General features: G+C 65.8%; 46 protein-coding genes and 1 pseudogene. 28 read left to right on the top strand and 19 right to left on the bottom strand.

Going from position 1 to position 51719, the window contains the following annotated elements; genetic code table 11:
- Positions 1-122 precede the first annotated feature (122 nt).
- From hpnC to IP86_RS08135, 5 genes are read left to right on the top strand one after another with little or no spacing between them, the layout of a single operon-like run.
- The gene (gene hpnC / locus IP86_RS08155) at positions 123-1001 is read left to right on the top strand and encodes a squalene synthase HpnC (RefSeq protein ID WP_054162019.1); all 879 of its coding nucleotides are present in this window, start codon (positions 123-125) and stop codon (positions 999-1001) included.
- Positions 998-1837: a presqualene diphosphate synthase HpnD gene (gene hpnD / locus IP86_RS08150; RefSeq protein ID WP_054162018.1), complete on the top strand. Its 840-nt coding sequence runs from the start codon at positions 998-1000 to the stop codon at positions 1835-1837. Before hpnC ends, hpnD begins: the two co-directional genes overlap by 4 nt.
- A complete protein-coding gene (gene hpnE, locus IP86_RS08145) occupies positions 1837-3087 on the top strand; it encodes a hydroxysqualene dehydroxylase HpnE (protein WP_054162017.1) in 1251 nt (416 codons plus the stop codon). The genes hpnD and hpnE overlap by 1 nt, the downstream gene beginning before the upstream one ends.
- Positions 3088-3135: 48 nt before the next feature.
- Positions 3136-5100, top strand: a complete 1965-nt coding sequence (shc, locus tag IP86_RS08140) for a squalene--hopene cyclase (RefSeq protein WP_054162016.1) — start codon at positions 3136-3138, stop codon at positions 5098-5100.
- Complete coding sequence (locus IP86_RS08135; protein ID WP_054162015.1) at positions 5097-5834, top strand: phosphorylase; 738 nt, start codon at positions 5097-5099, stop codon at positions 5832-5834. Before shc ends, IP86_RS08135 begins: the two co-directional genes overlap by 4 nt.
- A gap of 115 nt (positions 5835-5949) precedes the next feature.
- Here the strand turns inward: IP86_RS08135 and IP86_RS08130 are convergent, their stop codons facing one another.
- Positions 5950-6840 carry a LysR substrate-binding domain-containing protein gene (locus tag IP86_RS08130; protein ID WP_054162014.1) on the bottom strand — a complete coding sequence of 297 codons (891 nt, stop codon included), beginning with the start codon at positions 6838-6840 and terminating at the stop codon, positions 5950-5952.
- A 148-nt stretch (positions 6841-6988) separates the two neighbouring features.
- Between IP86_RS08130 and phnA the strand changes: the two genes are divergently transcribed.
- Positions 6989-8254: a phosphonoacetate hydrolase gene (phnA, locus tag IP86_RS08125; protein WP_054162013.1), complete on the top strand. Its 1266-nt coding sequence runs from the start codon at positions 6989-6991 to the stop codon at positions 8252-8254.
- Positions 8255-8286: 32 nt separating this feature from the next.
- Positions 8287-9291 (top strand): phosphate ABC transporter substrate-binding protein PstS, encoded by a 1005-nt coding sequence (pstS, locus tag IP86_RS08120; protein WP_054162012.1) that lies wholly within the window; start codon positions 8287-8289, stop codon positions 9289-9291.
- Between the two features lie 69 nt (positions 9292-9360).
- Here pstS and hpnH read toward each other — a convergent pair whose 3' ends face one another.
- Positions 9361-10521, bottom strand: a complete 1161-nt coding sequence (hpnH, locus tag IP86_RS08115; RefSeq protein WP_054162011.1) for an adenosyl-hopene transferase HpnH — start codon at positions 10519-10521, stop codon at positions 9361-9363.
- 40 nt (positions 10522-10561) lie between these two features.
- Positions 10562-11506: a 4-hydroxy-3-methylbut-2-enyl diphosphate reductase gene (gene ispH, locus IP86_RS08110; protein ID WP_054162010.1), complete on the bottom strand. Its 945-nt coding sequence runs from the start codon at positions 11504-11506 to the stop codon at positions 10562-10564.
- A gap of 302 nt (positions 11507-11808) precedes the next feature.
- Between ispH and hpnN the strand changes: the two genes are divergently transcribed.
- Positions 11809-14415, top strand: coding sequence for a hopanoid transporter HpnN (hpnN, locus tag IP86_RS08105; RefSeq protein ID WP_054162009.1), 2607 nt, complete (start codon positions 11809-11811; stop codon positions 14413-14415).
- Positions 14416-14733: 318 nt separating this feature from the next.
- Positions 14734-16125 carry an aminobacteriohopanetriol synthase HpnO gene (gene hpnO / locus IP86_RS08100; protein WP_054162008.1) on the top strand — a complete coding sequence of 464 codons (1392 nt, stop codon included), beginning with the start codon at positions 14734-14736 and terminating at the stop codon, positions 16123-16125.
- 326 nt (positions 16126-16451) lie between these two features.
- On the opposite strand, the gene IP86_RS08095 is transcribed toward hpnO, so the two are convergent.
- On the bottom strand, positions 16452-18524 hold the full coding sequence (locus IP86_RS08095; protein WP_245290567.1) for a TonB-dependent receptor: 2073 nt from the start codon (positions 18522-18524) through the stop codon (positions 16452-16454).
- 576 nt (positions 18525-19100) lie between these two features.
- Between IP86_RS08095 and IP86_RS08090 the strand changes: the two genes are divergently transcribed.
- The 3 genes from IP86_RS08090 to IP86_RS08080 are packed head-to-tail and all read left to right on the top strand — an operon-like array spanning position 19101 to position 22050.
- Positions 19101-20192: an ABC transporter substrate-binding protein gene (locus IP86_RS08090; protein ID WP_082363891.1), complete on the top strand. Its 1092-nt coding sequence runs from the start codon at positions 19101-19103 to the stop codon at positions 20190-20192.
- Positions 20189-21280 carry a FecCD family ABC transporter permease gene (locus IP86_RS08085; protein WP_054162006.1) on the top strand — a complete coding sequence of 364 codons (1092 nt, stop codon included), beginning with the start codon at positions 20189-20191 and terminating at the stop codon, positions 21278-21280. The genes IP86_RS08090 and IP86_RS08085 overlap by 4 nt, the downstream gene beginning before the upstream one ends.
- The gene (locus IP86_RS08080) at positions 21277-22050 is read left to right on the top strand and encodes an ABC transporter ATP-binding protein (protein WP_054162005.1); all 774 of its coding nucleotides are present in this window, start codon (positions 21277-21279) and stop codon (positions 22048-22050) included. The genes IP86_RS08085 and IP86_RS08080 overlap by 4 nt, the downstream gene beginning before the upstream one ends.
- Here the strand turns inward: IP86_RS08080 and IP86_RS08075 are convergent.
- From IP86_RS08075 to IP86_RS08060, 4 genes are all read right to left on the bottom strand, one after another.
- Positions 22045-22674, bottom strand: a complete 630-nt coding sequence (locus tag IP86_RS08075; protein WP_054162004.1) for a hypothetical protein — start codon at positions 22672-22674, stop codon at positions 22045-22047. The two genes, IP86_RS08080 and IP86_RS08075, sit on opposite strands and share 6 nt — an antisense overlap.
- Positions 22671-23276 carry a hypothetical protein gene (locus tag IP86_RS08070; RefSeq protein ID WP_054162003.1) on the bottom strand — a complete coding sequence of 202 codons (606 nt, stop codon included), beginning with the start codon at positions 23274-23276 and terminating at the stop codon, positions 22671-22673. Before IP86_RS08070 ends, IP86_RS08075 begins: the two co-directional genes overlap by 4 nt.
- A 14-nt stretch (positions 23277-23290) precedes the next feature.
- Positions 23291-23818, bottom strand: coding sequence for a hypothetical protein (locus IP86_RS08065; protein ID WP_054162002.1), 528 nt, complete (start codon positions 23816-23818; stop codon positions 23291-23293).
- A gap of 293 nt (positions 23819-24111) precedes the next feature.
- A complete protein-coding gene (locus tag IP86_RS08060; protein ID WP_054162001.1) occupies positions 24112-25731 on the bottom strand; it encodes a GMC family oxidoreductase in 1620 nt (539 codons plus the stop codon).
- Between the two features lie 144 nt (positions 25732-25875).
- Here IP86_RS08060 and IP86_RS08055 point away from each other — a divergent pair, with 144 nt between their 5' ends.
- Positions 25876-27045, top strand: a complete 1170-nt coding sequence (locus tag IP86_RS08055) for a M20 aminoacylase family protein (RefSeq protein WP_054162000.1) — start codon at positions 25876-25878, stop codon at positions 27043-27045.
- Between the two features lie 146 nt (positions 27046-27191).
- A complete protein-coding gene (locus IP86_RS08050; RefSeq protein ID WP_054161999.1) occupies positions 27192-27692 on the top strand; it encodes a YciE/YciF ferroxidase family protein in 501 nt (166 codons plus the stop codon).
- A gap of 193 nt (positions 27693-27885) precedes the next feature.
- On the opposite strand, the gene IP86_RS08045 is transcribed toward IP86_RS08050, so the two are convergent.
- On the bottom strand, positions 27886-28593 hold the full coding sequence (locus tag IP86_RS08045) for a hypothetical protein (RefSeq protein WP_054161998.1): 708 nt from the start codon (positions 28591-28593) through the stop codon (positions 27886-27888).
- A gap of 188 nt (positions 28594-28781) precedes the next feature.
- Here IP86_RS08045 and IP86_RS08040 point away from each other — a divergent pair, with 188 nt between their 5' ends.
- Complete coding sequence (locus IP86_RS08040; protein ID WP_054161997.1) at positions 28782-29120, top strand: DUF6949 family protein; 339 nt, start codon at positions 28782-28784, stop codon at positions 29118-29120.
- A gap of 73 nt (positions 29121-29193) precedes the next feature.
- Positions 29194-29724 carry a gamma carbonic anhydrase family protein gene (locus IP86_RS08035; RefSeq protein ID WP_054161996.1) on the top strand — a complete coding sequence of 177 codons (531 nt, stop codon included), beginning with the start codon at positions 29194-29196 and terminating at the stop codon, positions 29722-29724.
- Between the two features lie 52 nt (positions 29725-29776).
- Here the strand turns inward: IP86_RS08035 and IP86_RS29025 are convergent, their stop codons facing one another.
- Together IP86_RS29025 and IP86_RS08030 are read right to left on the bottom strand one after the other, a co-directional pair.
- Positions 29777-29935 carry a hypothetical protein gene (locus tag IP86_RS29025; protein WP_197279698.1) on the bottom strand — a complete coding sequence of 53 codons (159 nt, stop codon included), beginning with the start codon at positions 29933-29935 and terminating at the stop codon, positions 29777-29779.
- A gap of 13 nt (positions 29936-29948) precedes the next feature.
- Positions 29949-30167, bottom strand: coding sequence for a hypothetical protein (locus tag IP86_RS08030; RefSeq protein WP_054161995.1), 219 nt, complete (start codon positions 30165-30167; stop codon positions 29949-29951).
- A gap of 180 nt (positions 30168-30347) precedes the next feature.
- Here IP86_RS08030 and IP86_RS08025 point away from each other — a divergent pair, with 180 nt between their 5' ends.
- A complete protein-coding gene (locus tag IP86_RS08025; protein WP_054161994.1) occupies positions 30348-30752 on the top strand; it encodes a hypothetical protein in 405 nt (134 codons plus the stop codon).
- A gap of 443 nt (positions 30753-31195) precedes the next feature.
- Here the strand turns inward: IP86_RS08025 and IP86_RS08020 are convergent, their stop codons facing one another.
- Positions 31196-32686, bottom strand: coding sequence for a porin (locus IP86_RS08020; protein ID WP_054161993.1), 1491 nt, complete (start codon positions 32684-32686; stop codon positions 31196-31198).
- A gap of 530 nt (positions 32687-33216) precedes the next feature.
- On the opposite strand from IP86_RS08020, the gene IP86_RS08015 reads away from it, so the two are divergent.
- Together IP86_RS08015 and IP86_RS08010 are read left to right on the top strand one after the other, a co-directional pair.
- Positions 33217-33747, top strand: coding sequence for a MarR family winged helix-turn-helix transcriptional regulator (locus tag IP86_RS08015; protein WP_054161992.1), 531 nt, complete (start codon positions 33217-33219; stop codon positions 33745-33747).
- Between the two features lie 679 nt (positions 33748-34426).
- On the top strand, positions 34427-35749 hold the full coding sequence (locus IP86_RS08010) for an ImmA/IrrE family metallo-endopeptidase (protein WP_054161991.1): 1323 nt from the start codon (positions 34427-34429) through the stop codon (positions 35747-35749).
- Here the strand turns inward: IP86_RS08010 and IP86_RS29695 are convergent.
- The 4 genes from IP86_RS29695 to IP86_RS07990 all read right to left on the bottom strand — a co-directional run bounded on the left by IP86_RS29695 (position 35738) and on the right by IP86_RS07990 (position 41165).
- Positions 35738-36226, bottom strand: a complete 489-nt coding sequence (locus tag IP86_RS29695) for a tyrosine-type recombinase/integrase (RefSeq protein WP_054161990.1) — start codon at positions 36224-36226, stop codon at positions 35738-35740. The genes IP86_RS08010 and IP86_RS29695 overlap by 12 nt on opposite strands.
- Before the next feature lie 1032 nt (positions 36227-37258).
- On the bottom strand, positions 37259-37882 hold the full coding sequence (locus IP86_RS08000) for a transglutaminase-like cysteine peptidase (RefSeq protein WP_054161989.1): 624 nt from the start codon (positions 37880-37882) through the stop codon (positions 37259-37261).
- A gap of 331 nt (positions 37883-38213) precedes the next feature.
- The gene (locus tag IP86_RS07995; protein ID WP_054161988.1) at positions 38214-38825 is read right to left on the bottom strand and encodes a PilZ domain-containing protein; all 612 of its coding nucleotides are present in this window, start codon (positions 38823-38825) and stop codon (positions 38214-38216) included.
- Between the two features lie 66 nt (positions 38826-38891).
- Entirely contained in the window at positions 38892-41165 is a 2274-nt protein-coding gene (locus tag IP86_RS07990; RefSeq protein WP_197279695.1) for a hybrid sensor histidine kinase/response regulator, read from the bottom strand.
- 840 nt (positions 41166-42005) lie between these two features.
- Between IP86_RS07990 and IP86_RS07985 the strand changes: the two genes are divergently transcribed.
- The gene (locus IP86_RS07985; protein ID WP_054161987.1) at positions 42006-42209 is read left to right on the top strand and encodes a hypothetical protein; all 204 of its coding nucleotides are present in this window, start codon (positions 42006-42008) and stop codon (positions 42207-42209) included.
- A gap of 158 nt (positions 42210-42367) precedes the next feature.
- Positions 42368-43135, top strand: a complete 768-nt coding sequence (locus IP86_RS07980; RefSeq protein WP_054161986.1) for a Crp/Fnr family transcriptional regulator — start codon at positions 42368-42370, stop codon at positions 43133-43135.
- Here IP86_RS07980 and IP86_RS07975 read toward each other — a convergent pair.
- Positions 43117-43677, bottom strand: coding sequence for a PAS domain-containing protein (locus IP86_RS07975; protein WP_054161985.1), 561 nt, complete (start codon positions 43675-43677; stop codon positions 43117-43119). The two genes, IP86_RS07980 and IP86_RS07975, sit on opposite strands and share 19 nt — an antisense overlap.
- A 263-nt stretch (positions 43678-43940) precedes the next feature.
- Here IP86_RS07975 and IP86_RS07970 point away from each other — a divergent pair, with 263 nt between their 5' ends.
- The 3 genes from IP86_RS07970 (at position 43941) to IP86_RS07960 (ending at position 45660) form a co-directional block, all read left to right on the top strand.
- A complete protein-coding gene (locus IP86_RS07970) occupies positions 43941-44171 on the top strand; it encodes a hypothetical protein (protein WP_054161984.1) in 231 nt (76 codons plus the stop codon).
- 60 nt (positions 44172-44231) lie between these two features.
- The gene (locus IP86_RS07965) at positions 44232-45008 is read left to right on the top strand and encodes a rhomboid family intramembrane serine protease (RefSeq protein WP_054161983.1); all 777 of its coding nucleotides are present in this window, start codon (positions 44232-44234) and stop codon (positions 45006-45008) included.
- A gap of 220 nt (positions 45009-45228) precedes the next feature.
- A complete protein-coding gene (locus IP86_RS07960) occupies positions 45229-45660 on the top strand; it encodes a CBS domain-containing protein (RefSeq protein ID WP_054161982.1) in 432 nt (143 codons plus the stop codon).
- Positions 45661-45675: 15 nt separating this feature from the next.
- On the opposite strand, the gene IP86_RS07955 is transcribed toward IP86_RS07960, so the two are convergent.
- The gene (locus IP86_RS07955) at positions 45676-46311 is read right to left on the bottom strand and encodes a TetR/AcrR family transcriptional regulator (RefSeq protein WP_054161981.1); all 636 of its coding nucleotides are present in this window, start codon (positions 46309-46311) and stop codon (positions 45676-45678) included.
- 149 nt (positions 46312-46460) lie between these two features.
- On the opposite strand from IP86_RS07955, the gene IP86_RS07950 reads away from it, so the two are divergent.
- From IP86_RS07950 to IP86_RS29020, 3 genes are read left to right on the top strand one after another with little or no spacing between them, the layout of a single operon-like run.
- Positions 46461-48728: a TonB-dependent siderophore receptor gene (locus IP86_RS07950; protein WP_054161980.1), complete on the top strand. Its 2268-nt coding sequence runs from the start codon at positions 46461-46463 to the stop codon at positions 48726-48728.
- Between the two features lie 28 nt (positions 48729-48756).
- Positions 48757-49869: a PepSY-associated TM helix domain-containing protein gene (locus IP86_RS07945; protein ID WP_054161979.1), complete on the top strand. Its 1113-nt coding sequence runs from the start codon at positions 48757-48759 to the stop codon at positions 49867-49869.
- Complete coding sequence (locus IP86_RS29020) at positions 49866-50042, top strand: hypothetical protein (RefSeq protein WP_197279693.1); 177 nt, start codon at positions 49866-49868, stop codon at positions 50040-50042. Before IP86_RS07945 ends, IP86_RS29020 begins: the two co-directional genes overlap by 4 nt.
- Positions 50043-50062: 20 nt before the next feature.
- On the opposite strand, the gene IP86_RS07940 is transcribed toward IP86_RS29020, so the two are convergent.
- The gene (locus IP86_RS07940) at positions 50063-51088 is read right to left on the bottom strand and encodes a patatin-like phospholipase family protein (protein WP_054161978.1); all 1026 of its coding nucleotides are present in this window, start codon (positions 51086-51088) and stop codon (positions 50063-50065) included.
- Between the two features lie 257 nt (positions 51089-51345).
- Between IP86_RS07940 and IP86_RS07935 the strand changes: the two are divergent.
- Positions 51346-51719 (top strand): annotated as a pseudogene (locus IP86_RS07935) (hypothetical protein); the annotation flags it as partial.

Raw genomic sequence — 51719 nt, 5'->3', positions numbered from 1 at the left:
GCGTGCGCGAACGGATCAGCCCGGGATACCGGGAGGGTCCGTTCGCGGCGTTTTTCCATGTCCCGAGCTCGAGCTCGTCTCGCGTCGGGCGTTCCGTATCAGAACGAGCGTTAGCCAGAACGATGACGTCTGCGAGCGAATTGCGATCCGGCAAGACCCACCGGGACGAGAACTTCCCGGTCGCGTCGTGGATCATCCATCCGCGGCATCGCGAATTGATTCTGGCGTTCTATAATTTCGTCCGGACCGCCGACGACATCGCCGACCATGCGATGCTCGATGCGCCGACCAAGCTGAGCTTTCTCGATCTGCTCGAAGCCGAGCTGCTCGGCCGCGGCGAGACCCAGGCGGAAGCGGTCAATCTGCGCAAGGCGCTGGCCGCGCGCGGGATGCCGCCGCGCCACGCGCTCGATCTGCTCACCGCGTTCCGGATGGACGTCACCAAGCTGCGCTACGAGGATTGGGACGAGGTGATCCACTATTGCCGCTATTCGGCAATGCCGGTGGGCCGCTTCATGCTCGACGTCCATGGCGAGAGCACCTCGACCTGGCCGGCGTCCGACGCGCTGTGCGCGGGACTGCAGATCAACAACCACTTGCAGGATTGCGGTAAGGACTATCGCAATCTCAATCGCGTCTATCTGCCGCGCGACGCGCTGGACGCGGTCGGCGCCAAGGTCGACGAACTCGGCCTGCTGAAGTCCTCGCCGGCCTTGCTGAAATGTCTGCAAGATCTCGCCGTGCGCAACGACGTGCTGCTCGGCCAGGGCCGGCCGCTGGCTGCCGAGGTCAAGGATTTCCGGCTCGGGCTCGAAGTCTCGGTGATCCAGAGTTTCGCCGATCGCATCGTCGCCATGCTGAAGGTGCGCGATCCGCTGAGTGAGCGGGTGCATCTGAAGCCGATCGAATTCATGTTCGCCTCGGTCGGCGCGATCGGATCGGAAATCATGCGCCGCAGCTTCGGAAGGGGGCCGGTGTCGAAGCCGGCGCCGCGCGCATGACCATGCAGACCCCGTCCGATCCCGCCGAGCATCAGGGCGCCGCGGCCGGCAGCTCGTTCTACGCCGCGATGCGCATCCTGCCGCGTCCGCAGCGCGAGGCGATGTTCCAGGTCTACAGCTTCTGCCGCTATGTCGACGACATCGCCGATTCCGATCAGCCGCGCGACGTGCGGGCCGCCGGATTGCAGCGCTGGCGCGACGATATCGACGCGCTGTATCGCGGCGCGCCGCCGCCGCGGCTGGCGGACTATCAAGAGTCGGTCCGCGCCTTCGGGCTGAAGCGCGAGGATTTCCTGGCGATCATCGACGGCATGGAGATGGACGTCGTCGCCGACATCCGTGCGCCGAACGAAGCCACGCTCGACCTGTATTGCGACCGTGTCGCCAGCGCGGTCGGCCGGCTGTCGGTGCGGATCTTCGGTCTGCCCGAACAGGACGGCATTCTGCTGGCGCATCATCTCGGCCGCGCGCTGCAGCTCACCAATATCCTGCGCGACATCGACGAGGATGCCGGTCTCGGCCGGCTGTATCTGCCGCGCGAGGGTCTGCTCGCAGCCGGTATCACCAGCCTGGATCCGATGACAGTTGCCGAGGACCCGGCGCTGCCGAACGTCTGTGCGCCGCTGGTGGCGCGGGCCTTGAAGCATTTCGACGCCGCGGACGTGGTGATGAGCCGCAATCCGCGCCGCGTGGTCAAGGCGCCGCGGATCATGGGCAAGTACTACTTCTCGATCCTTCAACTGCTGATCGCGCGCGGCTTCGCGCCGCCGCGGGTGCCGGTCAAGCTCGGCAAAGCGGCGAAGATCGGCATTCTGCTACAATACGCGATTGTGTGATGTCGAAAACCGTTCACGTCATCGGTGCTGGAATCTCCGGTCTCGCGGCTGCGACCAGGCTCGCGCGCCGAGGCTTCACTGTGCGCGTCCACGAGGCGATGCAGCAGGCCGGTGGCCGCTGCCGTTCGTATTTCGATGCGCAGACCAATCTGGTGATCGACAACGGCAACCATCTGCTGCTGTCGGGCAACCACGCCGCGCGCGACTACGCGCGTTCGATCGGCACCGAGGCAGGGCTGGTCGGCCCGGCCGGCGCCGAGTTCGACTTCATGGATCTGCAGTCGAGTGCGCGCTGGAAGCTCGATCTCGGCCGCGGCCGGCTGCCGTTCTGGCTGTTCGATGCCAAGCGGCGCGTGCCCGACACCGGCATCGGTGATTACCTGGCGCTGGCGCCGCTGCTGTGGGCGCCGACCACCAAGCTGATCGGCGACACCATTCCGTGCCGCGGCCCGCTGTACGACCGGCTGGTTGCTCCTCTGCTGCTCGCCGCGCTCAACGTCGATCCGCCGGAAGGCTCCGCCGGGCTCGCCGGCGCCGTGGTGCGCGAGACGCTGCTGGCCGGCGGCCACGCCTGCCGTCCGTTGATCGCCCGCGACGGCCTCAGCGCCGTGCTGGTCGAGCCGGCCGTCGAGCTGCTCGCGCGTAGCGGCCCCGGCGTGCAGTTCGGTCACGAGCTCCGGTCGTTCGCGGCCGCGGGCGAGCGGGTCGAGGCGCTGAATTTCGGCGGCGAGGATGTGGTCACCGTCGGCCCCGACGATGCGGTGGTGCTGGCGGTGCCGCCGCGCCCGGCGGCGTCGTTGCTGCCCGGCCTGAAGACGCCGCAGAAGTACCGGGCGATCGTCAACGCCCATTTCGCCTATGCGCCGCCCGCCGGAATGCCGGCGCTGACCGGGGTGATCGGCGGCGTGGTGGAGTGGCTGTTCGCGTTCCCGAACCGGCTGTCGGTGACGATCAGCAACGGCGACCGCCTGGTCGACGCGCCGCGCGATCAGCTCGCGGCCGAAATCTGGAGCGAAATCTGCAAGGTGGCGAGAATCACGGCGAATCTGCCGCCGTGGCAAATTGTCCGCGAGCGCCGTGCGACCTTCGAGGCTACACCGGCCCAGAACGCCCTGCGTCCAGGGCCGGTCACTCAGTGGAAAAACCTGTTCCTTGCAGGGGATTGGACTGATACGGGGTTGCCGGCCACCATCGAAGGGTCGGTCCGCTCGGGCAATCGTGCCGCGGATCTGGTGCTGGCACGGGGCTAGGCCTCGGCGATTTTCGCCGGGCCGGTGACCACGGAGACGACGAACAAAATGGATTCCGGCATTCAGACTTCCGGTGCTGATCGCGGCAGGACGCTGGACGCGTCGATCGATGCCGCGCGCGGCGCTTTGATGGGGTTCCGGCGCGACGACGGCCACTGGGTGTTCGAGCTCGAAGCCGACGCCACGATCCCGGCCGAATACGTCCTGATGCGCCATTATCTCGGCGAGCCGGTCGCCACCGAGCTCGAGGCCAAGATCGCTGTCTACCTCCGCCGCACCCAGGGCATGCATGGCGGCTGGGCGCTGGTGCACGACGGCGACTTCGATATGAGCGCCAGCGTGAAGGCGTATTTCGCGCTCAAGATGATCGGTGACGACGTCGATGCGCCGCATATGGCGCGCGCCCGTGAGGCCATCCGGTCGCGCGGCGGCGCGATCCACAGCAACGTGTTCACGCGCTTCCTGCTGGCGCTGTACGGCGTCACCACCTGGCGGGCGGTGCCGGTGCTGCCGGTCGAGATCATGCTGCTGCCGAGCTGGTCGCCGTTCACGCTGACCAAGATCTCCTATTGGGCGCGCACCACCATCGTGCCGCTGATGGTGCTGTCGGCGCTGAAGCCGGTGGCACGCAACGCCAAGGGCGTCGGCATCGACGAGCTGTTCCTGCAGGACCCCAAGTCGATCGGTCTGCTGGCCAAGTCGCCGCACCAGAACGCCGCGCTGTTCAAGCTGTTCGGGTCGATCGACGCGGTGCTGCGGGCGATCGAACCGTATATGCCGAAGAAGTACCGCAAGCTCTCGATCGAGAAGGCGCTGGCGTTCCTCGAAGAGCGTCTCAACGGCGAGGACGGCATCGGCGCGATCTTCCCGCCGATGGCCAACGCGGTGATGATGTACGATGCGCTCGGCTACGGCGAGGATTATCCGCCGCGCGCCTGCCAGCGCCGCGGCATCGAGCTGCTGCTGGTCGATCGTGGCGACGAGGCCTATTGCCAGCCCTGCGTGTCGCCGGTGTGGGACACTGCGCTGGCCAGCCACGCGGTGATCGAGGCGGACGGCTTCCAGGGGGCGAAGTCGGTGCGTCCGGCGCTCGACTGGCTGCTGCCGCGCCAGGTGCTCGACCTCAAGGGCGATTGGGCCGCTAAGGCGCCCGACGTCCGTCCCGGCGGCTGGGCGTTCCAGTACAACAACGCCCATTATCCTGACCTCGACGACACCGCCGTGGTGGTGATGGCGATGGACCGCGCCCGCAAGGACGCTCCGAACCCGGCCTACGACACCGCGATCGCCCGCGCCCGTGAGTGGATCGAGGGCATGCAGAGCGACGACGGCGGCTGGGCTGCCTTCGATGTGAACAACACCGAATACTATCTGAACAACATCCCGTTCTCGGACCACGGCGCGCTGCTCGACCCGCCGACGGAAGATGTGACCGCACGTTGCGTGTCGATGCTGGCACAACTCGGTGAAACGCCGGCCAGCAGCCCGGTGCTGGCGCGCGGTGTCGAATATCTGCGCAAGACCCAGCTCCCCGACGGCTCGTGGTACGGGCGCTGGGGCCTCAATTACGTTTACGGCACGTGGTCGGTGCTGTGCGCGCTGAATGCCGCGGGCGTCGACCACCAGGACCCGGCGATCCGCAAGGCGGTCGAATGGCTGGCCTCGGTGCAGAATCCGGATGGTGGCTGGGGCGAGGACGCCGTTAGCTACCGTCTGGATTACCGGGGCTACGAAAGATCAGCCTCGACGGCCTCGCAGACGGCATGGGCCTTGCTTGCCTTGATGGCTGCGGGAGAAGTCGATCATCCGGCCGTAGCGCGCGGGGTTGAGTACCTAAAAGGCACACAGACCGAAAAAGGACTGTGGGACGAGCAGCGCTACACCGGTACGGGCTTTCCGCGCGTGTTTTATCTGCGTTATCATGGCTACTCAAAGTTCTTTCCGCTCTGGGCGCTGGCGCGGTATCGAAATTTGAGATCCACGAACAGCAAGGTCGTAGGGGTCGGAATGTGATTCTGGGGGCTAGGAATGAAGCGGCGGCGGAGAGAGATCCGCGGCCGGTTCTGATTGTGACGGGGCTGATACAGGAAGCGCGTATCGCAGAAGGTCCGGGTCTTACCGTCATCTGCAGCAGTAGCGATCCGAAGCAGTTGCGCCGCATGATGGCGAGCTTCGACGCCACCTCGATCCGGGGTGTGATCAGCTTCGGCGTGGCCGGCGGTCTCGATCCGTCGCTCAAAGCCGGCGACGTCGTCATCGCGACCGAGGTCGTGGCGGGTGAACGCCGCTGGGCGTCGGAAGTTTCCCTCAGCGACGAATTATTGCGAAGCGCCGGTCTCGGCCGCCAGCGCGTGGTGCGCGGCGGACTGGTCGGCGTCGAAGCCGTGGTGGCGGCGCGGGATTCCAAGGCGGCGCTGCGGTCCGAGACGGGCGCGGCCGCGGTCGACATGGAGAGCCACATCGCGGCTGATTACGCCGCTGCCGCTCGGCTGCCGTTCGCGGCGCTGCGGGTGATCAGCGACCCCGCCAATCGCAGCCTGCCGCAGGTAGTCTCCACCGCGATCAAGCCGAATGGCGATGTCGATCTGCGCAAGGTGCTGCGCGGCTTGGCCCGTCACCCGACGTCGATCCGATCGCTGGTGACCACCGGCATCGACTTCAACCGCGCGCTCCGCAGCCTGCGCGGCTGCCGCGGCTTCATGCTCGACGCCGTTCTGGGCGGTGGAGGCCTCGTCGCGGAGCTCTGAGGAGCTTCGCGCGTCGCACGTGGCGCTGTGTCGGTCCAGAAAACGCTCCCGACGTGGTGCGCCGGCCCGCAACCTTCGGCGCGGGTGTTCGGCAAATCGCCCGAAGGCTGGCCTGTCACCCCTTGATCTCATCCTCGAGCCAGTCGAGGAACCGGCGAAGATAGCGGGGATCCGCGCGCGACGTCGGATGAGCGAAGTAGGTCTCCCCCGTCACGACCTGATCGGGGAAGGGGCAGACCAGCCGCCATTCCGGCTTGCCCGGAAAGAACTCTTTCGGCGCCACGATCGCGCCAAGGCCTTCGCGCACCGCATGCATCGCGACGAACATGTGGTCGAACCGGTGACCGCCTTCGAAAAGACGGTCATGCAGGCCTGCTTTCTGTAGCCAAGCCTCCCAGTGACCCGGCCGTGTCGCCGACGTGATCAGCGGAAACGCGAGAAGGTCCTCCGGCGCCTCGATGGTCTTCTCCTGAAGAAGATCCATGCTGCAGACCGGTGTCAGATTCTCTGCAAACAATGCCATCGACGCCTTGGGCTGCCCTCCGATCTTCTCGCTGATGCCCCGCGTGATCAGGAGATCATGTGAGGACACGTCGGGCGTCTGTCCGGTCATCCGGGTCGAGATCCAGACCGCCAGATCGGGATTTGCCGTTTCGAACCGTTTCAGCCGCGGCATCAGAAAGTACATGGCGAAGGTCGACGGCGCCTCGACCGCCAGCACCGCCTTGCTGCGACGGCGTCGGACATAGTGGCACGCCGATTCGATGTTGCGGAACGACTGGCTGAGCTGCTCCGCCAGGACTCTGCCATAGGGCGTGAGCGCCATACTGCGGCCTTCGCGGGTGAAGACCTGCTGCCCCAGCCAATCCTCCAGCAGCCGAACCTGCTTGCTGACCGCGCCGTGGGTGACCCCCAGTTCTTCGGCCGCAGAACTCAAGCTGTCGCTGCGGGCCGCGACCACAAAAGCCCGCAAGGCGATCAGCGGCAGCTCTCGTTCGTTCAACATGACCTCCGTTTGACGAGGATGGGCGCGTGAGCTCATTACTGACGACTTATACTCACACATTTGTGGATTTTATTCGATCGATTCTCACAATTGGAGAGCCTACCAGCGGGGTCATCAGCCAACGGTTCTCACCTCGGGATGACACACCATGACCGCCCCCTCTCAATCCAGCCGACCGCAGACTTTGATCGAGGCTAACGGCCGGAGCTATGCCGTGCCGCACAGCCCCGTGGTGGTGATCTGCCTCGACGGTTTCGATCCCGAATATCTCGAGCGCGGCATTGCGGAGGGCGTCCTGCCGACGATCGGGGCGCTCAGGGCGGCCGGTTACGTCGGGACGGCGCTGGCGACGGTGCCGACCACCACCAACACCAACAACACCTCGATCGTCACCGGCGTGCCTCCTGCGATCCATGGCATCAACGGCAACTACTATCTCGACGCCGAAACCGGCGAAGAGATCATGGTGACGGATGCCAGGCGGCTGCGCTGCGGTACCATTCTGGGAGCCATGAGCAAGGCGGGCGTGCGGACCGCGGTGGTCACCGCCAAGGACAAGCTCCTCAAGGTGCTGGCCTACGAGATGGAGGGGATCGCCTTCTCGTCGGAGCACCCGAACTCCGCCGATCTGGCGGCGCTCGGCTTCGACAGCGGCGAGCACATGGTGGGCCGCAGCAAGCCCGATCAATATTCCGCCGATCTGTCGCTGTTCGCACTGGACGCAGGCATCAGGCTGCTGGAGACGGCGAGGCCGGACCTGACCTATCTGTCGACGTCCGACTATGTGCAGCACAAGTACCAGCCGGGCGACGCGCAATCGAACGACTTCCACGCGGCGGTCGACCGGCGCATCGCACGCCTGATCGAACTCGGCGCGACCGTGGCCCTGACGGCCGATCACGGCATGGCCGACAAGTCCGACACGCAGGGCCGGCCCAACGTCGTCTATCTCGAAGACGCGCTGGCGGAGAAATTCGGCGCCGGCATCGCGCGGGTGATCTGTCCGATCGCCGATCCGTTCGTTCGGCATCACGGTGCGCTCGGCGGCTTCGTCCGCGTCCACGCTCTCAAGGCCTGCGACATCAACGCGATGATGACCTATGCGCGGTCGCTGCCGGGTGTCGAACTGGTGCTCGATCGCGCGACAGTCTGCGAACGCTATCAATTGCCGCCCGATCGCGAAGGCGACTTCGCGGTGTTCACCGACCGGGGCACCGCGGTCGGCGCGCGGCGTGAAGACCACGATCTGTCGGCGCTCGGCGGTCACCGTCTGCGCTCGCATGGCGGGCTCGGCGAGCAGCGCGTGCCTTTCGTCCTGTCGCGGCCGCTGAAGCGTGAATACCGGGAGCGTGCCGCGACCGGCGTGCTGCGCAACTACGACATCTTCGACTTCGTTCTCAACGGCGTCGCATAGTTCCGCACGATCGCATTCGGAGAGGAAACAACATGCGTGCGATTCGCTTCGCCTTAATGGCGCTCGCTATCACCGCGGCCGATGTAAAAGCTGGTGAGGCCCAGACCTCGGTGATGGGGACCGGTTCGGCCTTCGCTGCGCCGATCTACATCAAATGGGCAGAACAACAGAGATCGACCACCGGTCTCGCGATCAACTACCAGCCTTCGGGATCCTCGGTCGGACAATTGCAGGTGCTGAAAGGCCTGACCGACTTCGGGGCGTCGGACGTTCCGATGGACGACGGTAAGCTGAAAGAGGGCGACATCCTGCAGTTTCCGACCGTCGTCGGCGGCTACGCGGTCGTGGTCAACATCCCTGGGGTCTCGTCCGGCAAGCTCCGGCTCACGGCTCCTGTGCTTGCCGATATCTTCATGGGCGGCATCAGGTCGTGGAACGACCAGCGGATCGCCAAGCTCAATCCCGGTCTCACCCTGCCGCAGCTGGCGATCTCGCTGCTCTATCATGCGGGAGGCTCGGGCGGAACCTATGCGATCTCCCGATATCTCTCTAAGAACAGCGAGGCGTGGCGCGACAAGATGGGGATCGGCATGACGTTGAACTGGCCTGTCGGCGCCGGCGTCAAAGGCAGCAATGGCGCCGCCTCGACCGTGCCGATGACGTCCGGCGGGATCGGCTACGCCGAACTCTCCTATGTCATCGCGAACAACCTCGCGACCGTACAGCTGCAGAACAGAGCAGGCCGGTTCGTGCATCCGAACGGAGACAGTTTCGCGGCCGCCGCCGAGAGCGGCGATTGGTCCGTGCCCAACTACGCGGTCGATCTGACCGATATGCCGGGCGAACAGGCCTGGCCGATCGTGACGGCGACCTTTGCGCTGGTCCCGAGAACCCCGTCCAAACGCGCGACGTCGGCCGCGACGCTGGAGTTCTTCAGATGGGCGTTCGCGCATGGCGACGCCACGGCGCGAACGATGCAGTTCGTCCCGCTACCCAGCAAAGTCAAAGTCGATGTCCTGAAGACGTTCAGGAATTGAGGTCGCGACGCATCCAAAGAAAAAAGCGCGGCTCGTCGCCGCGCTTTTGTTCGTCGATCGCCGGTCAGCTCAGGCCGCGGTGGAAGCCTGCGGCTGGCGTTTGGCGGCCGCTTCGGCGGCTTCCTCGCGGCGAAGCTCCGTCAGCGTCTTCTGTACCTGTTCGGCGAAGATGTACTGTGCCGGGCGCTGCTTCGACAGGTCGATCTCGGGCGCCATCGGGCCGGAGGTGCGGATGCCGCGGATCGCCACCCACGCGGCCTTCAGCGGGTTGTTGAGCGACGCCGCCGCAGCGGTCGGCTCGTAGCCGCAATGCGCCATGCAGTCGGCGCACTTCTCGTACTTGCCGGTGCCGTAGGTTTCCCAGTCGGTGGTCTCCATCAGCTCCTTGAAGGTTTTGGTGTAGCCTTCACCGAGCAGATAGCAGGGCTTCTGCCAGCCGAAGATGTTGCGGGCCGGCATGCCCCACGGCGTGCACTCGAACTCCTGGTTGCCAGCCAGGAAGTCGAGGAAGAGGCCGGAATGCATGAAGTTCCACTTCTTGCCCTTGCCGCGGGCGAACACCTCGCGGAACAGGGTCTTGGTCTTGGTGCGGTTCAGGAAGTGTTCCTGATCCGGCGCGCGCTCATAGGCGTAGCCCGGCGACATCGACACGCCGACGCCGAGCTCCGCGGTGAAGTCGAGGAACTTGGCGATCTCTTCGGCCGGATGGTTGTCGAAGATCGTCGCGTTGACGTTGACGGCGAAGCCGCGCGCCTTGGCGGCCTTGATGGCGGAGACGGCGCGATCGAACACGCCCTTCTGCGACACCGCCTGGTCGTGGTGCTCCTTGAGGCCGTCGAGATGCACCGAGAAGAACAGGTAAGGCGAGGGCTCGAACAGGTCGAGCTTCTTCTCGAGCAGCAGCGCGTTGGTGCACAGCGACACGAATTTCTTGCGCGCCACCAGACCGCGCACGATCTCGCCGATCTCCTTGTGGATCAGCGGCTCGCCGCCCGGGATCGCAACCATCGGGGCACCGCATTCCTCGGCGGCGTCCCAGCACTCCTGCGCGGTCATGCGGCGGTTCAGGATCGCATCGGGATAATCGATCTTGCCGCAGCCGACGCAGGCCAGGTTGCAGCGGAACAGCGGCTCGAGCATCAGCACCAGCGGGTAGCGCTTGCGTCCCAGCAGCTTCTGCTTGAGCAGATAACTGCCGATCACGATCTCCTTGTGAAACGGTATTGCCATTACGTGTGCTTCTCTTTCATTCAAATCGTCGAAGTGCGGATCAGGCCGTGACCAGCTCCGCCGGCAGAACGAACTCGATGTTTTCCTCGCGGCCCGGAAGCATCGAGACGGTCACCGGAACGATCCGGCGCAGCGCCTCGATCACGTCGTCCACCAGCACTTCAGGAGCGGACGCGCCGGCGGTGATCCCCACCGCCTTCTTGCCCACGAGCCATTCCGGGTTCAGCTCGCTGCCGTCGGCAATGAGGTAACTCGGAATGCCGGCTTCGGTACCTATTTCCCGTAGCCGGTTGGAATTCGAACTGTTGTTGGCGCCGACCACCAGGATCAGATCGACCAGCTTGCTCATGTCCCGCACCGCCGATTGCCGGTTCTGCGTGGCATAGCAGATATCGCGGGTGTCGGGACCCTGGATATCCGAGAATCGCTGTGAAAGCGCGGCGATGATGTCTTTGGTGTCGTCGACGCTCAGCGTGGTCTGGGTGATATAGGCGACCGGGGTGTCGGACGGCAGGGTCAGCGACGCCACGTCCTGCAGGTTCTGCACCAGCAGCACCGGACCCGGAACCTGGCCCATGGTGCCCTCGACCTCGGGGTGGCCGGCATGGCCGATCAGGATCAGGGTGCGGCCCTTGGAGGTGTAGCGCTTGCCCTGGTTGTGAACCTTGGTCACAAGCGGACAGGTTGCATTCAGCACCGGCAGGTCGCGCGCGGCGGCCTCTTCCTCGACGCTGCGGGCGACGCCATGGGCGCTGAACACCGTGACGGCTCTGGCCGGCACTTCGGACAGGTCCTCGACGAAAATGGCGCCTTTCGCCTTCAGGCTCTCGACGACGTATTTGTTGTGCACGATCTCGTGCCGCACATAGACCGGCGGCCCATACTTCTCGAGCGCGCGCTCGACGATCTCGATCGCACGGACGACGCCGGCACAGAACCCGCGGGGCTGGGCAAGAAAGACTTCGAGAGGTCGAACGTCAGACAAAGGGCACCACGCTCATGATTGATCGTCTCCTGGCGACATTATGGGCAATTCCCGTACCATGTGCTAGCCGGTATGGGGGCACCCGAAAATGCGAGCGACGCAGGGTTCCCACGGGCGCTGTTTGAAAACGCCCTTGGCAATCCAGCCTGTTGAGATTACTTCCGGCCACGACGCCTGCGGGCTTCATGGGTATTTGCGGTCTTTGATCCGTCGTCGGAACGCACAGGCCGGTTCGATCGTCTTTCGGTACCCGGCGGAGCCGCCGCATTCTAGGCAAGCCGATAGCAATAGAAAGAGCAAATGTGCTGAAAAGTGCCGTCGTTTCCATTGTCAAAGCCAGCACCCGGTTTGCGTCTATTACTGTCACGATCGGAGTACTTCTGGCGATCGCCAGCGGCTTCTATACTTTCAAACACTTTGGCATCAACACCGATATCAATCATTTGATCTCGGCCGATCTCGACTGGCGCAAGCGTGATATCGCGTTTGAGAAGGCGTTCGATCAGGAAAGATTGATCCTGACGGTGATCGAGGCGCCGACGCCGGAATTCGCCAATGCTGCCGCGGCCGCGCTGTTTCGGAAATTATCAAGCAATAACATCAACTTCGAGTCGGTCAAGCGGCTCGGGGGCGGGCCGTTCTTCGACCGCAACGGGCTGTTGTTCCTGCCCACCGAGGAAGTCGCCAAGATCACCGGCCAGTTCCAGTCCGCCGTTCCGCTGATCGAGATCCTGGCTGGCGATCCCAGCATCCGGGGGCTCACGGCTGCGCTGGAGACGGGGCTGGTCGGTGTGAAGCGCGGTCAGGCCAGGCTCGACGGTGCTGCCGCACCGTTCAACACCATCAGCCAGACGGTCGAAGACGTCCTGGCCAAGCGTCCGACATTTTTCTCCTGGCGCGGTCTGAGCAGCCCCGAGCCGCTGACCGACGGCGACAAGCGGCAGTTCATCGAGGTCAAGCCGATCCTCGATTTCCAGGCGCTGGAACCCGGCAAGGACGCCACCGACGCCATCCGTCAGGCCGCGGCCGACCTCAAGCTCGAGCAGGAGTTCGGCGCCCAGGTGCGGCTGACCGGTCCGGTGCCGATCGCCAATGAGGAATTTGCCACCGTCAAGGACGGCGCCGTCGTCAATGGCATCGGCACGGTGGTGGTGGTGCTGTTCATCCTGTGGCTGGCGCTGCATTCCGGCAAGATCATCTTCGCCGTTGCTGCCAACCTCTTCATCGGCCTCGCGATCACGACCGCGGTCGGGCTGATGCTGGTGGATTCGCTGAACCTGCTGTCGATCGCCTTCGCGGTGCTGTTCGTCGGCCTCGGCGTCGACTTCGGCATCCAGTACAGCGTCCGCTACAGATCGGAGCGCCACAAGGCCGGCGATCTCGACAAGGCGCTGGTGCAGGCGGCGGACTATTCGGCCGTGCCGCTGTCGCTGGCGGCGATGTCGACCACCGCCGGCTTCCTGTCGTTCCTGCCGACCTCCTACAAGGGCATCTCGGAACTCGGCGAGATCGCCGGCGCCGGCATGGCGATCGCGTTTCTCACCAGCATCACGGTGCTGCCGGCGCTGATCAAGCTGCTCAATCCGCGTGGCGAGAAGGAGCCGCTCGGCTACGCCTTCCTGGCGCCGCTCGATCATTTCCTCGAGAAACACCGGATCGCGATCATCGCCGGCACCATCGGCGTGTCGCTCGCCGGCCTGCCGCTGCTGTACTACATGCAGTTCGACTTCAACCCGATCAACCTGCGCAACCCGAAGGTCGAATCGATCGCCACCTTCCTCGACCTGCGGCGCGATCCGAACACCGGCGCCAATGCGGTCAACGTGATGGCGCCGAACGAGCAGGGCGCGCGCGAGATCGAAGCCAAGATGGCGAAGCTGCCGGAAGTGTCGCGCACGCTGTCGCTCGACACCTTCGTGCCCGCCGACCAACCGGCCAAGCTCAAGCTGATCCAGGCCGGCGCCAAGCTGCTCGAGCCGGCGCTCAATCCGGATCAGGTCGACCCAAAGCCGACCGACAAGGAGAACGTCGATTCGCTGAACAGCTCGGTGGAGGCGCTGCGCAAGACCGCCGGAGATGCCGCCGGTGCCGGCCCTGACGCGGCACGACGGCTCGCAAAGGCGCTGGCCGCGCTGGCCACCGCCGACCAGGCGACGCGCGAGCAGGCGCAGGCGGTGTTCGTGACGCCGCTGAAGATCGCTTTCGACCAGCTCCGGAGCATGCTGCAGGCGCAGCAGGTGACGCTCGACAATCTGCCGGAAGACATCGTGTCGTCGTGGAAGACCAAGGACGGCCAGGTCCGCGTCGAGGTGCTGCCGAACGGCGATCCGAACGACAACGACACGCTGCGCAAGTTCGCCGCCGCCGTCCTGAAGGTCGAGCCGCACGCGATCGGCGGCCCGGTGTCGATCCTGAAATCGGGCGACACCATCGTGGGTTCGTTCATCCAGGCCGGCCTTTGGGCGCTGCTGTCGATCTCGCTGTTGCTGTGGATCACGCTGAAGCGCTTCACCGACGTGCTGCTGACGCTGGTTCCGCTGCTGGTGGCCGGCGCGGTGACGCTGGAGATCTGCGTGCTGATCGATCTGCCGCTGAACTTCGCCAATATCGTCGCACTGCCGCTGATGCTCGGCATCGGCGTCGCGTTCAAGATCTACTACGTCACGGCTTGGCGCGCCGGCCGCACCAATCTGCTGCAGTCGGCACTGACACGGGCGATCTTCTTCAGCGCGCTGACCACGGCGACGGCGTTCGGCAGCCTGTGGCTGTCGAACCACCCTGGTACCGCCAGTATGGGCAAACTGTTGGCGCTGTCGCTGCTGACCACGCTGGGCGCGGTGCTGCTGTTCCAGCCGGCGCTGATGGGCAAGCCACGGCACATCGACGAAAGCGGCGATACGGATCTGTGAGTTGCCGCAGGCGGCGCGTCCGCCTGCGGGGACGGCGACCGGCCGGGAGAAGTTTTCCTCGCCGCCGCGTTCTGGAGGAGGAAACCTGCGCCGCATCGCAGGAGCTGTCCCGATTGCCGCAGGGCGCCTGACAGGGCTGGCGCCGCCCGGCCGGATCGGACTATACGAAGGGTGGGGGCATCTTTCGTACGCCGCGTGGCCACTGCCGCAATATTGGCATGTCGCTCACGCATCACAATCCCGGAAAGAAAGCGCGAGCGCGGTACGACGTCTGCCTTTTGTGTTGACGGCGGCTCCAACAAGCGACGTAACTAACCCATGAACCAGCCGAATTTAGATCTCGCCGAGATGTTCGCGGCCCGTGAGGCCCAGCGCAGCAACATGCACGCGCGGCATCTCAACGAGCAGCTCGTCCGTGTCCTCAAGACGATCGGCTACGACGTCGGTTTCCAGAAGGGCACCGGCCAGTATCTCTACGATCGCGACGGCGCGCGCTATCTCGACCTGCTCAGCGGCTTCGGCGTCTTCGCGCTTGGTCGCAACCATCCGGTGCTGCGCAAGGCGCTGCAGAGCGTGCTCGACGCCGACCTGCCGAACCTGGTGCAGCTCGACGTCTCGACCCTCGCCGGCATCCTCGCCGAGCGGCTGCTCGAGCAGGTGCCGTATCTCGACAAGGTGTTTTTCGCCAATTCCGGCGCAGAGAGCGTCGAGGCCGCGATCAAGTTCGCGCGCGGCGCCACCGGCCGCAACGGCATCGTCAACTGCGACCACAGCTATCATGGTCTCACCTATGGCGCGCTGTCGCTGACCGACGACCAGAACTTCCAGGGCGGCTTCGGGCCGCTGCTGCCGGGCGTCACCACCATCCCGTTCAATGATCTCGAGGCGCTGGAGAAGGCGTTGTCGACCCGGGAGGTCGCCGCTTTCATCGTCGAGCCGATCCAGGGCAAGGGCGTCAACATGCCCACCGACGAGTTCCTGCCGGGCGCGGCGGCGCTGTGCAAGCGCTACGGCACCCTGTTCGTGGCGGACGAAATCCAGACCGGCATGGGCCGCACCGGCCGCTTCCTCGCGGTCGAGCACTGGAACGTCGAGCCCGACATCGTGCTGCTGTCCAAGGCGCTGTCGGGCGGCCACGTGCCGGTCGGTGCGGTGCTGACCCGCAAATCGATCTTCGACAAGATCTTCAACCGCATGGACCGCGCGGTGGTGCACGGCTCGACCTTCGCCAAGAACGATCTGGCGATGGCCGCCGGCATTGCGACGCTGGAAGTGCTGAAGGCCGAGAAGCTGGTCGAGGCCGCGGCCAAGCGCGGCGCCGAGTTGCGGCTGGCCCTGACCCGCATGGTGCCGGGCTACGAACTGCTCAAGGAAGTGCGCGGCAAAGGGCTGATGATCGGCGTGGAATTCGGGCCGCCGAAATCGCTGCGGCTGAAGGCGTCGTGGACGATGCTGGAGAGCGCCAACAAGGGCCTGTTCGTCCAACTCATCACGGTGCCGCTGTTCAAGGATCACAAGATCCTGACGCAAGTCGCCGGCCACGGCCTGCACACCATCAAGCTGCTGCCGCCGCTGACCATCACCGAAGACGACTGCGCCTGGATCGAACGCGCCTTCGACGACACCATCGCGGCCAGCCACAAGGTCCCGGGCGCGATCTGGTCGCTCGGCAAGACCCTGGTCGACAACGCGATGCGCAAATCGGCGTAGTCCCGTGTCCCGCACGCGGTGCAGCGCGTCGCGCTGTGCCGCAGGTGCGGGTCCCCGGTCTTTTGTTTGAATAAATAGCCAGCCTCGTAAAGCCTGAAACGGAATCCCGGATCTGCGCAGCGGCACTGCGTGCCGCAGCGCGTCCGAGACACCGTCTTACGATTTCCGATTACGGCGATGATCCGTATCGATCGCAGAACCGGCCATCGCGGCCGCGCGAAGCGTGATGCTGCGGCACGACGTTCTGGAGGTTGGCTCTGAATGACCAGGGCTTCCCGGAAAGCCCGGCGCACAGGGCTTTCCGGCGTGAGCGGTTGACCGGTGCGTCAGAACGTATGCGTGAGCCGCGCGGTGAAGTTGCGGCCCGGTTCGAGCAGCGGGTTGTACATCGAGCTTGGGTACGATCTGTTCACGTAGGTCGCCGCGCTGACGTATCGCGTGTCGAAGATGTTCTGCAGGCTGACATGCAGCTTGGTGTCGCCGAGCCGGCGCGACACCAGGATGCCGAGATCGAACGACGCGTAGAGGCTGGGCACGGCGTAGCCGGCCGTCGGATATTCCTGCGCGGTGTCGATGCGGCTCTTCGCTCCGGCCCAGTCGATGGCCGCGCCGAGCGAGTAGCCTGAGTCGAGCGGCGCGTATTGCACGCCGAACCGTCCCTTCCACGGCGCGATGAACGGCAGCGGCTTGTCGGTATCGGTGTTGGTCGCCTGCAGCCAGGCGGCATTGCCGTTGAGGTTGACGGAGGGCGTGAGCTGCCAGCGCCACTCCGCCTCGACACCGTTTACGGTGGCATGGCCGACGTTCTGGCTTTGGGTCACCGACGCGCCGTTGTAATTGACGAAGGCGGTCTGCAGGAAGTTCGCATAGTGGCTGTCGAACGCCGTGACCTTGAGGGTGGCGGCCGGGAAGTTGAGTTGGAAGCCGCCCTCATAGGTGAGGCCGGTCTCCGGCTTCAGTTCCGGATTCGGAATCGAGGTCGCCGAGAAGGCAAACAACTCCGAATTGGTCGGATAGCGATACGACGTGCCGACCGAGGCGAGCAGGTCGAGCATCGGGGTCACATGCACGGTGGCGCCGACGCTGCCCGTCGGCGCAGTGGCGGTGACGTCGCTGTTCTGGCGAAGAACCGCGAGCGCGCGGGCGGAGCTCACCGGCGACAAGTCGGTCGTGGTGTTGAACCAGTCGTAGCGGCCGCCGGCGGACAGCGTCAGCAGCCGGTTCGGCGTCCACTCGTGCAGCATGAAGGCGCCCGCATTGGCCTGGGTGTTGTCGGGTCCGGTCTTGGCTTCGGGCGTGAATGTCGAGGTCGTCGCTGTCTGGCGGAGCGACCATGAGCTGCTGCCCGGGCGCCATTCCTGGAAGCCATCGATGCCGAACGTCGTCTTCACCAGTCCCCACGCCGCCGGCTCCCACGGGATCACGCCCTGCGCCCGGCCGCCGATCACCAGCGGACCGCCGACGTGGCTGACCGAGCTGGTGACGACGCCCGGCGTCGCGGTGTTTACGGTGGCGACCTTGGTGTCGAAATAGTTGGCGTAGAACGATCCCTCGACGTGCTGCACCAGATTGTCGGTGAAGTCGCCCGCATAAGACAGCTTGGCCATATGCACCTGGTTGGGCTGCTGGCGCACCTTCATATACGGCCAGCCCGGCGCACCGCCGACGCCGCCGGCACGGCCGTCCTCTTCCCAATACTCGCGCAGCGTCAGCTCGAATCGCTGGTCGCGGTTGGGCGACCAGCCGAGCCGGAAGTTGCCGCCGATGCTCTCGTAGTCGCTGTTGAGCGCCGGGCCGGCGGACGTGTGATAGTTGCCGCCCTTGCGATAGCTGACGCCGCCGAGCACGTCGAAGCCGAGGCCCGCGGCCTGCGCCCATTCGTAGGTGCTGAAGCCGTTGTCGACCGAGCTGTAGCCCGCCGAGAAGCCGCCATGCGCGAGCCGCCATGGACCGAACGGATCGACCGCCGGCCGGCGGGTGACGACATTGACCAGTCCGGTCATCGCCTCCGAGCCGTACACCACCGAAGCCGGACCGCGCACCACTTCGACGCGTTCGATCTCCTCGGGCGCGAAGTAATTGAGCTGCAGCGTGTTACGGCCGCGGAAGCGGTCGCCGTCGATATACATCGGCGAGCGCCAGTTGTTGGACGAGAAGCCGCGCAGATAGATCTGGCCGCCGATGCCGCCGGCGCGGGCGATCGACACGCCGGGCACGCTCTGCAGAATATCGAGCAGGCTGGTCGGGCTGGTCTGCTCGATCTGCGCGCGCTCGACGACGGTGATGCTCTGCTGTGCCGGATGCGGAATTCCGGCTTGCGGAAGCTTGCCGCCAAGCGGACCGAGAGCGGTACTGCCGCTCTGTTCTGCGCCCGTCGTCGCGGCTTGCTGATTGGGCACGGGCTTGGCCGGCGCTGCGATGCGCCGCGCGCCGCGATTTGTACTCTGCCGTACGGGACGACCGGGCTTCGACGCCTGTCCGGCTTCGACGTTCACGGGCGGCAAAGCGTGTCCCGTCTCGCGCCGCGACGGATCGGCCGTCTGCGCCCGCGCATCCACGCTCAATCCGGCCGTGATCACGCAAGCCATCGCGACACTTAGTCCGTATGTCGATGCGACAACTACACTCTTTCTCGCTGCGACCGAACGAGTTCTCGACACCATGAGCTAAGTCCCCCACCACTCAATCAGTGAGTGAGGTCCTTATCGTGCGACAATCCTGCGGACCACAATCCGTGCGCGAGTTCGAACTATTACAACTCGCCTCGATCGGTGATGCGATCGAGGCGACACGCGTGGCGTCGCGACGATCATCGCAGAGCACGTTCGCCTCTGGAGTTATTCTATGATGATCGGGCCCGATCACGGCCATTCGCAGCGACGTTTTGCTTTTGCGCGAGGCCGCGGCGGCCTATGCAGTCAGGCGCGCTTCGCCCGCGCGCGTCGTCAATCGCCTCGCCGAGGATCGTCGAATTCATGTCGCTGTTGTCGCGTTTGATAAGCTCGTCCATCGTGGCGGCGGGCGGCTTTATCGTCGCGTGCGGATGGTTCGGTGCGGCGCAGGCGCTCGATCTCACCGATCAGCGCGGGCGAGTCGTGAATGTCGCTGCGCCCGCGCAGCGCGTCGTGTTTCTGCCGATGCCGGCGCCGTCGACCTACATGGCGATCGATCGCTCGACCGCGCATGTCGCCGGCATGAATCCGGCGTCGGCGAGCGCGATGCAGTCCGGCATCCTCGGCCACATCTTTCCATCGTTCGAGAAGATCCCGACCGGCATCACGCGTGGTGCCGGCGTCGTGCCGAACGTCGAGGCGATCATGGCGCTGCATCCGGATGCGGTGCTGCAATGGGCGACCTCGGGCGACGAGCCGATCGCGATGCTCGACCGTGCCGGACTGACGGTGCTGGGCTTACGTTACGGCGGCCAGGACGAGGTCGACGGCGCCATCCTGATGATGGGCAAGCTCGCCGGGCAGGAGGCGCGCGCCACCGAGATCGTCGAACGTCAGCGGCGCCGCCGCGATCTGCTCGCAGTCGCGCTCGGCGACATCGCCGATAGCGCGAAGCCTCGCGTCCTGCATCTGTCGCACGCATCGGATTCTTTTGCGGTCGCCGGGCGCGACAGCTACGCGGATTTCGTCATCCGCACGGCGGGCGGCCGCAATGCCGCGAGCGAAATCGGCGGCAGCCGCACCGTGACGCTCGAGCAGATGCTGGTGTGGAATCCCGACGTCATCCTGCTCGGCAATTTCGACACTGCGATGCCCTCCGACCTGTACGGCGATCCACGCCTGCAAAGTATCAGTGCGGTGCGAGAGCGGCGCGTCTATCGCGTCCCGCTCGGCGGCTATCGCTGGGATCCGCCAAGTCACGAATCGGCGCTGGCCTGGACGTGGCTCGCCGGCCTGCTGCATCCCGGCCGCGTCGCCATCGACCTGCGTGCCGACATGCGCGACTGGTACACGTTCCTGTACGGACACGCACTGGCCGACGGCGAGATCGACGACATTCTTTATGCGCGGCAGAACGGCCGATCGGCCGGCTATGCGCGCCTGGCGGTGCGATGACTACGCTCGATACGGCCAACGTTCGTGCGGGGCGCCCGATCGCGCTTCCGATTGCGATCGCGGCACTGGTCGCACTGCCGATCGCGACGGCGCTGCTGTGCCTGTCGGCCGGCCGCTATCAGGTGCCGGCCGCGCATGTGTTCGGCATTCTGCTCCACGAGCTGCTTGTCGGCTTCGGGCTTGCGGCGGCCGACTGGCTTCCGTCCGGCTTGGCGACGGTGAGTTGGACCCCGACCGAGCGCATCGTCGTCACCACCGTGCGGTTGCCGCGGGTGCTGATGGCCGGAATCGCCGGTGCCGGGCTGGCGCTGTCCGGTGCGGTGCTGCAGGGCATGTTTCGCAATCCGTTGGTCGGCCCGCAAACGATCGGCGCGGCGTCCGGCGCTTCGCTCGGCGGCGTCGTCGCCATCCTGCTGTTCGGCTTCGGCCTGCCGGTGCATGTCGGCGCCTTCGCCGGCGCCGCGCTCGCGCTCGCTGCGGTGTTGATCGTGCATCGTGGCGACGGCGTCTCGCCGGTGCTGACGCTGGTCCTTGCCGGTGTCGTGGTCGGCGCCTTCTGTGGCGCCCTGGTCGGTTTCGTCACGTTCATCGCCGATCCCGAAGTGAAGCTGCCCGGCATCGTGTTCTGGCTGCTCGGCAGCTTCGCCGCGGCGAGCTGGCCGAATGTCGCGCTGCTGGCGGCGTGCAGCCTCGTCGGCGGCAGCGTGATGCTGGCGATGAGCTGGCGCGTCAATGTGCTGTCGCTCGGCGACGAGGAGGCGCGGTCGCTCGGCGTCGATCCGCGGCGTGACCGGCTGATCCTGCTCGCCGCGACCTGCGTCGCGGTCTCGGCCCAGGTTGCGGTCTCCGGCACGATCGGCTGGGTCGGCCTGATCATCCCCAATCTGGTGCGGATGGTGGTCGGCGCCGATCATCGTCGTTTGCTACCGATCTCGGCAGTCGCCGGCGCGGCGTTTTTGATGGCGGCCGATACGCTGGCGCGCGATCTGTCGGCCGCCGAAATCCCGGTCGGCATCGTCACGGCGATCATCGGCACGCCGGTGTTCGCCTGGTTGCTGCGCCGGCATGCGCGAGGGCAGGCGGCATGATCAGGGTCGAACGTGCTGGGCACTGGTTTCGGGCGGAGCAGTGGCTGTTTCGCGATCTGTCGTTCTCGGTCGCGGATGGCGAGGCGACGGCGATCCTCGGGCCGAACGGCTGCGGCAAGACCACGTTGCTGCGCGCGCTGGCAGCCACGCTGGCGTTGCAGGAAGGCCGGATCGCGATCGACGGAATCGTCGGCGTCGTGCCGCAGGCGCTGCGCGCGGACGTCGCCTATCGGGTGATCGACATGGTGCTGCTCGGCCGCAGCCGCTATCTCGGACGGTTCGGTGCACCGGGCCGGCGCGATCTCGCCCGCGCCGAGGCCTGCCTCGCGGCGGTCGGCCTGATCGATCTGGCCGAGCGCCGCTACGATCGGCTGAGCGGCGGTCAGCGCCAGCTCGTCTTGTTCGCCCGTGCGCTCGCCAGCGATTGCCGCGTACTGCTGCTCGACGAGCCGGCCTCCGCGCTCGACCTCGCCAATCAGGGCGTCGTGCTGCGGCTGATCCGCCGGCTGGTGCGCGAGGAGGGGATGACGGTGCTGTTCACCACGCATCATCCCGATCATGCGCTGGCGGTCGCCGACAAGGTGCTGATGATGACCGGCGAGCCGGTGTTCGGCCCCGTCGCGACGACGCTGGACGAAGCCAATCTGGCCCGGCTCTACGGCGTGGCGGTGCGCCGCGTCACCGTCGAGGTGGAAGGCCGCCTCGTCGAGGCGACCGTGCCGGTGCATCGGCTCGACGGCGACGTCACGATCGGCGCGCCGCCGTCATGAGCGGGCGGCTTCCTGCGCCCAGCGCAGGAAGCCATCGAGAAATCGCGTCGTCGCCGGCATGAACCGGCTGCCGTGGTGATAGAACGGGTCGAGCGTCGAGACGATAAGCCGGCCCGGCGTGCTGATGCGGTCCTCGTAGAGCAGCGCACCGCCTGGATCGCGGCCGTCGCGATCGTCCGGCACGGTGACGAGCGGCTCGGCACCGTCCGGCGGAAACAGCACGCCGTGGATGTGCCAGACCGTCGATGCCGGCGCGACGTAGCGGAACAGTTCGTGCTCCGGCGCGACGAACTGGTGCGGCGGTTTCTGCGCAGGGTCCAGCCACCACCAGAAATTGGTCGGGCGCGCAGCGCTGCGCACGCCCGGCGCCCAGGTCTCCGCCTCGCATTCGCCGAGCACCACCAGCGTTCGGCCGCGGGCGAGAAAGTCGGTCAGAAGCGGCTGGTGCCGGCGCAACAGATCCGGGTTGGTGCGGTCGGGCACGATCAGCAGCGTCGGCTCGGCGAGATCGGGCGCGGTCAGCGCCGGCGCGTAGATCACGCGATCGAAGCGGTCGCGGAAGCGTTCGCCGAAGATGGTCTCGTGATGATAGTACGTGCCGCTGTCGAGAACAGCCACGGTCATGAGCGCGCCTCCACCAGCCAGGACATCAGTTGCGGCAGCAGGCGCCGGCTCGAATCGTCGCCGCCGAAGCTCCACAAATCATTGCCGCCGTGCATCAGCACGCGGCCTCGGCCCAGCGGATAGATGAAGTCGAGCGGCCGCGCCTCCGGCCCCAGCGTGTGGATCACGGTCGAGCCGTGCGGCGCGACATGCCAGGCGTGGCCGTAGAAGCCGGCGACGCCGCGGCGGAAGGTGAGGTCGTCCAGCGCGACGCCGTCCCAGATCGGATGCGCGACGGCGCGGGCGATGGTCAGGTCGGCAAGACTGCCGCCGCCGAGCGGTTGCACCGGGGAGAGACCGGGCAGGAACGGGTGGGCGATATGGCCGCTGACCACGGCGATGCCGCCGGCCGCGACGTAATCGCCGAGCAGCGCGGCGTTCGCCTGCAGAAAGCGCTGGTCCATGTGCATGCCGATCAGCAGCGCATCGGCGTCGCCGAGCAGGGCTGCATCGGGTGCGTAAAGGTCGACGTCGCGGATCGTGCAGTCGAGGCCGGACAATCGTTCGGCCCATGCGGCCGACGAGGTGGTGTGGCCGCAGGAAAAGCGGATGATGGTCGTCATCGCGGACCTGCCGCTCAAAGCCGGTCGAACAGCGCGTCCGGCGACGCGGCCAGCACGTCGTCGGCAATGCTGCGCTTGAGCACCGACAGCTCCGCGGTTTCCGCTTCGCTGCGTTCGCTGCCGCGGGCGATCAGTTCGAAGAACCGTTCCGGCACCACGCCGCAGCGCAGCGCTGCACCGATGTGGCGATCGCCCGCCAGGACCCGCCAGCTATACGACATGTCGACGCCGGGACACAGCCGTGCTTGCGGTAGCGCGCGATCCACCGTGTAGACCCCTCGCGTCACCGCGCGGGTCACGAATTCGAATGCGTCGCGAACGCCGGGACCGGGATGTCCGCTGATCACCACGAGATCGACGCGACGCGGCGGACGCTGCGGCGAGAGTGCCGGCAGCATCAGGCGCAGCGCCTGAAACGTCACCGCCAACATCGCCAGCGCGGCCTGGCCGTGATACGCGGCGACCGCGTCGTAAGGAATGTGGATGAGTTCTTCTTCGCCTTCCACGGTGATCGCGGGGCGGGTGTCGGCGGCTGTGATCATGGACTTGCACTTTGCGGAGCGGTGGAAGCGGCGCGGCCGATGGCATCGACGCGACGGCCGGCTGCGTAACAGCAATGCCCGGGTGCGGCAATTTCCGGCGCTCGCGCATAGCGTGAGATGATCGCTGCTGATCCGCGTAACGTCATGGCCGAGCGCGGTTCTTCGCCCCGTTTAGAATAGGCGGAAGATCGCGCTGATCGAGACGAATGCCGAGCCGCCGGGCGACGCTGCAAGGTGCGGTGACGACCGGACGAGTCGAGCCAGTCCGCTGCTCAGCGGTCGGCTGTCCTCGCTTACTTCCCGTCCTCCAAGATCATGCCGGCGCCTTTCTCGGCGATCATCGCGGTCGGGGTGTTGGTGTTGCCCGAGGTGATTGTCGGCATCACCGAGGCGTCGACAACGCGCAGGCCACCGAGGCCATGCAGGCGCAGGCGCTCGTCGACCACCGCCAGCGGATCGCTGGCGAGGCCCATCTTGGCGGTGCCGACCGGATGGAAGATCGTGGTGCCGATGTCGCCGGCGGCCTTCGCGAGCGAAGCGTCGTCGTCACCGACCGACGGGCCCGGCAGAAATTCTTCGGGGTGATACTTCGCCAGCGCCTGCTGCTGCATCAGCCGGCGGGTGACGCGGATCGCGTCGGCGGCGACGCGGCGGTCGTCTTCGGTTTCGAGATAATGCGGCGCGATCGATGGCGGCGCGTCGAGCGCGGTGGATTTCAGCTTGATCTCGCCGCGCGAGCTCGGCCGCAGATTGCAGGCCGCCACCGTGATGGCCGAGAAGCGGTGCAGCGGATCGCCGAACTTGTCGAGCGACAGCGGCTGTACATGAAACTGGATATTGGCGCGCTCCTGGTGCGGATCGGAGCGGGTGAAGATGCCGAGCTGCGACGGCGCCATGGTCAGCGGACCGCGGCGGCGGAACGCGTAGTCGACGCCCATCCAGGCGCGGCGTGGCAGCGAGTGATAGATGTCGTTGAGCGTGCGGCCGCCGCTGATCCGGTAGATCGCACGCTGCTGCAGATGGTCCTGCAGGTTGCGGCCGACGCCTGGGAGATCCAGCACCGGTGCGATGCCAAGCGGCGCCAGCCATTCGGCGGGGCCGATGCCCGAGCGCTGCAGCACCTGCACCGATCCGATCGAGCCGGCGCACAGCACCACCTCGCGCCGCGCGCGGGCTTCGACGGCGACGCCGTTTTGCTGAAACCGCACCCCGACCGCGCGGCCGTTCTCGACCAGCACGCGATCGGTGAGCACATTGGTTTCGAGACGCAGGTTCTTGCGGTGCAGCGCCGGCTTGAGGAAGCCGCGCGCCGACGACCAGCGCCGGCCGCGCTTCTGGTTGACGTGGAAATAGCCGACGCCCTCATTGTCGCCGGTGTTGAAATCGGCGCTGCGCGGGATGCCCATTTCGCCGGCGGCGTCCGCCACCGCGTCGAGGATCGGCCACGACAGCCGCGCCGCCTCGATCCGCCAGCCGCCGCCGGCGCCGTGATGCTCGCTGTCGCCGAGGAAATGGTCCTCGAGCCGGCGGAACGCCTGCCGCACGTCGTCCCAGCCCCAGCCGGACAGGCCGAGCTGGCGCCAATGGTCGTAATCCGCGGCCTGGCCGCGCATCGAGATCATCGCGTTGATGGCGCTTGAGCCACCGATCACCTTGCCGCGCGGATAGGCCAGCGAGCGGCCGTTGAGGCCGGGCTCCGGATCGGTCTTGAACATCCAGTCCGATCGCGGATTGCCGATCGCGAACAGATAGCCGACCGGGATGTGAAACCAGATCCAGTTGTCGCGGCCGCCGGCCTCCAGCAGCAGCACCCGGCAGTTCGGATCGGCCGACAGCCGGTTGGCGACGATGCAGCCCGCGGTGCCCGCGCCGACCACGATATAGTCGAATTCGCCTTCGATCTGCGCCGACATCCGTTCCGTCCCGTTCGCTGCGTCCATGACGTCGTGATTTTGCAGACGCTTAGACCGCTGCGACGACGCTGTACAGTTGCTGCGGAGCGGCAGGGCGGCTAGCCTGCCATTTCGGATCGTGAAATTTGGGAGACCGTCAGCCTCATGCCCGTGATCAACCGCGTCGCCGACCTGCAACCCGAGATCATGGCTTGGCGCCACGACATCCATCAGCATCCGGAGCTGATGTACGACGTCGACCGGACGGCGGCTTTCGTCGCCGACCGGCTGCGGGAATTCGGCTGCGACGAGGTGGTCACCGGCCTCGGCCGGACCGGCGTGGTCGGGGTGATCCGCGGCCGCAAACCAGCGGCGGGCGAACTCAAGGTGATCGGGCTGCGTGCCGACATGGACGCGCTGCCGATCGAAGAGGCGACCGATCTGCCCTACGCCTCCAAGGTGCCCGGCAAGATGCACGCCTGCGGCCATGACGGCCACACCGCCATGCTGCTCGGTGCCGCGCGCTATCTCGCCGAGACCCGCAATTTCGCAGGCGACGTGGTGGTGATCTTCCAGCCGGCCGAGGAGGGCGGCGCCGGCGCCGCGGCGATGATCAAGGACGGCCTGATGGACCGCTTCGGCATCGAGCAGGTCTACGGCATGCACAACGGCCCCGGCATCCCGGTCGGCGCTTTCGCCATCAGCCCGGGGCCGATCATGGCCTCGACCGACTCGGTCGACATCCGGATCGAGGGGGTGGGGGGGCACGCCGCCCGGCCGCATATGTGTATCGACTCGGTGCTGGTCGGCGCCCAGCTCATCACTGCGCTGCAATCGATCGTGTCGCGCACCGTCGATCCGCTGGAAGCTGCGGTGGTTTCGATCTGCGAATTCCACGCCGGCAATGCCCGTAACGTCATTCCGCAGATCGCCGAGCTGAAGGGCACCGTGCGGACGCTGAAGGCGGACGTCCGCGACCTGGTCGAGAAGCGGATCCACGAGGTTGCGGCCGGCGTCGCGCAATCGACCGGCGCCAAGATCACGGTCGCGTATGAGCGCGGCTATCCGGTGGTGGTCAATCACGCCGACCAGACCGAGGTGGCGCAGCGTATCGCTCGCGACATCGCCGGCGAGGCCAATGTGGTGTCGATGCCGCCGCTGATGGGGGCAGAGGACTTTGCCTACATGCTGGAAGCGCGGCCCGGCGCCTTCATCTTCATCGGCAACGGCGACAGCGCCGGGCTGCATCACCCGGCGTATAATTTCAACGACGACGCCATCGTGTACGGCACGTCGTATTGGATCAAGCTGGTGGAGACCCAGCTCGCCGCCTGAGCACTCCCCGGGCCCGTATCAAATGATCGACCCGAACGCTTCGCGTAGTTATTGAGTTGGCACTGCGCGAAGCCGCTGGAACTATCGCTCCGAAGTTGCGTTGGGCGCTCGTCTGAGACGGACCCCATCACCAACCGGAGACGACCATGGCCGCTGCCAAAGACAAGACCCTCAACGACCTCTTCCTCGATACCCTCAAGGACATCTACTACGCCGAGAAGCAGATCCTGAAGACGCTGCCGAAGATGGCGAAGGCGGCCAATTCCGACAAGCTGCGTGCGGCGTTCGAGAAGCACGAAGGCGAGACCGAGGGCCAGATCGAGCGGCTGGAGCAGATCTTCGAGCTGCTCGGCAAGCCGGCGCGCGGCAAGACCTGCGACGCGATCAATGGGATCATCGACGAGGGCAAGGAGATCATGGACGAGTACAAGGGCACGGACGCCCTCGACGCCGGCCTGCTCGCCGCCGCCCAGGCGGTCGAGCACTACGAGATCTCCCGCTACGGCACGCTGAAGACCTGGGCCGGCCTGCTTGGCATGAAGGACGCCGTCAAGCTGATCGACCAGACCCTGCAGCAGGAAAAGACCACCGACGGCACGCTGAGCAAGCTGGCGGAAAGCGAAATCAACTACGAAGCCGCGGCGTAACGTCGAAGGATTCTCGAGAGCAGCCCGCCGCACATCTGCGCGGCGGGCCACGACCTCAACCTCTCCGTCATTGCGAGGAGCGAAGCGACGAAGCAATCCAGCTCAGTGCACGGCGCTGGATTGCTTCGTGGAGCTTGTGCCCGGACGGCGCGGAGTCGCCGATCCGGGTGCTCGCAATGACGGGGTCTCGCAGTTATCCCCGCACGGCGTGCAACTGCGCTGTCAGCCGGTCGATCGCGGTGGCGACGTCGCGCCAATTGTTCAGCCATTGCCGGGGAAACCGGAAGGTGAGGTCGGCGCCGTCGATACGGCGCTCGCTGATGCACATCCCCGGCGTCTGCCGGTCGCGCGTGCAGCGCGCCGCGAGTTGCGGCTCCTCGGCCGTGATCAGATCCTCGGCGCTGTAAGGCGAGCCTTCGACGAAGGCGCGAACCCTCAGCCCCTCGTCGACCGGCGCGGTGGACGGCGCCAGATAGCGCGGCAGGATGGTGCGCAGCCGGATCTCCGGCGCCATTGCGTCGTGATGCGCGGCGATCGAGACGAAGATGCGATCGATCGGGTGAAACTCTTCGACGTCCTCGGGGGTGGCGCGCTTCGGTTTTTCCGGTGGCAGCAGCGACGGGTACATGAAGGCGAGGTCGACGCGCTCCTGCGGCCCGGAATGGCGCTGGAATTTCACCCGGAACGCCTTGGTCGGCACGTTGAACAGCGTATCGCCGATGCTCACCGGCGTGCGGTCCGGATCGCCCACCGGCTGCGCCCGCCAGGTCGGCCACAGCAGATAGGCGATGGCTGCGATCGCAAGCAGGGAGATCGTGCTGCCGATCGCGACCGGCACGCGATAGCCGCGCCGGCTGCCGGGACGGGCAGGGCGAACGGACGCTGACGAAACCGAACTCATTGCAAGACTGAACCCGACGAATGACCAGACCACGCCGCGCGACGCCGCGACGACGGCCGCTCTCGCGGCGCACGCGTGCTATCCCTCGCACGCCCGCGTTAACCCAAACTTAACGATGCGATGGCGATCGGCCCGGCTTTTTGCGACACCAGTCGGGCTGGAAAGTTGCCCAAGCGGGACCGTTGCCGATGTCGCCGGATGCGTTCAACAATCTGTTCTCGCTGCTGATCGGGTTCGCCGTCGCGGGCGCGCTCACCAGCGGCTATCAGGCGATGCTGCGGCAGCCGGCCGGGTTCGGCCTGTTGCAGCAAGGCGTGGTCGCGCAGAGCTTCGCGGCGATCCCGTTCCTGATGTTCGCCGCGCCGTTCATCATCATGCGCAACACGCTGCTCGGGCCGCGCCTGCCGGAAAAGCCGCGCCGCCGCGCGGAATTCGTGATGCTGGCGACGGTGCTGGCCGGCACCTGGAGCATGATGTCCGGCACCGTGCTGCTGATGGGCCTGCACGCCGCGGGCGTCATCGCCTGACGACAGGCGGCCCGAAAACAATTGCCCTCGGCGGCCCGCATTGCCATGACTGGTCCCGCAACAGGAGACCGAGATGGCGATCTACGAGCTGGACGGCAACAAGCCTGACCTTCCCCAGGATGGAAACTACTTCATCGCCGACACCGCGTCGGTGATCGGCAAGGTGCGATTGCACCCTTCCGCCAGCGTCTGGTTCGGCGCGGTGCTGCGCGGCGACAACGAGTGGATCGAGATCGGCGAGGGCTCCAACGTCCAGGACGGCTCGACCTGCCACACCGATCCGGGCTTTCCGCTCACCGTGGGCAAGAATTGCACGATCGGCCACAACGTGATTCTGCACGGCTGCAGCATTGCCGACAACGTGCTGGTCGGCATGGGTTCGATCGTGATGAACGGCGCCAAACTGGCGAGCGGCTGCGTGGTCGGCGCCGGCGCGGTGATCACCGAGGGCAAATCGTTTCCGGAAAACTCGCTGATCCTCGGCGCGCCCGCCAAGGTGGCGCGGACGCTGACGCCCGAGCAGGTCAAGGCGATGCTGATGGGAGCGGGTTTCTACGTCGCCAATGGCCAGCGCTACGCCAAGGGGCTGACGAAGATCGGCTGACATCCTCGGCCGCTCCCCCTGGCGCCGCGGCGTGGGCCGCGGACGCCGCAGATCAGCCTTCCGACTCGGAGGCTTCGACCGCGGTGGCTATGCGCTCGTGACCGGCTGCCCACAATGCGTAGTCCTCGGTGCCTTCGGCGAACGGATTGGCCTCGGCGGGAATGTTCTCGCGCGCGGCGCGCGCGCCGAGTTCGAACGGATCGTCGGCCATCATGGTGGTCCTTTCAGTGTTTGCCGCGGTGGTGCTCGGCTGCCGCGCCCTTCGGTTTGGCGGAGCGGGCGCTTTTCTTCAGTGCGTCGCGCAGGTCGATCGGTACCCCGTGCTTTTTCAACAGATCGGCGAACGCCTCGTCGGCGAGCTCCTGCAGCGTGGCCATGCGATCGCGGCCAAGCTGTTTGATCTTGTCGAAAGTGTCCTCGTCGAATCCGATCAGCTTGCGCATCGAGCTCTCCCGCGATCACAAGCCGCCGCCCTTGCAATTCGTTCCGCTGCGCGCGGCCGCGCCGCAGCAGCCGTCCAGTCGCGCAGATTTGAAACGCCCGACGCGTCGATTGCCGAACAATCTGCGGCAGGAGAGCGCATGGTCTGGGGAGGGGCGGGTCGTGCGGAATGGAGTTGGAAGATGATGAGGAAGGCGATCGTTGCGTTATCTGTGGCCGCGCTGGCGGCGCTGGCGGCCCCGACGGCGGCCTCGGCGCGAGGCGGCTTCGGCGGCTGGCATGGCGGCGGCGGTTGGCATGGTGGCGGTTGGCACGGCGGTGGCTGGCATGGTGGCGGCTGGCACGGTGGATGGCGTGGCGGCGGCTGGCGTGGTCCGGGCTGGGGCGCAGTGGGCCTCGGTGTCGGTCTCGGCCTCGCGGCGCCCTATGCGTGGGGCGGCTATGGCTACGGCTACCCGGCCTATTACACCGGCTACGGCTACAGCTATCCAGCCGCGAGCTACTACGACGATGGCTGCTATCTGCGGCGGCAGCGGGTATGGACGCCTTACGGCTGGCGGTGGCGTCGGGTCGAGGTTTGCTACTGAGCGCCGGCGAACGAAGCGGGCGCTTTGCGCCCGCAGCCGCGCGATTCGCAGGTCTGAGGCTCCGGTTCTGAACAAGTTTGGAATCGGAGCAGCCTGCCGCGCCTCGATTGGATGAGCCAGCGCAGATCCATTTAGCGCCGGCCTTGCGTATCAGGCGAAGCGCGGACATTGAGCGCATCTTTGTGCGCGCGTTGCGCGCGGGCGCGACGTCGGCATCCCGCCGGAAACGAAGCCTTATTTGATAGCAGCAAAGCCTGGCAGGGATCGCGTCCGTTACGAGGACGCGCCCGTCGCCATGTCGCTGGTGCCCTCGACGAACTGTCGCCAGCGAAGTGTGGTGTTGCGCGGAAGCGCGTGAGCCATGCCACCCGACATACAGGAAAACCTCCGGCGGGGCATCGCCGGAGGTTCCTGGAGGTTTACATGGTTCCTTTCGTCGTAGTTTAGAAAGTGCGCTGGACGCGGAAGGCGCCGGTCCAGGTGTCCTGGTCCTTGAACTGGTAGACCGCGGTCGGCTTGGTCGCACCCGGGTTCACGGTGCCGGTGGTGCCGGTGTAGTTCTGATCGATCCGGGTGTAGATGACTTCGCCCGAGAACGTCAGGTTCTTGACCGGGGTCCACGCGGTGCGGGTACCGATCTGCGCGATGTTGAAGTTCGGGTTGCCCGTGAAGGTGCCGCCGACAGCGTTGCGGAGGCCCTGGGTGTAGAGCGCGCCGCCGGTGCTGCCGAAGTCGACCGAGGTGTAGGCACCGAAGATCGAGGTCGCCCAGTAGGGGTTCCAGTTGTGGTTGAACGCACCACGGATGCCCCACGCCTTGGTGGTTTCAATGCCACCGCCGGTGGTGAACACGCCGTCGACCGCCGAACCGATCGCGATGGTCTGGTAGGCACCGATGGCGCCGTTGCCGTACATCGAGAAGTTGTTCGGGCTGGTGCCGCCGATCACGTAGCGGATCGCGCCGTCGGCGTAGGTCGCATCGAGGTTGATGCTGTCGCCGGGGCCGGTCGGCAGGTTCTTGAGCGACAGGGCGGCGAGCACCGCGTAGCCCCACTTGTCGTCCGGATGACCGCTGGTCTCCAGGCCGGCGTTGTAGTAGCTGGCGCGGTTCTGGTGAGCCGCGGCCGACACCTGGAAGAGGCCCCAGGCCTGGTCGACGCGGATCTTGCCGACGATGTCCGGGATCTGCGTGCCGGCGACGTAGTTGGTGCCAGCGGCCGCACCCGACAGCCAGGTCGTGCCGTTGTTGGCGGAGCTGGAGCTGCCGAGGCCGGTCACGTTGACGAGGCTGGAGACGCCCTGAGCCTGCCGATAGCCGCTCTGGTCTTCGAGCGAGATCGAGCCCGAGATGCCGTTGCCGAATTCGGCGGTGTAGGCGACCTGGTTGATGCCGGTCGAGGTGTCGTCGCCGCCGAGCAGGTTCGACGTGATGTTGCCCGGAGCGCCGTTCCACGGCGTCGAGAACTGCGACACCGCCTTACCGAAGGTGAAGCCGGCGAACTGCACGAACGCGAAGTAGACGCCGAGCTCACCGCCGGCGACGGTCGAGTTCGAGCCGCCGCTGGTCCAGGTGAACACCGAGTCGAAGTAGGTGCGGACCACGCCGTATTCGGTCGCGGTGCGGGTGTCGATGTTGATGTCCTGACGCGAACGGAAGATGGTGTTGTTCGACAGGCGGTTGCCCTGGCCGGCGTTGCCGTTCCAGGCCGGAGTTTCGGTCATGCCCGAGGCATTGAACGCAACTTCGGCGCGGGTGAAGCCGCCGAGCTTGATGCAGGTGTCGGTGCCCGGGATGTAGTAGAAGCCCGCGCCATAGAGCGAGCAAACCTTGACGTATTCGACCGCCTTGGCCTTGAGCGGAAGGTCGGCGGCTTGCGCAGCCGTCACCATGAGAGCGGCCGTGCTGCCCAGCATCAGGCCCTTAACGAAATTCATTTGAAACCTCCAAGTTTGCCGTTTGGGCGACACCGGTGGCTTCAAGCATCGGCCACGCGATTTCACCCGCGAACCACCTTCGGAGCGCCGGCTATCGCGGGCCGCTCGTCAGGCGGGGACGACTTCGAGGTGCCCCCCTCCGTCGGTCTCGGATTCGATACATAACAAAGTTAGCTATTGGAAGGACCAAACCAGGAGGACGGCCCTCATTCGGGGAACCTGTGGCCGGACCGCAACAGTGTGTCACGATTCTGTCACGGTGCAGGTTCCCGCCCGAACCATCACAAAACAACTCGGTTAATCCCGGGCGTCGGCATAATTTGCTGAATCTGAAACAGATTCAGCACAGGCTTGCTCTGTGACGGTGGCATGAAGCGGTTTTAGGCGCTACATTGTTAATCACAGAGGTAATACTTTGGTCGCTACCGGGCTCGGAGAATACCTTAATCAAAAACATTCCGCCCCTCGTTATCGGGGCCGAATCGAAGCTCGGACGACATTGGGGAAACGCACGATTGGAGGTTCTGGGAATGCCGACTCGGCACAACGCGCAAAAGATCGAGCCGCTCGAGGTCGCCCTCGACGACACCATCGGGCGCGCTGATCATTGCCTGTCGTATCAGGTGATCTGGGATTTCGTCTCGATCAGCAACAATCTCGAGGACATCCGGCGGTCGTGGGCCAAGCTGTTCGGCATCAGTGGCTCACAATGGCTGATCCTGATGGCGATCGGGGATCTCGACAAAGGGAATGGCGTGTCGGTCGGCGAGGTCTCCGACAAGATTCACGCGGTCTCGACCTTCGTGACGACGCAAACCAAGATTCTCGAGCGCCTCGGCCTGATCCATCGCGTGACGTCGACCACCGACGCCCGGGTGGTGCTGATGTCGCTGTCCGAGGCCGCGCGGCAGAAGATCGCCGCGCTGACGCCCCGCTGGCAGGCGCTGCACGCCTATATCTTCAGCGACTTCGATGCCGCGGCGCTCAACGACGTCAAAGCCAAGCTCGAAATCCTCAAGCGCCGCACCAAGGTCGCGATGCAGCGCGTGGCCGAAGACTGAATCGGCCGTCGCCGGCTCGCAAATCCCCCTGGACCCGCTCGTCGCCGCCAAAGCTGCTCCGCAAAAGGTTGCGGCCAGCCTTGGGGGAGGCTGGCCAGAGGCAGTTAAGTCAATAGTTTAGTGAAGTTTCCGGGCCGGTCCACGTGTTCTCCACGCTGCGCTGAGCCGCGATCGTTTCGGCGAAAGGCGGCGCCGATCACGGACAAGTGTCGACCTTCAGGGGATTGCGTTCGGGCAAGCATACGACATATGGTTGCGGTGTTTTGTGCGACGGGGGTCGGCTGGAATGGGAAGGCCTAAGGGGCGGGAAATCCGATTCCCGGGCAAACAGCGCGTGCTCCGGAAGAACGTTTCGAACGAAGAGCTTCACGCGGCCGCTTCCAAGATCAAGTATGCTCCGAGCAATTATCATTGTAAAATCAATGGGAAGCTCGCGAGACGAGTTAAGCCCGCTTCCCCATGCCCAAAGGAATTCTCGTTGCCAGCCGCCGGTGCGGCGATCCGCGAGGCGATCTTGAGCCGTCGAGTTTCCGCGCGGTGGGTTAACGGATTCCCCAAACACGTGTGGCATCGAGATGGTGATGTCTGGTACGAAGCGTGCACGGAGGCTGGAACTGCAGGCACTTATCACGCTTACCCGATCGAGGTCGCGAATCTCCCGCCAGGATTACTTTAGATCATGAGTGATTTCGAGCTCCGAGTGGATTGGATCGACCAAGAGGGGCGGAACCAATCGGACGCGACCTTGGCTAACCTGTTAATCCGGGTGGGGGGGATAACTGTCACTGAGTTCTTCGATCGTCAGCTCTCCAAGTCTGGCAGCCAGAAGCAAAATCATTGCATGGCTTTGCAGGTGCCAGCCTATTTCATCGCCGAGTGGATTGCTGAAAATTGGTGGGCCATTCTTTGGGAGCCGAGGAAGAACGAAGAAGAGGCTGACGATGAAGAATTTCTGGCAAGACATTCGCTTTTGACAGCTCAGCACGGCTTCTCCTTGCCACGAATAGAGTTCGTGCCCTCCGGCGGGGCAGTCCAGATCAGGGCAAGAGCAAGAGATCCTCGATATTCTGACGTCAGGTTTTGCAACTCGGCATCCGCGATTGCTCTGCGTGAGAAATTCGAGCCTGAGCTTCGGATGTTTGTTCAGTCCGTCGTCGACAAACTGAGCGAGCGGCGAGTGGTCGACACTTGGCTTCAGGACACTTGGTCGTTGATTAGTGAGACGACGGACGATCAGCTCAATTTTTGCCGCTTCGCGGGTGCTCTCGGGCTCTCTCCATACGACATCGACGATGTACTGGCTTCGTTGATTGAGCGTCTGGAAAACACTATCGGCTATCGCCTACTGATGGATCTTTGCTTGGCCTCTACCGCGAAGGACTTTGTGTCTGTAGCGGAAGTAGCGGAAGAGGCTGTCGCTCTGACGACGACAGTGGAAACGTCCACGCTCTCACCGATTGAATCGATTCCGGTCCCTGTCGATAACTACTCCGTTCCTGCCTACCGGCGCGGTTTGCAGGCTGCCGAAATGCTACGAAAGCGGCTTAAGATCAGCGACACGGATCCGAGTGCTGCAACTCGCATTTTCGATATGCTGGAGATCGATACCAGAGTTCAAACTAAATCGGCTCCCCGGACTGAGGACGCCGCAGTCACTGGCGCTGTAGTGCGCTGTGAGAACGAAATGAAGGTGGCGCTTCTGCAGCCCACCGAAGCGAAGCGGCGTTTCGCTGCTGCAAGAGCTGTTTTTTCAGCGTGGTCTTCTGAGACACCGACCGAGAGCAGGCTTTTGACCTCAGCTGTCACGCGTGATCAACAGGCGAATAGAGCCTTCGCGGCGGAGTTAATGGCGCCGAAGGCATTGATCCGTTCGCGGTCGAAAGGCAAGAAAAGCAAGTTTACTCAGTCTGATATCAGAGAGCTCGCTGATGAGCTGCGCGTCAGCCCAGACGTGGTACGTAAGCAAGCTGCCAATAATGGAATTAGCGTCTCATTCGGGTAAGGCGCGGCCGGTTTGAGGCTTCGGTAGCAAATCGACCCGCCTCCATTCCTCTCGCGCGGCGACGTGCGCATACCGCGCAGCCGAGCGGGGGGCGCGCCAACGGCCGGTGGCGACTAAGCCCTGCACGTCGGCGCCACCATGGCGGCGCATCCACGTCGCCCAGGTGTGGCAGAACGTGTGGAAGCCGACGAAGGCAAGGCGGTGAGGCGGGATGCGCCGATCGGCTTTAGTGTCGCCGTGCTTGCGGGGCTTCGTCGTTATGCCGCACACCGCGAGTTTGGCGCGAACGAGACGATCCTTCAGGCCGCCGCCTTGGCGGAACGGAAAGACTCCGCCGCTGGTCGTGCCTTTGGCGAAGGCCCGCATTTCCTCGCGTAGCTCGGCCTGAAGCAGCACCGTGCGGGGATCGTCGTTCTTGCTGGTGGCGATGTAGGCGACGCCGAGATCGAAATCGATCTGCTCCCAGCGTAGCGCCATCAGCTTCGCTGATCCGGCAGCCGGTGTACAACAGGAAGCGCAGCAGCATGCCGGAGGCCGGATCGTCGCGATCGGCCGCGGCAATGATGGCAAAAGCGTCGTCGACGCAGAGAAAGTCCGTGACGATCCTGCCCCTGGCGCCCTTCGGCCGCTTGAACTGAATATCCCGGCCGGCGCGGTGTAGCACTGCGGACACCGGCGTGTAGACCTTGCGGTTGCGGGTGGCGAGCGTTGCTGTGGGGTAGAGCGCCAGCGCGGCGGCGTCGATCTCGGTCTGTCCGATGTCGGTGATCGGCGTTTCGCCGAAGTAGCTGATCAGCCGGGCGAGGTTCTCACGTTCGCCGCCGCTGCGCATGTACGCGACGGCGGCGGCGATGGACGTTTCGCCTGACGGGGCGGCGGGTTTTTCTGGAAACTCACCACGTTCGATGCGCCCCTCGAGGAGCTTGCGCTGTTGTTCGGCAACGGCCTTCCGAGGAGTTCCTGCGCTTCTGTCCACACGGACGCCGAGGTATGTCCCGCGGATCGTCCAATTCGGGCTTTTGCCTTTGCGGGGCGGGGACGAGCTTGAGCGGCATGGTGTAACCATCGTGGCGTCGAGAATGCGGGCGATATCGTTCTCCCGGAACAGCTTCGTCCGCCCGACCTGACTGTAGAAAGGCCGGCCCTGCGCGTCTACCGGGTGTTTGGCGAGCCAATCCTGCAGCCAGCGCTTCGACAAGCCATGGGCTCCGGCCTTGCATGCCGCCAATTGAAGCGCTCGGAGCCGGCCGGCGCAAGCGCGAACGCGTCGAGAACAAATTCCACGGATTTTCCACGCTCTGGCCTGCGCGGTTCTGCGATCGTTCTGCACGATAGCGGCATCGAGCAGCCGCAAAAGCCCAGCAAAATCAGAGTTTCTGGACTTATCAAAGGTTGCGGCCAGCCTTGGGGGAGGCTGGCCGCGCACGATCCGATCTGGGACGGGGAGGGGTGGGGATTTGACCGGATCGTGTGTTCGAATGCTCCTGTGTGGTCGGTGGTGTCGCGGCCTCAGCGCTGCTGTGCGCTGGCGGTGGCGACGGCCGGGCGATTGTCGCCGAGGGCGACCCATTCATTGGCGTCGGTCTGCGACTGCCGCTTGACGAAGCGGTAGCCGGTCTCGGTCCAGGCGACGACGTCCTCGTTCTGATTGTCGAGGATGAATTCGCCCTTGTCGGTCTTCACCGTCAGCACCGCGTGACCTTCGTTCTTCTTGTCGCGCACCACCGTGATCAGCAGCGCCTCGCGCGGCCAGCCGGCATCGATCAGCATCTTGCGCTTCAGCAGCACGTAGTCTTCGCAATCGCCGTAACCGTCAGTCGGCAGCGACCACTTCTCGACTACGCCCCAATGGTCCATGTCGGTCAGCGGCTTGACGTTGTCGTTGACCCAGCGATTGACCTTCAGCAGGTCCTGCCAGGCGGTCTGCGTCAGCACGATGTCGCGCGCCTGGGTGCGGCCGCCGCGGCATTCGACCGGAGTATCGGCGCAGAATTCGACCCAGCCGATCGGCGCGCGCGTGGTATCACCGATGCTGGCGTAGCGAACCTTCTCGGCCGCCTGCGCCGTCGCGTTGATCGCCACCATCGTGGTGGCGATGAGTAGTCCCGTCCGCAATCCCCTGCTACCAAACATTGTGGCCCCCGTTTTCTTGTTGGGACCATGTTTTGCACAAACGATTTGCAGGGCCGCTAAATCAAATCAGTAAAGTCGAGGCGAATACTTGTAAAACCAAGCTCTCGTTCGATTTATACTTGAATCGAATTTGCATAAAATTTGATGCAATCGGATTTGATTCAAATTCGATCGATTACGCCGCAAGTGCCTGCAACGCCGCTGCTAATCGGGTCGGGCTGCGCGCCGGTTAACCATCGCGGCGGCCGCGAAACGCAGCACGGCGGGCCGCGCGCGGCGCGGCTTGACGTCTGTCAGGCTGTCGGAGGAGCGGCCGCGAGGCCGCGGGCGTTCACCGCGCGGTAACGCTATCTTCGAGCGTCTCTTCGAGCTGCTCGTGGACGAACTCGAGCGCGAAGCCATCGTCGAGGTGACGCACGACGCGCGACTGGACGCGGCCGAGGAACACCTGGGAGCCGACCGGCGGCCGCTGCTCGGCGGCGATCGCGGCGCCGGAGCGCGACATGTCGATGATCCGGCAACTCATCCGCGTGCCGTCTTCCAGGATCATCACGGCGATCGGGTTGCGCGGCACGATGCGGTCGTGGCGGCGGTCTTCCGGCAAATTGAGGATGTCGCGGTTGGCGAGCCAGGTGAGCTGCGCCGCCAGCTTGTCGCGCTTGCGCGGCGTGGCGCCCACCGTCATGGCGAAGCCGTTGTCGATGATCCTGGTGATCTTGCCTTCGACGCGGCCGATATGATCGAGGTAGGCGACGACGCGGTCGCCGACATTGCCGATGCCGGGCGCCAGCATGGCCAGCCCGCCCGGCGACATGTTGATCACCTGGCAGGGAAATTCGCGGCGGTCGGGCAGCATGTAGCGGCCCAGCAGATGCACCTTCACCCGCTGGAATCGGCGTCGCTCGGCCGTTGCCGGCTGGATGGTCTGTTTGTGCAACAACACGGAAATTCCGCTGCTCGGCCGGACGTTCGATCCTGCAACCCTAGGGTGCTCAGGGTTAACGTCTCGTTAGCAGTCGGGGCCGGCGGGGGGCGCGTCCATGACGTCGCGCAGCCGCTGCGCGAGCTCGGCCTTGCGATACGGCTTGGTCAGGATCGGCAGGTCGCCGCGCCCGCGGCTGCGGCCCGCGATGGTGTCGAGCGCATAGCCCGATGTGAGCAGCACGCGCAGCTCGCCGCGCCGCGACAGTGCGGTCTCGGCGAGCTCCCAGCCACTGATGCCGCCGGGCATCACCACATCGGTGAACAGGATGTCGATATGCGTGTCGCCGTCGAGGATCTGCAGCGCCTCGGCGCCGTCGATCGCGGCGATCACGGTGTAGCCGAGGCTGCGCAGGCACATCACCGCGTAGGAGCGCACGAACGGATCGTCCTCGACGATCAGCAGGACTTCGCCGCGCGCCGCCAGATGCTCGACGACGTCGGAGGCCTGCGCCGGGAGGGGCCTGCCGTTGCCGGCCGCCGGCAGATACAGCCGCACGGTGGTGCCGAGCCCGGGCTCGCTGTAGATCGAGACGTGGCCGTTCGACTGCTTGACGAAACCGTACACCATGCTGAGGCCGAGCCCCGAGCCCTTGCCGACCTCCTTGGTGGTGTAGAACGGCTCGAACACCCGATCGAGCACCTCCTTGGGCATTCCCGATCCGTTGTCGGTCACCGCCACGAGCACGTAGTTACCGGGGCGCACGTCCTTGTTGACGAGCTGATAGGACGTGTCGAGCAACACGTTGGCGGTGGTGATGCTGAGCCGGCCGCCGCCGACCATCGCGTCCTGGGCGTTGAGCGCGAGATTGAGGATGGCGGATTCCAGCTGCGTGCGATCCGCATAGGCGGCGCGCAGGTCGGCATCGAGCTCGGTGTCGATCGCGATGTCCTCGCGCATGGTCCGCCGCAGCAGCTTGTGCATCGATTCCAGCAGTTCGTTGCAGTCGATCTCGACCGGCTTCAACGTCTGGCGGCGGCTGAAGGCGAGCAGCCGCTGCGTCAGTTCGGCGCCGCGCTGGCCGGCCTCGCCGATGTCGCGGGCGAGGCTGCGCAGATCCTGCCGTGCCTTGAGCTGGTCGGAGAGAAATTCAGCGTTGCCGACGATCACCGTGAGCAGATTGTTGAAGTCGTGCGCGATGCCGCCGGAGAGCTGGCCGACGATCTCCATCTTCTGCGCCTGTACCAGCTGCTCCTCGGTATGCTTGCGCTCGGTAAGGTCGTGGATCACCGCGACGAATACCGACTCGCCTTCCTGCACGGTCTCGCCGATCGACAGATCCATCGGGAAAGTGCTGCCGTCGCGGCGCAGGCCGGTCATCTCGCGGACGCTGCCGATGCGTTCGTCGGCGCCGGCGGTCCGGCCGGAGCGGAAGAACGACTGCACCAGCTCCGCGTTCGCCGCCGGCATCAGCATCGAGATATGGCTGCCGATGACGTCTTCGGCCGCGTAGCCGAACAGCCGGTGGCAGGCGAGATTGAAGGTTCTGATCAGGCCATGCCGATCGGTCAGGATCACGCCGTCAACCACAGTCTCGATCAGTGTGGCGATCCGCGCGTCGGCCTCGCGGATGACCTGTTCGGCACGGCGTTGTTCGGTGATGTCGCTGGTGACCTTGGCGTAGCCGATCAGCATGCCGCGGGCGTCGCGCAGCGGCTGGATCGCCACATGGGCCCAGAACACGCTACCGTCCTTGCGCAGCCGCCAGCCGGTGGTTTCGAACCGGCCGCGGTCGCGCGCCAGTTCGAGATTGCGTTCGGGCTCGAGATCGGCACACGCGTCCGGCGGATAGAAGATACGGAAATGCCGGCCGAGAATCTCGGCGGCCGTATAGTGCTTGATCCGCTGCGCACCGCGATTCCAGCTGACGACGTGGCCGTCGACGTCGAGCATATAGATCGCGTAGTCGCTGACACCTTCGACCAGCCGCTGGAAGTTCGACGAGCCGGCCTCGCGGTCCGCGCGCAGCAATTCGGTTTCGTCGAGTTCGCGGGCAGTGGCCACGATGAACGCGGCGTCGCCGATCGCGACGGTCGCGGTCGAGAGCGCGATGGTCAGGGCGGTTCCGTCCTCACGCCGCGCCAGCGCCGGCGAGGGGGGTGCGGAAGGCCGGTGTGTCCAGTCCGGGATCAGGGTTGCGATGTCTTCGCCGAGGGCCTCGCGGGCCGGCCAGCCGAACAAGACTTCACTGGCGCGGTTGAACAGCACGATACGGTGCTGCGGATCGACCAGCAGAATGCCCTCCGGGGCGGCCTGGAACACCGCCCGCAGCAGCGACGCGTCGGCATGCTCCACCATCATCGCGGATCGGCGGCGGAGTGCGGCGCGCCGTCCCTTCTATACGGTGTGTGGGTCGAGTGACCGGCCTGATCGGACATCCGTCGCAACAATCGGATCATTGCATCCCCCGCTCGTGTGTTGCAGCCGGAAGATCCGCCGCGCACACGAATCGTCATCCCCGTGCAACTTTTCGATAGGGCCGTTGCGTTGTCTGCCCGGAACCCGGAATAACCAGGCCACTCATCCACTGCTGATGCGGCGCCCAGGATTGCTCCTGATATCGGGAGTTAGTTTGTACTTCTGCGTCGCAAGTGAGTGATGTCACGCGTGCAGGCCCGGCACTGCGCCGCCGCGGCAGCATATTATTCTCTGTCAGCGGCATGATGATCACGCCGCATCAAGTATCTGTGCTGCTCACTCCCGGTCGTGATGATGAACCCGCGAATATCTCGCGCCTGGTCGTGCGCAAACGTACGGCTGTCGCGGGCTAGTTGAGCGCTGCCAAGCCCGGCGGACCGGGGGGCGAGGGGGTGTGACGGGACGTCGCGGCGGCTGCCGTCCGTCGCGATGCTCCGCAGCAGGGCCGCCGGTAAGGGCGCGCACAATCCTTCGCGCCCTGCGCGCCGCTGCTGCGGAGTGTGGCTTACGCTGCAAATGTCTGATAGCTTGATGCTAATTTGGCTCGTCGCGGTCCGACCGACACCGTGTTGTGCCGCGTTCGGCCAGGGCAATGCCCCAATTTTGGGAACCGCAGCTCCGGCCGAAGATGGTTGCACTGCACGATGCTTTTTCAAAGCTTGAGCGAGATCAATCCTCCCCAAGCCGCGTGCGTTATTGCACACTCCGTTGAGGAGAATCCCGATGGCAACCTTTACCAACAGCCTTGCCGCTTTGCGCTCCGGCCGCGATGTGCCGGCGGACGTCGAAGAGGAATTGCGCGTGCTCACCGCTCTGCTCGGCTGCATCATGGTCGCCGAGGACGCCGGCGGTCCGCCCGATCGCCGCAGCTCGCTTCACCATCTGTCGCCGCCGGTGGCAACCGAACGATTGGCCAAAGCGGTCTGAAGCTTTCATTTTGGGTAGTTGTACGAACTGGACTTTATCGCCCCGCGGCATGATTAGTTGTTGCTGGGGCCGCGATATCGTGACAGCGCGCGGCGGTCGGAAACGTTCCTGCCGGAGCGCGTAACAGCGCCGCATCCGGCGATTGCCGGGTGGGTTCCATGGTGACGAGTCGCCAATCACCGAACGATCTGCTGGCCGCGCTGCCGTCGTCCGACTTCGATCTGCTGCGTCCGCATCTGCGCACCATCGACATGGATTTCGGCCAGGTGCTGGTCGAAGCCGGTGCCGCGGTGAAGCAGGTGATTTTCCCGCATGCCGGCATCGTCTCGACGATGGAGCGGCTGCGCCGCGGCGAAACGATCGAGGCCGGCGTGATCGGACGCGACAGCGTGGTCGGCAGCGGCGCTGCGCTCTACGACGTGCCGGCGCCGTCGGCTGCGATCGTGCGCTTTCCCGGCACGGCGTCGGCGATCGACGCCAGTCATTTCCGGACCCTGGTCGAACTGAGTTCGGCGCTGCGCGCCGCGGTGGCGCGCGACCTTTGGCTGCGCGCCGTCAAGGCCGAGCAGACCGCCGCCTGCAATGCGGCGCATTCGGCCGAGCAGCGCCTGTGCCGGCGGCTGCTGCAATCCCGGGCGATGAGCGGCAGTGACGCGATGCTGCTGAGCCAGGATCTGATGGCGCAGATGCTCGGGGTGAAACGCAATACCATCTCGCTGATCGCTCATGCGTTGCAGCAGAAGGGCGTCATCCGCTACAGCCGCGGCCGGATGGCGATCATCGACGTCGAGGCGCTGAGCCGGCGCGCCTGTGAATGCCATCTGTCCGACGCCTCGGCGAGGCTGCCGATGGCGCTGCGCACGACTCCGGTGCCGTTGCAGCGGTCGACGCCGGATTTCAGCGCGATTCAGCGCAGCCCTTCATAGACCATCAGGCCGCGCGCCACTTCCCATTTGCGCAGGACCCGCGGTCGCAGCCGCCGCGAGGGGCGGCCGAGCGTCCGCCATGCGGCAAGCCGCAACTCGCCGAGATCACCGTCGAGCCGGGGACCGACCACTGCCAGCGAACCGGTCATGCTCAGCGGGGTGTGCAGCCGCGGCGCGAACGGCAGCAGCAGCATCTCGAGATGCGCCAGCGTCCCGCCGCGCAGGCTGCAGGTCAGCCCGGCGACCAACGGGAGGGACTCCTCGGCGACGACGCTGAGAATATCCTGGCATTCGCTGCGGCTGTCGACGGCAAACAGCCCGGGCAGGGCTTCGCCCTTGATGTCGCGGCCGAACAGCGCGCACAGCCGGGTTCCGGCCACCCGGAACGGGTAGCCGGCCGCCGCGTCGCAGGACAGCACGAAAATATCGCCGAGCAATTCGCGGACCGCGCTCGGCTCGATATCGCTGCGTTCGGGTGCCGGCGCGGTGCCGCGCTGGGCGTCCCAATACGCGAAGAACGCGCGACTCGACGGATGCTTCATACTTCTACCTGGCCCGCGCCGAGCGCGCCCGGGGACAGGTCTGTCCCATATCCGCGCGGCGCCGGCCCCTCGTTTGTTGTGCAGGATGGCCGTTGCAGCGTCCATGCCGGAGGCCGGGAGGGGCCGTGTTAACCCCTGTTTTGTCGCGTTAAGGTTAAATTAACTACGTTTGTTAACGTCGTGACTCCCACGTATTTCCGGGCTCACCGAGCGATCTGTGGACCGGTGTGAGCCGCCCTCGTTGCGTTAAGGATAAATTAACGATGCGCTTTGCGTCGGCGATGGCGGGCCGTAAGGTCGCCTCGTTCTTCGGCGCGGATGAGCTCCAGGCATCCGGGCAGACGGGCAGGGTGGCTGAAAAACAAATCGGCGCCGCGCGGCCGAACCGCAGCGGTGCGACGACAGGATCGAGGGGAGCGCTTTCTCAGGGCGCTCCCCTTTGTCTTTGCGCGGCCGCCGCCGATTGCATTTCACTCTTCCGGGAAATGCTCTAAGGGATCGCATTGTCCCTTCCGGGCCGCATCGCGGGCCGGGCCGTTCGCAGGTCGTACCCGTTGGATTCCCAGCCCGCCCAGCAGCCGCTGCCGCTTCCGCCGGAGCCGCCGCGCGAGCCGATCCTCAACCTGCCGGGCGCGCTCGCCGCCTATGTGGCGCTGCTCGCCGTCATTCACCTGCGGGTGCTGCTGCCGCCGGACCTCGAATACTGGACCATCGAGGTGTTCGGCTTCATTCCGCGGCGCTACGATACGACGCTGCTGGCGGCGCCGTTCCCGGGCGGAACCGGCGCCAAGATCTGGAGCTTCGTTACCTATTCGCTGCTCCACGCCAATCTGAGCCACATCGTTTTCAACGTGTTGTGGCTGCTGCCGTTCGGTAGCGCGGTGGCGCGGCGGTTCGGCGCCGTCCGGTTCTTCCTGTTCATGGCCGTCACCGCGATCGGCGGCGCGCTGGCCCATCTCGTCACCCACGAGCACGAAATCGCCCCGATGATCGGCGCGTCGGCCTCAGTGTCGGGGGCGATGGCCGCGGCGATCCGCTTCGCCTTCGCGCGCGGCGGCTTCCTGACGCTGCGCCGCGGCGACGCGGACGAGGCGGCGCGCGTGCCGGCGCAGCCGCTGCTGCGGGCGCTGCGCGATCCGCGGGTGCTGGCATTCCTCGGCATCTGGTTCGGCATCAACATCATCTTCGGCATCGGCTCGATCGCCGTCGGCAATGAAGGCGCCAGCGTCGCGTGGCAGGCGCATATCGGCGGCTTCTTCGCCGGCCTGCTGCTATTCTCGGTGTTCGACCCGGTGCCGCGCCGGCAGGCCACACCGGCCGATCCCGACTAATCAGTTCGGCGGTCGCTTGCTGCTACGTGCTGCGCCGCGGCGCGGCTGTTGCACCGCCCGCACGCCAACGCGGATTCGCCGCATTCCTGCATATTCTTGCTGATGAGTTCGGGCGACGCGCGACGGCGGCGGAACCATTCTGCGGCCTCGCGCGATGATCCTCCGAACGGAATGCACGCTGCGGCAACGGCAGCGGCAGCGGCTCATCAGGGAGGCGGCAATGACGGTGAAGGCTATTCTCGAATCCAAAGGTCGCTACATCTACAGCGTCGAGCCCGACGAGCGGCTGTCGGCCGCGGTGAAGACGCTGGCGGAGCGCCGGGTCGGTGCCGTGCTGGTGATGCGCGGCACGCGGCTCGACGGCATCCTGTCGGAGCGTGACGTCGTGAGGGTGCTGGCCGATCGCGGGCCGGCGGCGCTCGATCAGCCGGTGCACACGGTGATGACCCGCGACGTCGTGAGCTGCAGCCAGACCGATACGGTGAGCAGCATCATGGAGGTGATGACGCTGTCGAAGTTCCGGCATCTGCCAGTGCTCGACTCCAGCGAACGCGTGGTCGGCCTGATCTCGATCGGCGACATCGTGAAGTGGCGGCTCAGCGAATACGAGCACGAGCAGCGGGCGCTGCACGACTACATCAAGTCGGCCTGACGGGCCGGGCGCTGCTCAGCGGCGCGCGCCGTCGAGGAACAGCGCCCACGCTTTGTCGAAATAGGCGGTCTGGGCCCGGGCCGACGCGTAGGTCGTCCCGCCCAGCATCGCGTCGATCATCGGCCCCACGGCGATGCAGTTGAGGATCTGCATGGCGAGAAAGCGGGCGTCGCCCCGGGCCAGCGCCCCGGCCTTCTGCGCCTCGGCGATCAGCGACAGCAGCCGGTCCATGATCGGATCGTCGGTTCGGCTCGCCACCGCCTGACCGACGACGAGCGCTTCGCTGAAGGCGATCCGCTTGAACGCGATCAGGGTCGGGTCGAGATTGGCGGCGAGCAGCCAGCGCGCCGCGGCGCGCAGTTGCGTCAGCGCGTCGCCGGTCTGCGTCGCCATCGTGGTCTGGAAATGCGCCACCGTCTGCGCCCGCGCATGTTCGACCACGCCCTCGAACAACGCCAGCTTCGACGGGAAGCGCCGGTACACCGTGTCCTTGCCGACGCCGCACGCCGCCACGACCTGTTCGACCGAGGTCGCGGCGAAGCCCTGCTGCGCGAACAGCTGCGAGGCGGTTTCGATGATGTGAAGCGACTTGGCTTCGACATCGCCTTTGCGCGGGCGTCCGCCTTTGGAAGTGATGGTCGAACTCGGCATCGCGGTCCTTGATCGTCGCTACGACGAAGCAGGTGTTTCGAGCAATTCCAATCCCAGATTTGCGATCCTTTGGCAATCGATCTGGACAGGACGGTCCCGTCCCGTTTATTTCCCCGCCGCCGCTGGAGGCAAGGTGTCGGGGGATATCGATGGGACGTGAAAACAAGATCGTCGCCGGACTGGGCGTCGCCGTTGCGCTGTCGCTGAGTAGTGGCGGGGACGCGGTCGCGCAGAACGCAGGCGACGCCGCGGTGGCTCTGCCGCCCGTCACCGTGCAGCCGGCCGAACGGCGCGCGGCGCGGCGAGCTGCGGTTCGCCCTGCGGCTCAGCGCGCGACGCCGGCGCGCACGCCGCAGCGCGAACAGGCCACGCCCGCGACGCGGCCGGTCAACGCGACGAACACGTCGGACCGCTACGCCGCCCGGACGAGCGGCACCGCCACCAAGACCGACACGCCGGTTCTGGAGACGCCGCAGTCGATCTCGACGATCACGCGCCGCCAGATGGACGATCAGAACGTCCAGACCGTCGCCAACGCGCTGCGCTACACCGCCGGCGTACTGTCCGACGCCGACACCAATTCGCGCTTCGACAGCGTGTTCATCCGCGGCTTCGGCGCGTTCGGCACCGCGACCAACTACGTCAGCTTCCTCGATGGCCTGAAGCTGCCGCGCGGCCAGGCGTTCGCCAACACGGCGATCGATCCGTTCCTGCTCGACCGCGTCGAAGTGCTGAAGGGGCCGTCGGCGGTGCTGTACGGGCAGACCAGCCCGGGCGGTCTGGTCAATCAGATCAGCCGGATGCCGAGCGCGCTGCCGTACAACGAGGTGCGCGTCGAGGGCGGCACTTATGGACGCCTGCAGTCCGGCATCACCAGCCAGGGCGCGCTCGATCCGGAGGGGCACTGGCTGTACAGCCTGAGCGCGATCGGCCGCACCTCGGGTACGCGCTACGACAATGTCGACGAGCAGCGCTTCGCCGTCGCGCCGGCGCTGACCTGGGCGCCCGACATGGATACGCGCTTCACCATCCAGAGCTATTATCAGAAGGATCCGAAGGGCGGCTATTTCAACTCGCTGTATCCGACCTCGCTGGCGCCGCTGCAATACCGGCCGTATCTGAATTCCAGGCTCAACGTCGGCGATCCCGGCTATGACTCGTTCGAGCGAGAGCAGTACGGCGTCGGCTATCAGTTCGACAAGCGCCTCAACGAGGTCGTCAGCGTCAAGTCGAGCCTGCGCTACTCGCACGTCGACATCGACTTCAAGTCGCTGCAGATGAACGCGCCGCTCACCGCGACCGGCACGATTCCGCGCTGGGCGATCCGCTCGATCGAGGACGTCGGCGGGTTGTCGACCGACAATCGCGTGCAGTTCGATCTCGCCACCGGCGCGCTGCAGCACAAGATCATCACCGGCGTCGATTACCAGAACACGCGCAGCAACTGGGTCTATCAGCTCGGCGCCGCGACCTCGCTGGACGTGGTCAATCCCTTGTACAATCAGCCGGTCGGCCCTCTCGCCTCGCTGATCGACAGCGGCCAGAGCCTGGTGCAGACCGGCCTCTATGCGCAGGATCAGATCAGCCTCGGCGGCTGGCGCGCCACGCTCGGCGTCCGCCACGATTGGGCCGAGCAGAGCACCGAGAGCCGGCTCGCCGGATCGCGCTCCAGCCAGTCGGACGACAAGACCACCTATCGGGCCGGGCTGCTGTATCTGTTCGACAGCGGCTTCGCCCCGTATGTCAGCTATTCGACCTCGTTCGAGCCGGTCACCGGCGTCGGCGTGGATGGCCGGGCCTTCATCCCGACCACGGCCGAGCAATACGAAGGCGGCATCAAATATCAGCCGACCTTCCTGCCGATCCTGCTCACCGCTTCGGTGTTCGACATCCGCCAGCAGAACGTGCTGACGCCGTCGTCCGTGCCGGGCTTCAACGTGCAGCAGGGCGAGGTCCGCTCGAAGGGCGTCGAACTCGAAGCCCGCGGTAACGTCAGCGACGGCCTCGAGCTGGTCGGCGCCTTGACGTTCCTCGACACCCGCGTGGCGCGGTCCTCGGATGCGTCGATCGTCGGCAACCGGCCGCAGGCCGTGCCCGACTATTTCGGCTCGATTTGGGCGAACTACACGTTCCAGTCGGGCCCGGTCACGGGCCTGACGTTCGGCGGCGGCATCCGCCATGTCGGCGCGAGCTATGGCGACGACGCCAATACGCTGCGTACGCCGGCCTACACGGTGGTGGATGCGGCGCTGAAATACGATCTCGCGAACCTGGCGCCGAGCCTGAAGGGCACGACGCTGACGCTCAACGTCAACAACCTGTTCGACAAGGAGTACTATTCGAGCTGTTCGTCGGGCTATTACTGCCAGTTCGGCAATCGCCGCACGGTGCTGGCGGGGATCAGGTACCGATGGTGAGGGCCGACCACCAGGGGGCGCGGCGCCGATGACGCGGCGCGCCGTTGCGGCCTGGGTGTGGGTGCATCGCTGGAGCAGCCTCGTCTGCACGGTGTTCGCGCTGCTGCTGTGCCTGACCGGTCTGCCGCTGATCTTCAAGGACGAGCTCGGTCCCGACCTGAAGCTTGCGGACACCACGGCCGCGCCCGGCACCGCATCGGTGGATGCCATGGTGGCGCGCGCGCTGGCGGCGCGGCCGGGCGAGGTGGTGCCGTATCTGTTCTACGATCGCGATCATCCGATCCTGAAGGTGCCGACCGCGGCGTCGATGACGGCCGACCCGGCCACGTTTCACTATCAGGTGTTCGATACCCGGACCGGTCAGCAGATCGAAATTCCGCAGCCGAACGAGGGCTTTCTCTATGTGATGACGCGGCTGCATCTCGATTTGTTCGCCGGCGTGTCGGGGACGCTGTTTCTCGGCTCGATGGGATTGCTGCTGGTGATCGCGATCGTGTCCGGGGTGGTGCTGTACGGGCCGTTCACGCGGCGTCTCGATTTCGGCGTGGTACGCACCGGCAGCCGTCGGCGCAGCTGGCTCGACCTGCATAACCTGCTCGGCATCGCGACGCTCGCGTGGTTCGGCGTCGTCGGATTCACCGGCGTCATCAACACGCTGGCGGCGCCGATCGAGCTCGCCTGGCAGGCAAATCAGCTGGTCGAGATGGCGGCGCAGGCGAAGCCGGCGGCCGGCGAGGGGCGGCGTGCGGCGATCGACGACGTGCTGCGCGCGGTCCGCGCCGAGGTGCCCGGCATGAACGTGATGACGGTCGCGTTTCCCGGCACTCCGTTCGCCACGCCGTCGCACGTCGCGATTTTCCTCACCGGCAACACGCCGATCACCAGCCGCATCCTCAAGCCGGCACTGGCCGACGCAGCGACCGGGGAGATCGTTTCGGTGCGCGACATGCCGTGGTACGCGACCGCACTGTTCATGTCGCAGCCGCTGCATTTCGGCGACTATGGCGGGCTGCCGCTCAAGATCATCTGGGCGCTGCTCGATGTCGTGACCATCGTGGTGCTGATCAGCGGGCTGTATCTGTGGGGAGCGAAGCGGTCGCGCCGCGAGGCCTTGTCCGAAACGGAAGGTCGCGCCGCATGAGCTCGCGACCACAATGGCGGTGGCCGATCGCGCTGGCGATTGCGACGGTGTTCGGATTGCTGGCCGCGCTGATCGGCGAGGGCGGCGTGTGGTGGGTCCTGTGCTGGATCGCGCTGGCGTCGCCGCTCGTGACGATCGCCTGGTGCGTTGCGCGGAGCGGCCGCAGCGGTTGATGGCCGCCGCGTCGGCTCGCTCAGGTCTCGACCGGGACCTCCGGCTTGCCGCGCTGCGGCGCCGCTTCCTCGATCGCTTCGCGGATCGAATCCATCGCGCGTTCAGCCGCCCGCGCGCCGTGCGCGATCATTTCGTCGGCTCGGTGGAAGTCGAACCAGCCGATCCGGCCGACCCGCGGCGAGATCAGCATGTCGGGCGGGTCGCCGGCCAGGCGGGCGCGGGTGATGCGGTCCTGCATGATGTTGAAGGCGTCGACCATCACCTTGGAGATGCCAGGCCGGCTGTCGCTGCCGAACAGCTCCTGCTTGACGAACCGCTCCGGCGAGAAGAACCGGCCGAAGCCACGCTTCGGCGTAGGCTCCGGCGACGGCTCGATCTCTTCTTCGATCGAGCCGTGGGAGAAGATCGTGGTGCCGTGGCCGAACACGTCGCTCGACACGTTGGCGGCGATCACGATCTCGGCGCCGAGCGCGCGCGCGGCAGACACCGGCACCGGGTTCACCAGCGCGCCGTCGACCAGCCAGCGGTCGCCGATCAGCACCGGCGAGAAAATGCCGGGCAGCGCATAGGACGCCCGCACCGCGTCGACGACCCGGCCGTGTGTCAGCCAGATCTCGTGGCCGGTGCGCACTTCGGTGGCGACGCTGGCGAATTTCTGCTTGAGGTCCTGGATCATGATCTGGCCGAGCGTAGCCTCGAGCTGCGCGGCGAGCTTGCTGCCGCCGATCAGGCCCGAGCCGTTCAGCCGGATGTCGAGATAGCCCAGAATGTTGCGCGGCTGCAGCCCGCGCGCCCATTCCTCCAGTGTGTCGAGATGGCCCGCCACATAGGCGCCGCCGACCACCGCGCCGATCGAGGTGCCGACCACCACGTCCGGGGCGATTCCCGCCGCCAGCAGGGTGCGCAGGATGCCGATATGGGCGAAGCCGCGGGCGGCGCCGCCGCCGAGCGCCAGGCCGATCACCGGCCGGCGGATGACGTCGAGACCGACCTTGTCCGGGGATGGCGGGGTGCTTTGTCCGCGACCGATCAGATTTTCCAGCACGGCTGTCTCCTCGAATCCGCGACGACATTCCCCGCAAGGAGGCCGGCACGGTGTAAACCAGTCGAAATCAAAGCGCGATCAATTGATCCTTGCCAGACCACTTTGCGCCGCATGATGAATGCCTGTGGAGGGCCGGACTAGGGGTAAATCGTGACATTCCGGCGAATATCACCCCATTACCGGCAGGGCGGCGCGTCGCATCCCCGTCGCGCGGCCGAGGCTTGAATTTGCCGCGTTTTCAGTGAAAACCATCAGGCATGATTTGCAGGGGTAAAACTGGCCGGCCGGGGCCACGGGGATGGCTGCGGCTCGCCTGCGCGTCCGCCTGTCTGGCCGCCCTGTTGGTGCAGCCGGCGGCGGCGCAGTTCTTCAGCGACCGTCCGCCGCCGATTCCCCCCGCTTCCGTGCCGGAGCCGCCGGCCGGCGGTGCGATCAGCCTGGCGCCGTCCGGCGGGCCGGCCGCGGTGCCGACCTTGCCGGCGCCGCTGACCCAGCCGCCGGTCGCCGCGGTGACGCCGCCGGCGTCGTCGCCACTGCCGGCGCCGGTCGCGCCGTCGCAGGGCGTGCTGGCGCTGACCGCGCGTTACGGCAAGGACCTGCCGACCATCAACAGCGGGCTGGTGTGGCGGGG

This window comes from Rhodopseudomonas sp. AAP120 (assembly GCF_001295845.1).
GTDB lineage: Bacteria > Pseudomonadota > Alphaproteobacteria > Rhizobiales > Xanthobacteraceae > Rhodopseudomonas.
Note: the sequence above shows the minus strand (reverse complement) of the source record. Positions and strands in the feature narration are given on the sequence as shown.

What these genes read in the sequence shown, in the direction of transcription:
- IP86_RS08075 (WP_054162004.1), bottom strand. Translation starts at nt 22,674, where the DNA reads ATGACCGTGGCTGTTCTCGACAGCGGCACGTACTATCATCACGAGACC.
- shc (WP_054162016.1), top strand. Translation starts at nt 3,136, where the DNA reads ATGGATTCCGGCATTCAGACTTCCGGTGCTGATCGCGGCAGGACGCTG.
- IP86_RS07975 (WP_054161985.1), bottom strand. Translation starts at nt 43,677, where the DNA reads ATGAAGCATCCGTCGAGTCGCGCGTTCTTCGCGTATTGGGACGCCCAG.
- IP86_RS08070 (WP_054162003.1), bottom strand. Translation starts at nt 23,276, where the DNA reads ATGACGACCATCATCCGCTTTTCCTGCGGCCACACCACCTCGTCGGCC.
- IP86_RS08000 (WP_054161989.1), bottom strand. Translation starts at nt 37,882, where the DNA reads ATGTTTGGTAGCAGGGGATTGCGGACGGGACTACTCATCGCCACCACG.
- IP86_RS29020 (WP_197279693.1), top strand. Translation starts at nt 49,866, where the DNA reads ATGAGCTCGCGACCACAATGGCGGTGGCCGATCGCGCTGGCGATTGCG.
- IP86_RS08045 (WP_054161998.1), bottom strand. Translation starts at nt 28,593, where the DNA reads ATGAGTTCGGTTTCGTCAGCGTCCGTTCGCCCTGCCCGTCCCGGCAGC.
- IP86_RS29025 (WP_197279698.1), bottom strand. Translation starts at nt 29,935, where the DNA reads ATGGCCGACGATCCGTTCGAACTCGGCGCGCGCGCCGCGCGCGAGAAC.
- hpnH (WP_054162011.1), bottom strand. Translation starts at nt 10,521, where the DNA reads ATGGCAATACCGTTTCACAAGGAGATCGTGATCGGCAGTTATCTGCTC.
- IP86_RS08130 (WP_054162014.1), bottom strand. Translation starts at nt 6,840, where the DNA reads ATGTTGAACGAACGAGAGCTGCCGCTGATCGCCTTGCGGGCTTTTGTG.
- IP86_RS08030 (WP_054161995.1), bottom strand. Translation starts at nt 30,167, where the DNA reads ATGCGCAAGCTGATCGGATTCGACGAGGACACTTTCGACAAGATCAAA.
- IP86_RS29695 (WP_054161990.1), bottom strand. Translation starts at nt 36,226, where the DNA reads ATGGCGCTACGCTGGGAGCAGATCGATTTCGATCTCGGCGTCGCCTAC.
- IP86_RS08060 (WP_054162001.1), bottom strand. Translation starts at nt 25,731, where the DNA reads ATGTCGGCGCAGATCGAAGGCGAATTCGACTATATCGTGGTCGGCGCG.
- phnA (WP_054162013.1), top strand. Translation starts at nt 6,989, where the DNA reads ATGACCGCCCCCTCTCAATCCAGCCGACCGCAGACTTTGATCGAGGCT.
- IP86_RS08055 (WP_054162000.1), top strand. Translation starts at nt 25,876, where the DNA reads ATGCCCGTGATCAACCGCGTCGCCGACCTGCAACCCGAGATCATGGCT.
- IP86_RS08010 (WP_054161991.1), top strand. Translation starts at nt 34,427, where the DNA reads ATGAGTGATTTCGAGCTCCGAGTGGATTGGATCGACCAAGAGGGGCGG.
- hpnD (WP_054162018.1), top strand. Translation starts at nt 998, where the DNA reads ATGACCATGCAGACCCCGTCCGATCCCGCCGAGCATCAGGGCGCCGCG.
- IP86_RS08050 (WP_054161999.1), top strand. Translation starts at nt 27,192, where the DNA reads ATGGCCGCTGCCAAAGACAAGACCCTCAACGACCTCTTCCTCGATACC.
- IP86_RS08090 (WP_082363891.1), top strand. Translation starts at nt 19,101, where the DNA reads ATGTCGCTGTTGTCGCGTTTGATAAGCTCGTCCATCGTGGCGGCGGGC.
- hpnE (WP_054162017.1), top strand. Translation starts at nt 1,837, where the DNA reads ATGTCGAAAACCGTTCACGTCATCGGTGCTGGAATCTCCGGTCTCGCG.
- IP86_RS07970 (WP_054161984.1), top strand. Translation starts at nt 43,941, where the DNA reads ATGCGCTTTGCGTCGGCGATGGCGGGCCGTAAGGTCGCCTCGTTCTTC.
- IP86_RS07950 (WP_054161980.1), top strand. Translation starts at nt 46,461, where the DNA reads ATGGGACGTGAAAACAAGATCGTCGCCGGACTGGGCGTCGCCGTTGCG.
- IP86_RS07945 (WP_054161979.1), top strand. Translation starts at nt 48,757, where the DNA reads ATGACGCGGCGCGCCGTTGCGGCCTGGGTGTGGGTGCATCGCTGGAGC.
- IP86_RS08085 (WP_054162006.1), top strand. Translation starts at nt 20,189, where the DNA reads ATGACTACGCTCGATACGGCCAACGTTCGTGCGGGGCGCCCGATCGCG.
- IP86_RS08035 (WP_054161996.1), top strand. Translation starts at nt 29,194, where the DNA reads ATGGCGATCTACGAGCTGGACGGCAACAAGCCTGACCTTCCCCAGGAT.
- IP86_RS07990 (WP_197279695.1), bottom strand. Translation starts at nt 41,165, where the DNA reads ATGATGGTGGAGCATGCCGACGCGTCGCTGCTGCGGGCGGTGTTCCAG.
- IP86_RS08080 (WP_054162005.1), top strand. Translation starts at nt 21,277, where the DNA reads ATGATCAGGGTCGAACGTGCTGGGCACTGGTTTCGGGCGGAGCAGTGG.
- IP86_RS08020 (WP_054161993.1), bottom strand. Translation starts at nt 32,686, where the DNA reads ATGAATTTCGTTAAGGGCCTGATGCTGGGCAGCACGGCCGCTCTCATG.
- pstS (WP_054162012.1), top strand. Translation starts at nt 8,287, where the DNA reads ATGCGTGCGATTCGCTTCGCCTTAATGGCGCTCGCTATCACCGCGGCC.
- IP86_RS07980 (WP_054161986.1), top strand. Translation starts at nt 42,368, where the DNA reads ATGGTGACGAGTCGCCAATCACCGAACGATCTGCTGGCCGCGCTGCCG.
- IP86_RS08040 (WP_054161997.1), top strand. Translation starts at nt 28,782, where the DNA reads ATGTCGCCGGATGCGTTCAACAATCTGTTCTCGCTGCTGATCGGGTTC.
- IP86_RS07960 (WP_054161982.1), top strand. Translation starts at nt 45,229, where the DNA reads ATGACGGTGAAGGCTATTCTCGAATCCAAAGGTCGCTACATCTACAGC.
- IP86_RS07955 (WP_054161981.1), bottom strand. Translation starts at nt 46,311, where the DNA reads ATGCCGAGTTCGACCATCACTTCCAAAGGCGGACGCCCGCGCAAAGGC.
- IP86_RS07985 (WP_054161987.1), top strand. Translation starts at nt 42,006, where the DNA reads ATGGCAACCTTTACCAACAGCCTTGCCGCTTTGCGCTCCGGCCGCGAT.
- hpnC (WP_054162019.1), top strand. Translation starts at nt 123, where the DNA reads ATGACGTCTGCGAGCGAATTGCGATCCGGCAAGACCCACCGGGACGAG.
- hpnO (WP_054162008.1), top strand. Translation starts at nt 14,734, where the DNA reads ATGAACCAGCCGAATTTAGATCTCGCCGAGATGTTCGCGGCCCGTGAG.
- IP86_RS08025 (WP_054161994.1), top strand. Translation starts at nt 30,348, where the DNA reads ATGATGAGGAAGGCGATCGTTGCGTTATCTGTGGCCGCGCTGGCGGCG.
- IP86_RS08015 (WP_054161992.1), top strand. Translation starts at nt 33,217, where the DNA reads ATGCCGACTCGGCACAACGCGCAAAAGATCGAGCCGCTCGAGGTCGCC.
- IP86_RS08065 (WP_054162002.1), bottom strand. Translation starts at nt 23,818, where the DNA reads ATGATCACAGCCGCCGACACCCGCCCCGCGATCACCGTGGAAGGCGAA.